General features: G+C 66.6%; 42 protein-coding genes. 14 read left to right on the plus strand and 28 right to left on the minus strand.

What is annotated here, in order from left to right; all coding sequences use genetic code 11:
• Window positions 1-104: 104 nt before the first annotated feature.
• The 4 genes from murU to ACVOJ1_RS17755 all read right to left on the minus strand — a co-directional run bounded on the left by murU (window position 105) and on the right by ACVOJ1_RS17755 (window position 3,734).
• Window positions 105-815 (minus strand): N-acetylmuramate alpha-1-phosphate uridylyltransferase MurU, encoded by a 711-nt coding sequence (gene murU / locus ACVOJ1_RS17740; protein WP_197600949.1) that lies wholly within the window; start codon window positions 813-815, stop codon window positions 105-107.
• On the minus strand, window positions 812-1,837 hold the full coding sequence (locus tag ACVOJ1_RS17745) for an aminoglycoside phosphotransferase family protein (RefSeq protein WP_346480715.1): 1,026 nt from the start codon (window positions 1,835-1,837) through the stop codon (window positions 812-814). The genes murU and ACVOJ1_RS17745 overlap by 4 nt, the downstream gene beginning before the upstream one ends.
• A gap of 64 nt (window positions 1,838-1,901) precedes the next feature.
• Window positions 1,902-2,171, minus strand: a complete 270-nt coding sequence (locus ACVOJ1_RS17750; RefSeq protein ID WP_053516629.1) for a GlsB/YeaQ/YmgE family stress response membrane protein — start codon at window positions 2,169-2,171, stop codon at window positions 1,902-1,904.
• Between the two features lie 69 nt (window positions 2,172-2,240).
• Entirely contained in the window at window positions 2,241-3,734 is a 1,494-nt protein-coding gene (locus tag ACVOJ1_RS17755; RefSeq protein WP_053516630.1) for a M20 family metallopeptidase, read from the minus strand.
• Between the two features lie 198 nt (window positions 3,735-3,932).
• On the opposite strand from ACVOJ1_RS17755, the gene ACVOJ1_RS17760 reads away from it, so the two are divergent.
• From ACVOJ1_RS17760 to ACVOJ1_RS17775, 4 genes are all read left to right on the plus strand, one after another.
• Entirely contained in the window at window positions 3,933-4,259 is a 327-nt protein-coding gene (locus tag ACVOJ1_RS17760) for a ComEA family DNA-binding protein (protein WP_229765793.1), read from the plus strand.
• 338 nt (window positions 4,260-4,597) lie between these two features.
• Window positions 4,598-5,674 carry a L,D-transpeptidase gene (locus ACVOJ1_RS17765; RefSeq protein WP_346480716.1) on the plus strand — a complete coding sequence of 359 codons (1,077 nt, stop codon included), beginning with the start codon at window positions 4,598-4,600 and terminating at the stop codon, window positions 5,672-5,674.
• Window positions 5,675-5,690: 16 nt separating this feature from the next.
• Window positions 5,691-6,416, plus strand: a complete 726-nt coding sequence (locus ACVOJ1_RS17770) for a murein L,D-transpeptidase catalytic domain family protein (protein ID WP_346480717.1) — start codon at window positions 5,691-5,693, stop codon at window positions 6,414-6,416.
• 34 nt (window positions 6,417-6,450) lie between these two features.
• On the plus strand, window positions 6,451-7,056 hold the full coding sequence (locus ACVOJ1_RS17775) for a HutD/Ves family protein (RefSeq protein WP_346480718.1): 606 nt from the start codon (window positions 6,451-6,453) through the stop codon (window positions 7,054-7,056).
• A 54-nt stretch (window positions 7,057-7,110) separates the two neighbouring features.
• Here the strand turns inward: ACVOJ1_RS17775 and ACVOJ1_RS17780 are convergent, their stop codons facing one another.
• The 12 genes from ACVOJ1_RS17780 to ACVOJ1_RS17835 all read right to left on the minus strand — a co-directional run bounded on the left by ACVOJ1_RS17780 (window position 7,111) and on the right by ACVOJ1_RS17835 (window position 19,658).
• Complete coding sequence (locus ACVOJ1_RS17780) at window positions 7,111-8,715, minus strand: sulfite reductase subunit alpha (RefSeq protein ID WP_346480719.1); 1,605 nt, start codon at window positions 8,713-8,715, stop codon at window positions 7,111-7,113.
• Complete coding sequence (locus ACVOJ1_RS17785; protein WP_262219179.1) at window positions 8,712-9,683, minus strand: FAD:protein FMN transferase; 972 nt, start codon at window positions 9,681-9,683, stop codon at window positions 8,712-8,714. The genes ACVOJ1_RS17780 and ACVOJ1_RS17785 overlap by 4 nt, the downstream gene beginning before the upstream one ends.
• A gap of 52 nt (window positions 9,684-9,735) precedes the next feature.
• Window positions 9,736-10,539 (minus strand): DUF4198 domain-containing protein, encoded by an 804-nt coding sequence (locus ACVOJ1_RS17790; RefSeq protein ID WP_262219180.1) that lies wholly within the window; start codon window positions 10,537-10,539, stop codon window positions 9,736-9,738.
• 76 nt (window positions 10,540-10,615) lie between these two features.
• The gene (locus ACVOJ1_RS17795; RefSeq protein WP_065174546.1) at window positions 10,616-11,134 is read right to left on the minus strand and encodes a DUF2271 domain-containing protein; all 519 of its coding nucleotides are present in this window, start codon (window positions 11,132-11,134) and stop codon (window positions 10,616-10,618) included.
• Window positions 11,135-11,165: 31 nt separating this feature from the next.
• Entirely contained in the window at window positions 11,166-11,804 is a 639-nt protein-coding gene (locus ACVOJ1_RS17800; protein ID WP_346480720.1) for a PepSY-associated TM helix domain-containing protein, read from the minus strand.
• Window positions 11,805-11,920: 116 nt separating this feature from the next.
• The gene (locus tag ACVOJ1_RS17805; protein ID WP_065182422.1) at window positions 11,921-14,341 is read right to left on the minus strand and encodes a TonB-dependent receptor domain-containing protein; all 2,421 of its coding nucleotides are present in this window, start codon (window positions 14,339-14,341) and stop codon (window positions 11,921-11,923) included.
• Between the two features lie 147 nt (window positions 14,342-14,488).
• The gene (locus ACVOJ1_RS17810) at window positions 14,489-14,887 is read right to left on the minus strand and encodes a hypothetical protein (RefSeq protein ID WP_346480721.1); all 399 of its coding nucleotides are present in this window, start codon (window positions 14,885-14,887) and stop codon (window positions 14,489-14,491) included.
• 164 nt (window positions 14,888-15,051) lie between these two features.
• The gene (locus ACVOJ1_RS17815; RefSeq protein WP_197572164.1) at window positions 15,052-15,729 is read right to left on the minus strand and encodes a Fe2+-dependent dioxygenase; all 678 of its coding nucleotides are present in this window, start codon (window positions 15,727-15,729) and stop codon (window positions 15,052-15,054) included.
• Between the two features lie 51 nt (window positions 15,730-15,780).
• Window positions 15,781-18,105: a catecholate siderophore receptor Fiu gene (locus ACVOJ1_RS17820; protein ID WP_346480722.1), complete on the minus strand. Its 2,325-nt coding sequence runs from the start codon at window positions 18,103-18,105 to the stop codon at window positions 15,781-15,783.
• 142 nt (window positions 18,106-18,247) lie between these two features.
• Window positions 18,248-18,640 carry a hypothetical protein gene (locus tag ACVOJ1_RS17825; RefSeq protein WP_263177761.1) on the minus strand — a complete coding sequence of 131 codons (393 nt, stop codon included), beginning with the start codon at window positions 18,638-18,640 and terminating at the stop codon, window positions 18,248-18,250.
• Window positions 18,641-18,789: 149 nt separating this feature from the next.
• Window positions 18,790-19,122 carry a non-heme iron oxygenase ferredoxin subunit gene (locus ACVOJ1_RS17830; RefSeq protein ID WP_053516647.1) on the minus strand — a complete coding sequence of 111 codons (333 nt, stop codon included), beginning with the start codon at window positions 19,120-19,122 and terminating at the stop codon, window positions 18,790-18,792.
• On the minus strand, window positions 19,119-19,658 hold the full coding sequence (locus tag ACVOJ1_RS17835; protein WP_263177762.1) for a GNAT family N-acetyltransferase: 540 nt from the start codon (window positions 19,656-19,658) through the stop codon (window positions 19,119-19,121). Before ACVOJ1_RS17835 ends, ACVOJ1_RS17830 begins: the two co-directional genes overlap by 4 nt.
• A gap of 1,321 nt (window positions 19,659-20,979) precedes the next feature.
• On the opposite strand from ACVOJ1_RS17835, the gene ACVOJ1_RS17840 reads away from it, so the two are divergent.
• From ACVOJ1_RS17840 to ACVOJ1_RS17850, 3 genes are all read left to right on the plus strand, one after another.
• Window positions 20,980-21,315: an energy transducer TonB family protein gene (locus ACVOJ1_RS17840; protein WP_430542980.1), complete on the plus strand. Its 336-nt coding sequence runs from the start codon at window positions 20,980-20,982 to the stop codon at window positions 21,313-21,315.
• Between the two features lie 347 nt (window positions 21,316-21,662).
• Window positions 21,663-21,905, plus strand: coding sequence for a hypothetical protein (locus ACVOJ1_RS17845; protein ID WP_263177763.1), 243 nt, complete (start codon window positions 21,663-21,665; stop codon window positions 21,903-21,905).
• A 142-nt stretch (window positions 21,906-22,047) separates the two neighbouring features.
• On the plus strand, window positions 22,048-22,266 hold the full coding sequence (locus tag ACVOJ1_RS17850) for a hypothetical protein (protein WP_231108656.1): 219 nt from the start codon (window positions 22,048-22,050) through the stop codon (window positions 22,264-22,266).
• 177 nt (window positions 22,267-22,443) lie between these two features.
• On the opposite strand, the gene ACVOJ1_RS17855 is transcribed toward ACVOJ1_RS17850, so the two are convergent.
• The 5 genes from ACVOJ1_RS17855 to ACVOJ1_RS17875 form a co-directional block, all read right to left on the minus strand.
• Window positions 22,444-23,700, minus strand: coding sequence for a cysteine desulfurase (locus ACVOJ1_RS17855; RefSeq protein ID WP_263177764.1), 1,257 nt, complete (start codon window positions 23,698-23,700; stop codon window positions 22,444-22,446).
• The gene (gene sufD, locus ACVOJ1_RS17860; RefSeq protein ID WP_346480723.1) at window positions 23,697-24,959 is read right to left on the minus strand and encodes a Fe-S cluster assembly protein SufD; all 1,263 of its coding nucleotides are present in this window, start codon (window positions 24,957-24,959) and stop codon (window positions 23,697-23,699) included. The genes ACVOJ1_RS17855 and sufD overlap by 4 nt, the downstream gene beginning before the upstream one ends.
• Window positions 24,959-25,723, minus strand: coding sequence for a Fe-S cluster assembly ATPase SufC (sufC, locus tag ACVOJ1_RS17865; protein ID WP_053516654.1), 765 nt, complete (start codon window positions 25,721-25,723; stop codon window positions 24,959-24,961). Before sufC ends, sufD begins: the two co-directional genes overlap by 1 nt.
• Window positions 25,724-25,788: 65 nt before the next feature.
• Entirely contained in the window at window positions 25,789-27,264 is a 1,476-nt protein-coding gene (sufB, locus tag ACVOJ1_RS17870) for a Fe-S cluster assembly protein SufB (protein ID WP_065182413.1), read from the minus strand.
• A 17-nt stretch (window positions 27,265-27,281) separates the two neighbouring features.
• Complete coding sequence (locus ACVOJ1_RS17875; RefSeq protein WP_053516656.1) at window positions 27,282-27,737, minus strand: SUF system Fe-S cluster assembly regulator; 456 nt, start codon at window positions 27,735-27,737, stop codon at window positions 27,282-27,284.
• A 214-nt stretch (window positions 27,738-27,951) separates the two neighbouring features.
• On the opposite strand from ACVOJ1_RS17875, the gene ACVOJ1_RS17880 reads away from it, so the two are divergent.
• On the plus strand, window positions 27,952-28,419 hold the full coding sequence (locus ACVOJ1_RS17880; protein WP_053516698.1) for an SET domain-containing protein: 468 nt from the start codon (window positions 27,952-27,954) through the stop codon (window positions 28,417-28,419).
• Between the two features lie 132 nt (window positions 28,420-28,551).
• Window positions 28,552-29,094, plus strand: coding sequence for a type 1 glutamine amidotransferase domain-containing protein (locus ACVOJ1_RS17885; RefSeq protein ID WP_111186009.1), 543 nt, complete (start codon window positions 28,552-28,554; stop codon window positions 29,092-29,094).
• Between the two features lie 65 nt (window positions 29,095-29,159).
• On the opposite strand, the gene ACVOJ1_RS17890 is transcribed toward ACVOJ1_RS17885, so the two are convergent.
• From ACVOJ1_RS17890 to ACVOJ1_RS17905, 4 genes are all read right to left on the minus strand, one after another.
• Window positions 29,160-29,756 carry a YceB family lipoprotein gene (locus ACVOJ1_RS17890; protein WP_065174554.1) on the minus strand — a complete coding sequence of 199 codons (597 nt, stop codon included), beginning with the start codon at window positions 29,754-29,756 and terminating at the stop codon, window positions 29,160-29,162.
• A 77-nt stretch (window positions 29,757-29,833) separates the two neighbouring features.
• Window positions 29,834-30,373 (minus strand): hypothetical protein, encoded by a 540-nt coding sequence (locus tag ACVOJ1_RS17895; protein ID WP_346480724.1) that lies wholly within the window; start codon window positions 30,371-30,373, stop codon window positions 29,834-29,836.
• Between the two features lie 55 nt (window positions 30,374-30,428).
• Window positions 30,429-30,737: a DUF3861 family protein gene (locus ACVOJ1_RS17900; protein ID WP_053516660.1), complete on the minus strand. Its 309-nt coding sequence runs from the start codon at window positions 30,735-30,737 to the stop codon at window positions 30,429-30,431.
• A gap of 299 nt (window positions 30,738-31,036) precedes the next feature.
• Complete coding sequence (locus ACVOJ1_RS17905) at window positions 31,037-31,435, minus strand: HU family DNA-binding protein (RefSeq protein WP_053516661.1); 399 nt, start codon at window positions 31,433-31,435, stop codon at window positions 31,037-31,039.
• Between the two features lie 371 nt (window positions 31,436-31,806).
• Here ACVOJ1_RS17905 and ACVOJ1_RS17910 point away from each other — a divergent pair, with 371 nt between their 5' ends.
• Window positions 31,807-32,238, plus strand: coding sequence for an OsmC family protein (locus tag ACVOJ1_RS17910; protein ID WP_053516662.1), 432 nt, complete (start codon window positions 31,807-31,809; stop codon window positions 32,236-32,238).
• Window positions 32,239-32,284: 46 nt separating this feature from the next.
• Here the strand turns inward: ACVOJ1_RS17910 and ACVOJ1_RS17915 are convergent, their stop codons facing one another.
• Both ACVOJ1_RS17915 and ACVOJ1_RS17920 read right to left on the minus strand, forming a co-directional pair.
• The gene (locus ACVOJ1_RS17915) at window positions 32,285-33,163 is read right to left on the minus strand and encodes a PhzF family phenazine biosynthesis protein (protein ID WP_164151754.1); all 879 of its coding nucleotides are present in this window, start codon (window positions 33,161-33,163) and stop codon (window positions 32,285-32,287) included.
• 124 nt (window positions 33,164-33,287) lie between these two features.
• Complete coding sequence (locus ACVOJ1_RS17920; RefSeq protein WP_346480725.1) at window positions 33,288-34,160, minus strand: PhzF family phenazine biosynthesis protein; 873 nt, start codon at window positions 34,158-34,160, stop codon at window positions 33,288-33,290.
• A 74-nt stretch (window positions 34,161-34,234) separates the two neighbouring features.
• On the opposite strand from ACVOJ1_RS17920, the gene ACVOJ1_RS17925 reads away from it, so the two are divergent.
• The 3 genes from ACVOJ1_RS17925 (at window position 34,235) to murD (ending at window position 39,648) form a co-directional block, all read left to right on the plus strand.
• Window positions 34,235-36,829 (plus strand): bifunctional aspartate kinase/diaminopimelate decarboxylase, encoded by a 2,595-nt coding sequence (locus ACVOJ1_RS17925; RefSeq protein WP_053516666.1) that lies wholly within the window; start codon window positions 34,235-34,237, stop codon window positions 36,827-36,829.
• Between the two features lie 76 nt (window positions 36,830-36,905).
• Complete coding sequence (gene murL, locus ACVOJ1_RS17930; RefSeq protein WP_197572648.1) at window positions 36,906-38,258, plus strand: UDP-N-acetyl-alpha-D-muramoyl-L-alanyl-L-glutamate epimerase; 1,353 nt, start codon at window positions 36,906-36,908, stop codon at window positions 38,256-38,258.
• Window positions 38,239-39,648 carry a UDP-N-acetylmuramoyl-L-alanine--D-glutamate ligase gene (gene murD, locus ACVOJ1_RS17935; RefSeq protein WP_346480726.1) on the plus strand — a complete coding sequence of 470 codons (1,410 nt, stop codon included), beginning with the start codon at window positions 38,239-38,241 and terminating at the stop codon, window positions 39,646-39,648. The genes murL and murD overlap by 20 nt, the downstream gene beginning before the upstream one ends.
• A gap of 93 nt (window positions 39,649-39,741) precedes the next feature.
• Here murD and ACVOJ1_RS17940 read toward each other — a convergent pair whose 3' ends face one another.
• Complete coding sequence (locus ACVOJ1_RS17940) at window positions 39,742-40,332, minus strand: SMI1/KNR4 family protein (protein WP_346480727.1); 591 nt, start codon at window positions 40,330-40,332, stop codon at window positions 39,742-39,744.
• A gap of 127 nt (window positions 40,333-40,459) precedes the next feature.
• On the opposite strand from ACVOJ1_RS17940, the gene ACVOJ1_RS17945 reads away from it, so the two are divergent.
• Window positions 40,460-41,251, plus strand: a complete 792-nt coding sequence (locus tag ACVOJ1_RS17945) for a dienelactone hydrolase family protein (RefSeq protein WP_053516673.1) — start codon at window positions 40,460-40,462, stop codon at window positions 41,249-41,251.
• The last annotated feature ends 111 nt before the right edge of the window (window positions 41,252-41,362 follow it).

The following is a 41,362-nucleotide window of genomic DNA, read 5'->3' on the forward strand; positions in this document are numbered from 1 at the left end:
GATGGCGCCATCGAGCTTACAGGGACGTACTTGCAGCGTCCCCTGCATGGCCCACCCGCCCGGCCAAACACGCGATCCGCTCTACGCGACCAACCACGAGGGGCTCAGCCGTTCGCCGCCAACTCAACATCCAGCGCGCGCAGGCGATCCACCGTGCCGACGTCGGTCCAGCGCCCGCGATGGTGCTGCCCCATCATCAATCCCTGCGCCATGAAGTGCTTCTGCAGTGGCACCACCGAGAACTTCGGCGGCAGCCGCTCGCTGCCCGGCGCATCACCAATCACCGTGCGCCAGTCGGCCACGATTGAAGGGCGGTACACGCCGATGCCGGCATAGGTCAGGCACGGTCCTTCGCGGTCATGGTGCAGCAGGCCCTGTGTGTCCAGCCGGTAATCACCGTGCGGATGCTGCGTGGGGTTGTCGACCAGCACCAGATGCGCCTGGCCCCGCGGCTCGCGCGGTAGTGTGGCGAAATCGAAATCGGTCCAGATGTCGCCGTTGACCACCAGGAACGGATCCTCACCCAGTGCCGGCAGAGCATTGAGAATGCCTCCGCCGGTCTCCAGCGGGGTATCGCCTTCATGCATGAAGTGCAGGCGCACACCCCATCGGCTGCCATCGCCGAGCATCGCCGGGAATTGTTCCGCCAGCCACGCGGTATTGACCACGATATCGCGCACGCCGCAGGCGGCCAGGCGCTCCAGGTGCCAGACGATCAGCGGCTTGCCGGCCACTGCGAGCAGCGGCTTGGGTGTGTGCAGGGTCAGCGGGCGCATGCGTTCGCCCAGGCCGGCGGCGAAGATCAGCGCCTTCATCGGGCCACGCGCATCGGTGTGCCGAGCTCGGCCAGCGCCGGCTTGATGCGTGTGTCCAGCAGCTGCCGCAGGGGGGTCAGCTCGCGGTAGCGCGGCAGTACTTCGTCCAGATAGGTGATGAAGCGCGGCGCATCGTCCAGGTAATGACCCTTGTTGTCGCGGTAACGCAGGCGGCAGAACAGGCCCAGGATCTTCACGTGGCGCTGGATGCCCATCCAGTCCGCGTCACGCAGGAAGGTCGCACGGTCGGGCACCGGCAGGCCCGCAGCGTGCGCGCGCGCGTGGTACTGCGCGAGCCACTCGTCCACGCGCTGCAGCGGCCAGCTCAGGAACGCGTCCTTGAACAGGCTCACGGCATCGTAGGCGATCGGGCCCCGCACCAGATCCTGGAAATCCAGCACGGCCGGACCGTCGGCAACGGGCATCAGATTGCGCGGCATGTAGTCGCGGTGGGTCATCAGCTGCGCCTGGCCCAGTGCGTTGTCCATCAACCGGCGATGGACCAGCTGCAGGCCCTCGATTTCGCCGCAGTCCAGCTGCAGGTTGAGATGGCGCTGCAGGAACCATTCGTCGAACAGGCCGGCATCGCGCTGCAGCAGGGCTTCGCCGAACTGGCCGAAGTCGGCCGGCACCGGGATCGCCTGCAGGCGCAGCAGCTGATCGATGGCGCGGCCGAACCATTCATCGGCGTTGCGCTCGTCGAGGATTCTCGCCAGGGTAGGACCGCCGAGATCCTCCAGCAGCAGGAAGCCGGCGTCCAGATCCTGCGCAAGCAGGGCCGGCACACGCAGGCCATGGTCGTGCAGCAGGCCGCGCATGCGCAGCCAGGGGCGGGGGTCTTCCAGTCCCGGCGGAGCATCCATCACGATGTGGCTGCCGCGTGTACCGGTGACGCGCCAGTAGCTGCGCATGCCCGCATCGACCGAGGCACGTTCAACCACGGCCTGTGCATCGCCAAGCTGGATACGGGCCCACTGCAGTCGCTGCGCGCTGCGCTGGGGATCGGAGGCGGGTTCGGTCATGCGGGCATATCCGGGCGCGCGGGGCGCGCCGACGTCGGGGACAGGAGGGAAAGGTGGGGCCGTTTCAGCGGCGACCGCTGAACAGGCGCAGGATCGCCAGCACGGCCACCGCGCCGACCACGGCGCCGAGGAATCCAGCCGGTTCGCCCGGGGCGTACCAGCCCATGTACTGACCAAACCAGCCGGCCAGCAGGGCACCGAGGATGCCCAGCACGATGGTCAGCAGGCAGCCCATGCGGTTGTTGCCCGGCATGAAGAAGCGCCCGAGCAGGCCGACGAAGAAGCCGACCAGCAGGATGTACAGCCAGCTGCTGCTGCCGAACAGACCATTCATGCGTGTGCGTTCCGCTTGAGAAGAACGCAGCCTAGCAAGGCCGGGCTGCGTCCGTCACGGTGTGCCGGATCAGCAGCAGCCGTGGTCGCCATGGCGCGTGCCGCTGTCGGCGGCCACCGGCGAACCACTGGTCTCGCCACGCAGGCTGGCGGCGTAGTGCTCGCTGATCACCTTGGACACGCAGGCGGTGACCTTCTTGCCCATCGGAATGTGCAGGAACTCGTTCGGGCCGTGCGCGTTCGAGTGCGGGCCAAGCACGCCGGTGATCATGAACTGGGCACCGGGGAACTTCTCGCCCAGCATGCCCATGAACGGAATCGAGCCGCCTTCGCCCATGTACATCGCCGGCTTGCCGAAGAAGGTCTGGCTGGCTTCGTCGATGGCCTTGGTCAGCCACGGCGCCATGGCCGGGGCATTCCAGCCGGTGGAGGCCTTTTCCAGATCCAGGGTGACCTGCGCGCCGTTCGGCGGATCGCGCAGCAGCGCTTCTTTCAGCAGCTCGCCGCAGGTCTTGCCATCGGCGGTGGGCGGCAGGCGCAGCGACAGCTTCACCGAGGTCTGCGGGCGCAGCACGTTGCCGGCCGATTCCAGCGGCGGCATGCCGCCGATTCCGGTGACCGACAACGCCGGGCGCCAGGTGCGGTTGAGCACCAGCTCGGTGAGGTCTTCGTTCATCGGGCGCAGGCCATCGACCAGCGGGAACTTCTCGAAGATGGCCGTATCGACCACTTCGGCGGCACGCTTGGCCTGTTCCTGGCGCTCGGCCGGGATTTCCACGTTCATGCCGTCGATCAGGATGCGGCCGGTGTCCTGGTCCTCGATGCGCGACAGCAGCTGGCGCAGCAGGCGGAAGCTGGACGGCACCACGCCGGAGGCATCGCCGGAATGCACGCCTTCGTTGAGCACCTTGACGGTGAAGTTGCCCCCGGTGAGACCGCGCAGCGACGTGGTGCACCAGAGCTGGTCGTAGTTGGCGCAGCCCGAATCCAGGCAGACCACCAGCGACGGCTTGCCGATGCGGTCGGCCAGATGGTCCACGTAGGCGGGCAGGTCGTAACTGCCGGACTCTTCACAGGCTTCGATCAGGACCACGCAGCGCGCGTGCGGCAGGCCCTGGGCCTGCAGGGCCAGCACGGCGGCCAGCGAACCGAAGATCGCGTAGCCATCGTCGGCGCCGCCGCGGCCATAGAGCTTGTCGCCACGCAGGACCGGGGTCCACGGGCCCAGGTCGTCGTCCCAGCCGGTCATTTCCGGCTGCTTGTCCAGGTGCCCGTAGAGCAGGATGGTGTCGTCGCCGGTTTCACTGCCGGTGGCGGGAATTTCCAGAAGAATCAGCGGGGTACGGCCTTCCAGGCGGACCACTTCGACCTTCAGGCCCGGCAGCTCCTGTGCCTTGGCCCAGGTCTCCATCAGGGTGACCGCCTGTTCCATGTAGCCGTTCTGCACCCAATTGGCGTCGAACATCGGCGACTTGTTGGGAATGCGGATGTAGTCGACCAACTGCGGGACGATTTCGCTGTCCCACTTGTCATTCACGAATTGGCCGAGCTTGGCGCTGTCCATCTGAAACTCCGGTTGCATGGCTGATCCAGCCATTCTACGCCTGCGCCGGGGGTAGGGTTTTTCCTACATCACGTCGGGTATTTGGCTGGCTTTTAGAAATCCACGAAACCGATAGTCTGTGTGTATGTGGTGACGGACACTGTTCCTACCGACGGGATTGCCGGTCGGGGCGGCCAGAACCACAAGGAGTTATACGTCGTGCCTTGGTTAGTCGTGTTGAGGGCACTGGTACTGGCAATGGGGATCGCAGGGGCGCATGCCGCCGAACCGATCGACATCAACCGGGCCGATGTCCAGGCGCTGCAGCAGGGATTGACGATGGTCGGAGCCAGGAAGGCTGCGGCGATCGTCGAGCACCGGCGCAGACACGGGCCCTTCAAGCGCGTCGAGGATCTGACGCAGGTGAAGGGGATAGGGACAGTGATCGTCGAACGGAATCGACAGCGGATCACCGTAGGCGACAGGCTGTTGCCCGCGGATCCGGTACCCGGATCGGTACCGGTGCGGACCGTACCAAGGCGTTGACAACAGGAATCGTCGGGACCCGCAGGAGGCCGGTCCACCGGGCACCGCCAGGGAGGCTGTGTTCACCGACCGTCGCAGGATGCGGCACCAATCACCAGGACGGTGGCATCACAGACCTGTGGAAGGGGCTGAGATACAAGCAGGACAGACGCGGCCGCGTGCAGGATGCAACGCCACCCCCACTTCGCAGGACGCGCGGGGGAGGCAGCAGGCCGACAAGGACGTGACGATTGCCCGGTACGACACAGGGTTGTGTCGCCGGGCATTCTCTTTTGGCGCGTTCGCTACGGCGCGATGGTGTACGGTGACCGCTTCGCATGGAATGGAACCTCCGCTGGATGCGTCTGCACCGTCCGTCCCTGATGCTCTCCCTTGTCCTGGCACTGCCGCTGACCGTGCAGGCCGGGCCGCCGTCTTCGCACTCGACCGACCCGTCCGGGCCGGTGGCCGCCGAACGCGGGCCTACTGATCTCAAGCCGGGCGAATTCCTCTGGCATCCGGAGATTTCCCCGGCCGGCCCGATCGTGCTGGTCGTCAGTCTGGACGAGCAGCGCGCCTACGTGTATCGCAACGGGATCGCCATCGGGCTGACCACGATCAGTTCGGGCAAGGCGGGACACGAGACGCCGACCGGGGTGTTCACGATCCTGCAGAAGGACAAGGACCACCGCTCCAACCTCTATAACAGCGCACCGATGCCGTACATGCAGCGGCTGACCTGGGACGGCATCGCCCTGCATGGCGGCAGCCTGCCGGGGCATCCGGCCTCGCATGGATGCGTACGGCTGCCCCAGGCGTTCGCGCAGAAGCTGTTCAGCGAGACCCGGCGCGGCGATACGGTGGTGGTGGCCGATGCCAAGAGCGCGCCGATGACGCTGGCCTATCCCGCCGTACTGGCGCCAGTCAACGCGCGCGGCGAGGCCCTGCCCGAGACCACCGACGGCAGTGTGGCGGCGGCCTGGTGGAACGACAGCGCGGCGCCGGCCGGGCAGGTCGGCATCCTGGTCAGCCTGCACGACCAGCGGCTGTACGTCCTGCGCGACGGCGTGATGATTGGCGAATCGCCGCTGAAAGCCGACGCGCTGCCAGCCTTCCAGGGCACCACGCTGTTCGTGATGGGGCAGGGCTACAGCGATGTTCCCAGCCCGCTCGATGCGAAGCAGCGCCTGCATCAATGGACGGCCTATCCGTTGCTGGGCCAGGACCGTGCGCATGCGACCCCGGACCTGTTGGCCACGCCGTCGCTGCCATTGGCGCTGCCGGCCGATTTCGCCCGCCAGCTGTACCAGGTGCTGGTGCCGGGCACGACGCTGCTGGTGACCTCGCTGCCCGCCGTGCGCCCAAGCCCGGCTGAATCCGGCCTGCAGCCGGTCTTGGAATCCGAGCCGGCAGGGTCCACTCTCACAGGCAACTGAGTCCTGTGTCCCGTCCATGACCGCATCCCGCCTGTGCCGGCTGGCCACGCTTGGCCTGCTGGCAACCTCGGCCAGCGCACCCGCGTTGGCGCAGACGCCCGCCATCGCGACCCGTGCCGAGGATCTGGCCGCCCTGCTGGCACGCACCGCGCCGAAGGCCGATCGCCATGTGCTGCAGCTGGCGGCGCAGGCCATGCGCTGCGCCCTGTTGCGACCGGAGCTGGGCATCAGCGGCGAACGCCTGAGCGTGATCGACTATTCGCGGCCCTCCACCGAGCCGCGCCTGTGGGTGTTCGACCTGGCGCAGCAGCGGCTGTTGTTCGAGGAATGGGTGGCGCACGGCCGCAACAGTGGTGAGAACCGGACCGAGCATTTTTCCAATCGCGACGGCAGTTACATGTCCAGCCTCGGTGTGTTCACCGCGCAGGAAACCTACATGGGCGGCAACGGCTACTCATTGCGGCTGGCCGGGCTGGAACCGGGCTTCAACGACCGCGCGCGCGAGCGTGCGATCGTCATTCATGGCGCCCCCTACGTGAATCCGGCGACCGCCCAGCTGCAGGGTCGGCTGGGCCGCAGCCTGGGGTGTCCGGCGGTGCGGCTGTCGGTGGCCAGGCCGCTGATCGACGCGTTGCGTGGTGGCACGATGGTGTTCGCCTATTACCCCGACCAGGACTGGCTGAAGCATTCGCAGCTGCTGGGTGGCCAGTGCGGCGCGCAGGGTACGGTCGCCACGCGCTGATGCGCGATTGCACGTGGCGTGGTGCAATGCAGGCATGGATATCGATGCGCTGCTGAAGACTCCGAGCCAGGTGATTGCCCGCCTGGATTACCGCCGCGAACGCTGGCGCAATGGCCTGGGCTGGACCCGCGAAATCCTGCGGCTGCCGGTGCACGGGGACGACTGGGCCCTGCGCCTGTCCGTGGCGGAGATCGAGCAGGATGCCGCGTTCTCCGCATTTCCGGGCGTGGAGCGCGAACTGGTGCTGCTGCAGGGCAACGGTGTGCGCCTGCGCTTCGCCGATGGCCGGGTGGCGGAGGTGCTGCCGCCGCATGGTCGCGTGCGCTTTGCCGGCGAGGAGGCACTGCACGGCGAACTGGTCGATGGCACCACCCATGATTTCAACCTGATGTGGAAGCGCGGGCAGTTGCACGCCGAGCTGCTGCACCGGCCGCTGGTGGGGTCGATGTTCTTCTTCTGCGAGCCAGGCGTGGCCTGGGCGCTGCACCTGCTGGCGGGTGAGGCCGGCTTTGCCGAGGACAGTGGCTTGCCGCCGATGCAGGCAGGCGACACTGCATGGCTGGCGGCCGGCGAGCGCCAGCGGCATGCGCTGCAGGGCAGTGGCGAGCTGCTGGCGATACGGTTGAGCGCCGCGGACTGATGATTCGCATGCGCCGATGGGCATCATCCGCGCATGCGCTGGGCGCTGCCTGGGCTAATACACATCACGGCGGTAACGGCCGGCCACCAGCAGGGCCTCCTTGCCGTCGGTACCCAGCACCTGCTCGATGACCGCATCCACGGCTGGCGCCATGCCCTGCAGGCTGCCGCAGACCAGGATCGTGGCACCTTCATCGACCCATTGCCGCAGCGTTGCCGCCTCCGCCAGCAGGCGGTCCTGCACGTAACGGTGGCTGCCGCCGTCACGGCTGAACACCGTATCCAGACGCTGCAGCGTGCCGGCCGCCAGCATCGCCCGCAGTTCGTCACCGAAATGGAAGTCGTGCGCGGCCGAGCGCTCGCCGAACAGCAGCCAGGTGCGGTGCGCGCCGACGGCCGCGCGCTCATGCAGGTGTGCACGCAGGCTGGCGATGCCCGTGCCATTGCCGATCAGCATCAGCGGCGCCGCAACGGCGGCACCGTGGAAGTTGTCGTTGCGGCGCAGGCGCAGTTGTACCGGCTCGCCGATGACGGCGTGGTCGCACAGCCAGGCACTGCCGATGCCGGGCGTGCCATCGGCACGCAGCTGCCGGCGCACCAGCAGTTCCACCGCACCATCCTCCATCACCGAAGCGATGGAGTACTCACGATGCGGCAGCGGCTGCAGGGCCGCCAGCAGGGCGGGCAGATCACCCGGTGGCACCAGTGAGGGCAGGTGCGAGCGTTCGACACGGGCCAGCAGCGTCTGGCCGTCCTCGAGCACCGTCTGCGGATCGAAACCCTGTGATTCCAGCCAGGCCCGCGCGCTGTGCCGCGCGTGCTGCGGGCCGATCTCGGCAATGTCGCCGGCCTGCCAGCGCACGCCGTCGATGGCAGGCGCCTGCAGGCGCAGCCAGTACACCGGTCCGCCCTGGCTGCCGGGATTGAGGTGCCGGCGTTGCAGCAGCGTCCACGGCTGATATTCGGCCGGGCTCCAGTCGGGCAGTTCGCTGGCCCCACCGGCAAGTTGTCCGAGCAGTTGCTGCCAGTGCCGCAGTGCAGCGGGATCGGCGTTGTCGACCTCGATGGCGTCGAACAGGGCATGTGCGCCGTGCTGGCGCAGCCAGTCGTCGAGCTGGTGACCGAATGCGCAGAAGTGACCGTAGCTGCGATCACCCAGGGCGAGAACGCCGTACGAAAGATGCTGCAGCGATGACGGCAGGGCCATCATATGGCGCAGGAAGGGCACTGCATGATCGGGCGGGTCGCCTTCGCCGGTGGTACTGGCGATGAACAGTGCACGCTGGCTGCCGGCCAGCAACGTGGCGTCGACCTCATGCAGACCGCGCACACGCACCGGCACGCCGGCACCACGCAATGCCTCGGCACTGCGTTCGGCCAGTTCGCGGGCGAAGCCGGTCTGGCTGGACCAGACCAGCAGGATCGGCGCGACGTCGCCAGAGGCAGCATCGTCGCGCGGTCGCCCACGCCACCACAGTGCGGTGCAGACCAGCGCATAGAGCGCGGTGGCGATGATGGCGATCTGCGATTGCCGCGCCGGCGGTGCGCCCTGCCACCAGGCTTCGCCGAGATGCAGTCGCAGCAGCGCCCAGCCGATCAGCGCCAGCAGGATCAGTACAAGCGCGTTGCCGAGCAGCGCGCGCGACGGCCGTGCGCTCATGCGTCCCGCTCGTCGAGCAGGCGCTGGAAGGCGCTGCTGAGAAACTCGTGCGGGCCATCCGCTGCGCGATGCAGGTAGCGTGCGGCCAGTCCTTCGCGTTCGGCCAGCGCCATGCCGTGCTCGCGGCCGAGTACGGTGAGTGCGGTGGCCCAGGCATCAGCATGCATCGCGTCGTCGGCGACCACCGTCACCGCCGCTGCAACCTGGCGTACCGGCCTGCCGGTGCGCGGGTCGAGGCTGTGGCTGTAGGCCTCGCCATCGGCCTGAAAGTGATGCCAGCGATCGCCGGAGGTAGCGACCGCCTTGCCGTCCAGCGCCAGCACCCGCGGTGGTGTTTTGGCGTGCGCGTCTTCTTCCGGCGCAGATTCCACCAGCACGCGCCACCGTTGGCCATCGGGCTTGCGGCCGTAGCCGGCCAGTTCGCCACCGACCTCGATCAGTGCAGCAGCGATGCCCTGATCGCGCAGCCACGCGGCCACGTGATCGACGCCGAACCCCTTGGCGATCGCAGAGAGATCCAGTTCCAGTCCGCCGGGTTGCAGCAGCGCATCGCCGCGCCATTGCAACCGCTGCCAACCGCAGCGCTCGCGCGTGGCCTGCACGGCGGCGGCATCGGGTTGGCGGCGTTCGCCGGCATGTGCACCGAAACCCCACAGTGCCACCAGCGGGCCGATGGTGGGATCGAACGCACCGTCGCTGGCGGCAGCGATGGACTGCGCGCAGGACAGGACGTGACGGGTTTCGGCAGGCAGGGTGCACCACTGGCCTGCATCGGCGCTGTTGTAGCGGCTGAGGTCCGAGCCGGCGTCCCACGTACTCATCTGGGCGACCACATCATCCAGGCGCGCCTGGATGCCGGCGTGCAGCGGGTGCAGGTCGCGCTGGCGCGGCGCGACCAGCGACACGCTCCAGGTGGTGCCCATGGTGGTGCCGCCGAGGCGGGCGATGTCGAGCAGGGAATCGGTCATGACGGGGCGTGGCGGCTGCGATGCCGGGGCGTGCCCGGCATCGCGGTCCCCATTACTGCGGCAGCACTTCCAGCGTGGCCACGTAGCTCAGGCGACGCTTGGCGGCCTGCTTCACCGAGGTCTTGTTGTCTTCAGTGCCGGTTTCCAGCCAGTACATGCCGGCTTCCGGCCAGGTCACCTTGATTTCGCCCTTGGCGTCGCTGGTCACCTTCAGTTCGTCCTGCGCGTTGCGGTAGCGGGTGGCGCCGCGCACGATCTCGAAGGCAAGGCCAGCCGTCGGCTTGCCGTCGACCAGCACGCGGAAAGTGGCTTCCTCGCCGGCGAACAGGTCGTTCGGGTGACCGACCGCAACCAGCTCGATGCCGCGGTTGGTCGGCTTCAGTGCGGTATCGTTCGGCGCGCCATTGGTCACGAACGTCTCCACGCGGCCGACCGACTGGCTCACTTCCAGCTTCTCCGCGTCCTTGGGCAGTTCGCCGAAAGTGGCCACGCTGCCGCGCCAGCGCTTGCGCTCGCCGTTCTGTTCGTAGGTGGCGAACAGGCCGTCATTGACCGAAGCGATGCGGTAAGTGCCCTGCTGCTTCAGCTCCAGATCGAACACGCTGCGGTACTTGCCGGTCGAGGCATTCTGCGGCTGCACGCTGCTGCCGTCCGGTGCGGTGATCACCAGCGATTCCAGGCGCAGCGGCACGTGGTTGAAGTAGAACAGGTCGTTGGAGACCGCACCATCAACAGTGATCCACGGCGCATTGCCGGCGATCACGGTCTGCGAGGGCAGCAGCCAAGCCTTGTGCGCGAGTGCGGAAAAGGGAAGGGCAGCGGCCAGAGCGGCGGCGAGGACGAGCGTGCGCTTCATGGGGAAGACTCCAGGGACGTTGGGTGGGTGGGGTCAGAGCCCTCCTGTGGAAGGGATCCGACCCCGGCTCAGGCGGTTACGGTTTGATGGCGAGGGTGACCTGGCCCAGTTCGGTGGCGCCCTGCGCCTTGCCGTTCTGTGCGGCGGTGGCCGGCCAGGTGAAGGGGATCTTCAGCAGTTCGCGGCCACCGACTTCGCGCACCGCTTCCACCACCAGGGTGTAGTTGCCCGGGGCCAGCTGCTTCAGCGCCGGCTGCTTGTCGTTGAACGACAGCGCGTGCTTGCCGGCCGGGCGGGTCGGGCCGGTCACGCCGTCCACCGGCACCTGCAGGGTGCGGCCGCTCTTGCGCCACCACTGGCGCAGGTCGGGCAGCCACTTGGTGCCATGGCCTTCGTTGTTGCTGGTCTGCTGGTACCAGACCGACAGGTTGGCCGCGACTTTCTGGTCGGCGCCTTCCAGCCACACCGCTACGTAGGGACGGTGATACTCGGCGACATTGAGCTTGGGCACCTCGACGTTGATGTCGAGCGTGGCGGCATAGGCCGGCGAGGTGGCCAGCAGGCCGCTGAGGGCGATGGTCAGGGTGACGCGCATGGGGCGGCTCCGGTGAAGGGGATTCGATGGTTCAGTGGATCAGCAGCAGGGCGATCAACAGCGGGATCATCAGGCCGAGGCCGACCAGCGGCCAGGTCATGCGCCGCTGCCGTGCATGCAGGTGCAGCAGGAACAGGCCGGTGATGCAGAACACCAGGCAGGCCACGGCGAACAGGTCCAGGAACCAGCCCCACGCCGGGCCCGCGTTGCGGCCCTTGTGCAGGTCGTTGAGGTAGGACACCACGCCGCGGGAGGTTGATTCGTATTCCACCGCGCCGGTTTCGCGATCGATGCTGAGCCAGGCGTCGCCGCCGGGGCGCGGCAACGACACGTAGATCTCCTCGGCCGACCACTCGGCCGGGCGACCGCCGATGGCGATGCCCAGCTGCGTATCCAGCCATTGCCGGGCCGGGCGGGGGATCGGCGCGTGGCCGTCCTCGCGCGTGCCGAGCTGGACGAGCAGATCGGCCGGCAGTTGCAGCTGCTGGTTCTGCACCTCGGGCTTGGCCTCGATCTTCGCTGCATGGTTGAGGGTCAACCCGGTCACCGCGAACAGCAGCATGCCGATCAGGCACACCGCCGAGCTGATCCAGTGCCACTGGTGCAGCGTCCGCAGCCAGAAGCCGCGGCTCTGTTGCTGCTGCACGTTGGAGGGAACGGAACGGCTCACGACGGGGATTCAGGACGGATGCGGACTGCGCATTACATCATTGATGAGAATAGCTCGCAATTGCGTATCGTTCTGTATCCCGGTACCGGCCAAGGCCGGCACCGGGCAGGGTCGCCTCAGAACCTCGCGTTGAGCGAGATCCAGTAGCTGCGGCGCTGGTCCTTGGTCGCGTAATCGTCCACGCAGCTGAACTCGCTCTGGCTGATCAGCAGGCACGACTGCGAGACGAAGTCCTTGTCGAGCAGGTTGTTGACGCGTGCGTTGACGGTCAGCCATGCGTTGGCCTTCCAGCTGCCGCCAAGGTGGAAGATCGTGTAGTCCTCGTAGACGCGGTCGTGGCTGTTGCCGGCCGCATCGAGGATCGTATCGCGGTAGCGGTCGTAGCGGCCTTCGCCTATCAGCGACAGACTGACCGCGTCGCTGACCTGCCAGTTGAGGCTGGCGTTGGCCATATGCCGGGCCGGCATGGTGCCACTGATCGGCAGTCCCTTCTGCGGGCCACTGGTCTGTTCGCTGCGGGTCCAGGTGTAGTTGCCCCGCAGCTGCAGGGTTTCCAGCAGATCGACGTGCGCGGCCAGTTCGGCGCCACGGGTTTCGGCCTTGTCGATGTTCACGCTCTGGGTGAAGGTGCTGTACCCCAGCGAGGCCCAGCCCGGCCCGATGTCCACGCAGTAGCCGCTGCCGGCCGGAGCCACTTCGCAGTTCGGGAAGGTGCCGCCGCTGGCGATCTTGTCGTCGAACCGGTTGAAGAAGCCGGTCACGTTGAAGCCCCAGCGCTGGCCTTCGTAGTAGGCAGCCAGCTCGTAGTTGGTGCTGGTTTCCGGCTTGAGGTTCGGCGAACCCACCAGCGGCAGCACGCCCTGCCCACCGAAGCCGGTGATGCCCGGGAACAGCTGGTCCGGGCGCGGTGTCTTGTAGCCGGTGCTGACACCGCCCTTGAAGGTCCATGCGTCGCTCGCATTCCACACCAGGTAGCCGCGCGGGCTGACATGGCTGCCGAACACGTTGTGGTCGTCGTAGCGCAGGCCGAAGGTCGCCGTGAGGGTATCGGTCAGTGCCCAGTTGTCCTCCGCGAACAGGGCCCACATGCGGTGCTTCTGCCGGGTGTTGCTGCGGTAGCCGGCGCCATCCATGCCGAACACCCCGTCGACCATATCGGTGTCGTTGTACTGTCCGCCAACGGTCAGTTTGTGCGCGCCGAAATCGAGGTCGAGCATCGTGTCGAGCACGTAACCCTCAAGCTCCATCGTGCGCAGCGGACGTGGCAGGAACGCCTGCAGGCGCGCCATCTCGCTCGGGTCGAGGGCAGACAGCGCATTGCCACGACCGGCCGCGCAGTTGTTGGCGGCGCCGGTGCGGCGGCAGACGTCATTCCACAGCGTCTGCAGGTTGGCGCGCTCGTCCAGGGTCAGTGGCAGCGAACGGCCGAGGTTGCTGCTCTTGCTGTGGGTCAGCGAGGTCTGCCAGGTGCCGAAGCTGTAGCGGCCCTGATGGGTCAGCGATACCTGGTCACGCTCATAGCGCTGGTAGGCGGTGTAGCCCACGCGCGGCTGCACCACGCGGCGGGTGATGGTGCCGCCGCCATCCGGATCGGGGATGACCGCATTGCCGACGCGCCACAGGCTGGCCAGGCTGTCGAGCGTGCCGGTCTGGCCCTCGCTGTTGTCGTACTTCTGCCGCGACACGTCGTAGTCCAGCCACAGTTCGTGGTCGTCATTGACGTGGACGTTCAGGCGCACGCCCGTGTTCCAGTTGGTGTTGGCCACCGACTTGCCGCCACCTCCGAAGCCGATGCTGCGTTCCCACAGGGTGCCATCGGGCAACGGCAGCGCATCCCATTCCGGATTGGACGCCTTCGCATCGTAGTAGCTGCCGCGCACGGACAGGCCCAGGCGGTCCTTCAGCAGCGGACCACTCAGGTACACGTCGGTGCTGCGGGCATCGCCGAACTGGTCGTCCTGCTGCACGGTGAAGCCCTGGGTCAGCGCGCCGTGCCAGCTGTCCTGGTTGCGGCGGGTGATGATGTTGATGACACCGCCCATCGCATCCGAGCCGTACAGCGTGGACATCGGGCCGCGCACCACTTCGATGCGCTCGATCGCATCCAGCGGCGGCAGGTAGGAGAACTGTCCGCCACCGAAGTTGTTGGGATACAGCTGGCCGACGTTGCTCTGGCGGCGGCCGTCGATCAGTACCAGGGTGTATTCCGAGGGCAGGCCACGCATGGAGACGGTGGCGCGGCCATTCTTGTCGGTGGCTTCCAGGCCGACGTCGATGCCTTCCACATCGCGCAGCGCATCGACCAGGCTGGTGTAGGGGCGCTTGCTCAGTTCCTCGCGGCTGACCACGCTGATGCTGGCCGGGGCATCGGTGATCTTCTGTTCGAAGCCGGAGGCGGTGACGACCACCTTGTCCAGGGTCTGCGGCGCTCCGGCGATCTCTGCATGGGCGAAAGCTGGGGCCGCCATCGCCGCCAGCACGGCGCTGGTCAGCAGGGGGCGGGACAGGGACGAACGGACACGATGGCGCTGGGCCATGGCAGATACCTCGAAGGATGTAAGGCAGCGCGATGCCGGGTGCGGAGCGCGCACGGCAGGCAGGGAAAGCCCGGTCAGGGGCGGCAGGGAAGAAGCAGTCAGCGGCGTGTGGACGCGACCGCGCAGGCGGTCACGTCGGGCCGTGGATCAGGCGAGCGGCGGCGCCTGACCGCGTTGCTGGCGACGCCCGGGCGCGTCGGCCCAAGGCGTGTCCGGAGCGGCCAGTGGCCAGTCCGGGCGCACACCGGACATGGCCGGCGTGACGGGTACGAGTTCAAGTTCGGTACGCAGCCACTGGCTGGCCAGCAGCAGCGGCGGCGCCTTCTCGGCCGCTTTTACCGGGGCGGAGGCACAGCGGCGCAGCTTGGCCGGGGCTTCTTCCTGCAACGGGCCTTCGCCGCCACGTTCTTCCAGCGGCATCTGGAAGGTCATCGCTGTGGCCGGGTGCGGCAGCAGCGGCAGGGTGCCCAGCAGCAACGCCAGCATCGCCACCCATGCCAGCAGGCTGGCCAGCGCGGGACGCTGGCCGCGCATGGCGGTGCCCATCTTGCGATGGATGAGTGGGCGAGGGCGGAGCGGGCGCAGCAAGCGGGGTCCCCAGATGGTTTGTCGGCAGAGGCCGGCATCAACGGGGCGTGATTGTAATGAGAGCTGTTAGCGGATGCAAATGAGAATGATTGCTAAAATGCAGGCGGGTGGCTTGGAGTGGCTCAGACCTCGCTCCAACGTCGCAGCAGGTTGTGATACACGCCGGTCAGCTGCAGCACCGCGTCAGCGTCGCCTCCGGTCTGCCGCAGGCGCTCGATGGACGTGTCCATTTCCCACAGCAGGCGACGCTGCACATCGTCGCGGACCATGCTCTGCACCCAGAAGAACGACGCCACGCGCGCGCCCCGGGTAACAGGATTGACCTGGTGCAGACTGCTGGAGGGATAGACGATCAGGTCGCCGGCCGGCAGCTTCACCTCATGCTCGCCGTAGGTGTCGCTGATGATCAGCTCGCCGCCGTCGTACTCGTCCGGCGCCGACAGGAACAGGGTGCAGGAGATGTCCGAGCGCAGCTGCTCGCCGTTGCCCAGGTTCATCACTGCGCCATCGACGTGGAAGCCGTAGGTGCCGCCGCCGCGGTAGCGGTTGAAGCGTGGGGGGAGGATCTTCAACGGCAGTGCCGCAGCGAAGAACAGCGGGCTGCGCCGCAGTGCGGCGAGCACGCCGGCACCCAGCTCGGCTTTCACTGGTGACGCGTCCGGCAGCTGTTCGTTGTGCTTCACCTGCGCACCCTGGGCACCCACGGTCTCGCGGCCATCGGTCCAGTCGGCGGTGTCCAGTTGCTGGCGGACCTGTGCCACTTCATCAGCGGTGAGCACGTTGGGAATGTGCAGCAGCATGGTGTTGCCTCGTCGTTGCGCGGGGGAGCCGGGCTCCCCCGCGCCAGGACATCAGAAGCGGATGTCCGCGCTGAGCAGGAAGGTGCGCGGGGCACCCGGGGTGTAACGGTAGCCGCTCTTGTTGATGCTGGCCACGTAGGCCTTGTCGAACAGGTTGTAGCCGTTCAAGCGCAGCGAGATGTTCTCGTTGACCGCCCACGACACCACGGCGTCGTACACCACATAGGACTTGGTGAATGACGGCGTGCCGACAGCACCGTCGGTGCCACGATGCATGCCGGCGGCGTAGCGCACGCCACCCCCGACGGTGATGCCGTGGGCCAGCGTGTAGCTGGTCCAGCCGGTGAACGTATCGTCCGGCGTGTACGTCAGGTTGGTGGTGCCGTCGGCAGCGACCTTGGCGCCTTCCTTCACTTCGGTGTCGAGGTGGCTGAAGCCGGCCGACACCGACCAGTTGTCGGTCAGGCGGCCCACGGCGGACAGCTCCACGCCCTTCACGCGCTTGCTGCCGGTCTGGGTCGGGTTGCCGGCCTCGTCGAGCACGGTGGTATTGATCTCGTTGTCGACGTCGGTCTGGAACAACGCCAGGTTGACGGCCAGTGCATCCTCCAGGAATGCCCACTTGCTGCCGACCTCGAAGGTCTTGGCCTTCTGCGGGTCCAGCTTGGGGTTGTCGGCGCTGCTGGCCGAGCTGCTCAGCTGGAAGTTGGCACCGCCCGGGGGCTGCTGCGAGATCGCGTAGTTGGCATACACGCTGACCGTGTCGCCCACCTTGTACAGCGCGCCCAGCTTCCAGTTCAACAGAGTGTCGGAGGCCTCCAGCGTGGGGTTGCGCAGCACGGTGCCGGCCGGATTGCTGCCGCAGGCGGGACCACTCCGGCCGCCGCAGACCGAGGCGCTGGCGTACTCGGTCTTGTAGTGGTCGGCACGCACGCCGGCAGTCAGCAGGAAGCTGTCGCCGAATGCCAGCGTGTCGAACAGATATGCCGAGGAGGTGGTGGTCTTGCCGTGGGCATCGGCGCCGTTATGTGCCCAGGTCAGCCCGGTCACGTTCCAGTCCGGGTCGTAGAGGTTCGCGGCAGGCCAGCTGGTGCCGCCGGTGGCCGCCTGGCCGTAGCTGTCCAGTTCTTCGCGGGTGAACTCCAGGCCTGCGCTCAGGGCATGGCCGATGGCGCCGGTGCTGAAGTCGGCCCGCAGGTTCAACTGGTCGGTCAGAATGGTGTTGCGCTGGTCCTTGAAGGTCGGCAGGCTGCGCGCGATCGTGTAGGTCGAACGATCGGCGGAGTTGGTGTAGCCGATGTTGCCGGTCGGACGACCATTGGCGCCGAGCGCGCCGGTACCCATGAAGGCGGTGAGCAGGTAGTCCTGCTCGGTGCGGCCCCAACGCGCGGTGTTGGTCAGGCGCACGCTGTCGTTGAAATCATGTTCGAAGCGGAACGTGGCCATCTTCGCGGTCACGTCGTCGTGGTCGGCACGGGTGCCGTAGAAGTTCTCCGGATCCACCGGATGCCCGGCCAGCGCTTCGAGCGTCGGCTGCGGCGTCCAGCCCGGCAGCCCCAGGGTCGGCACGCCGCCGTCGGGGACGTTGTCCTGCTTCACGTACAGCAGGTTGAGGTAGTAGCGGGTGGCCGTGCCCAGGCCGAACGCCAGCGACGGGGCCAGGCCCCAGCGCTTGTTCTGCACGTGATCGCGTCCGGGCTGGTCGCTGTCCTGCCACATCGCGTTGACGCGCAGCGCACTGGTCGCACCCAGCGACTGGTTCCAGTCACCGGTCGTCCGGCGTTGGTGGTCACTGCCCAGCGAAACGCTGGCCGACGTGGCGTCCTGCAGGGTCGCCTGCTTGCTCACCAGGTTGATGGCACCGGTCGGCGCCGAGCGACCATTGTCGGTCCCTGCCGGCCCCTTGGTCACTTCCACCTGTTCGATGTTGAACACGTCGCGCGAGATCGAGCCGAGGTCGCGCACGCCATCGACGAACAGGCTGTTGGAGGTGTCGAAGCCGCGCATGAACAGCGCATCGCCGGTGGTGGTGTTGCCGTTCTCGCCGGCATAGAAGGTGCCCACGCCCGGGCTGTTGCGCAGCGCTTCGGTCAGGGTGGTGGCGCCCTGCTGGTTGAACAGGTCGCTGGTGATGACCTGGATGGTCTGCGGGGTGTCCTGCAGCCGCTGGGTGAACTTCGGCGAGGCGACCTTGTCGGCCTTGTAGCCATGTGTGGCGTGCACGTCGATCTTGTCCAGCGTGCGGGCATTGTCGGTCGCTTCGGCGTGGGCCAGCGCGGGCAGCGTGGCCAGGCCGAGGCCGGCGGCCAGGCTGGCGGTCGCCAACGGCAGGTTGCGGAGTGGGGAGGCGTGCTTGCGGCTCTTGATCGGGTTCATGGGTCTGGGTGGGTAGCGGGACAGGAACGATCCGCCGGTGCCGGATGACGGCGCGGCAGGCAGGATCGGAAGCGGACTCGAAGCGGGATCGGAGGTGGAGGTCCGGCAAGCGCCGGACGCCCGGGCGCGGCCGGGGAGAGCGTCAGCTCAGCAGGGACGGAGGCGCCTGGCCGGGGGGGTAGTGGTAGCGCGACGGGAGCGCAGGGGCCGGGTAGGGTGACGGCGCGGTTGCCGGCACCGGTGGCGGCACCGGAAGCGGGCCACACAACCGCCGCAGCAGCGGGGACTTGATGCTCCGACTGTCATCGGGCTCGGCTTCCACCCGCGGCATGGCCTGCTCGCGGGAAGGCGTGCCAAAAGGCGCTGCGGGCAGGCTGTCCTGCGCCTGCAGCGCCGGCGTGGTGACCAGCGAGTTGCGCGACCCTTCATGCAGCGCCGACCATCCCAGCAGCAGTGCCAGCAGCAGCGCAGCCAACAGCGGCCCGCCCTTGCGGGCAAGCTGGCAGAGCGTAGCGATGGGCGCGGGCGAGGCCATGGCGCGGCGGTGGGCATTACGAAGATGTTACGTAGAGTAACAGCAACGATAATGATTCGCATCTTCGGTGTTGCGGGAGGCCCGTGTCTGGCTCCTCGCGGCCCTGTGCGCGCCTGCAGGGGCCTTCCCGGGGGCGGGTGTCGTCCCGGTCAGTCTCGGTCGTCGCGGGTCCAGATGGCGTCGTGCTCGCGCTTGACCGGGAACTTGGGGACCGGGCTGTACGCGGGGGCACACAGGGCACGGCCATCACGCACGTCGAAGCGGGCACCGTGCAGCACGCACTCGACGCTGCCTTCGGTGGTGTTGAACTCGCCGGAGGACAACTCGAATTCCTCGTGCGTGCACTGGTCTTCCAGGGCATACAGCTCGCCGTCGAGGTTGAACACCACGATCGGCGTACCGGTAACCTCGTCGAACACGCTCTTCATTTCACCCGGCAGCAGGTCGCTGCCGGCGCAGACGAAGGTCCACGCGTCGCTCATGCGGGGGCTCCCACCAGCGGCTTTTCCAGGATCTCGAAGCGCAGATCGTCGCGCTTGGGAATGCCGAAGCGCTCGTCGCCGTAGGGGAACGGCTTCTTGATGCCGGTGCGGCGGTAGCCACGGCGCTCATAGAAGGCGATCAGTTCGTCGCGCACGTCGATCACGGTCATCTGCATCACCGGCACGCCCCATTCGCGCGCGGCGTGGGCTTCGGCCGCATCCATCAGCTGCTTGCCGACGCCGCCACCCTGCTGGGCCGGATCGACCGAGAACATGCCGAAGTAGCCCTTGCCGTCGACATCGGCGACGTGGGCGCAGGCCACGAGGCGGTCCTCGCGCTCCGCCAGCAGGATGGTCGAGCGGGGCCGGTCGAGGTCGGTCTGGATGCCTTCGGCATCGATGCGGGCGCCGTCCAGCAGGTCGGCTTCGGTGGTCCAGCCGGCCCGGCTGGCGTCACCCCGGTAGGCGGAGGTCACCAGCGAGATGAGGGCGGGGATATCGGCCGACGTAGCGGCGCGGAAGGTCAGGGTGCTCATGGCGCCATTCTAGGTGGGGCGTGGGCCAGGCCGCACGCCCTTCTGCACTGGCGATGCGAGCCGGGGATTCGACCGCCGATGGAAGCACTGTCGTGAACGGAGCCTTGACGCCTTTCGATTCAGTGCGGCCCGGATTGCGCCAATTGTCCTCGTGCCGACCAATCATATTATGGAGAATCAAAATGGAGCGCGAATCACTATAAGGGATGAGGATGCGGTACCAGGTAACGATACGACGCCTCGGAATCGACAATGGGTTCTGACGGGTTGAAGGACAACCTGATGCGAGGCGTGTTGATGAACAACTTCCGGGAAAGTGACTGAAGCAGGGATTTCGATGAATACTGGATTTTTTCTGTCTGCTGTAGTGTCGCTACCGCTTCTGGCCTCTTGCGTGCAGGATCAGGATTGTGTGCTCAAGGTTGCCAATCAGGATCACGATAGTTCTGCATCTCAGAAAATACATGCTGAGATGGATAAAATCATTCGGTCCCGCCCTGTCGCTGGAAAGGGTGAGGTCAACGCGGAATTGGTGGTGTCGCAGCTCGAGCTCTCCCGGGACGGTCGAAGGGATAGAAGGATTTTCTACGTACTAACGGGTGGTGGCGGAAGTTTCTTGGCTGCTTCGACGTGTGATGCTGACGAAGGTCAGTGTGCTTCGGGCATTGTGGAGAGAATGATCGGATTCTGTGAAAGAACATAAATGTGGTGTGCGAAGTCTCGGGAGCGATTCCAGTGAGAAATTCCCCTGTGCTTGGTGGCTTTGGAAGACTGGTCGGTATTCTTGTGGCCGTGCTTTGCCTGTCAGGACTCGCAGCCTGCGATGGAAGGGAGGGGGAGGGGAGTAGGGTCATAAATAACGACCCGGGAAATGTGAGGATAAATCGATATGCGGCGTTGCTTGAGTCCGATTTCGAGGCTTCCGAAAGTGTGCCGGAAACTCAACTCTGTAGGGTGCATTTGATCGACGCTAGGCCATCATTTGATCAGGCGGGGAACGAGAAGCTGAGGATCTATTTCGTCTTGACCAACCATCAAGGTGTCGTCATGTCAGCGGACACCTGTGGACTTCCAGTCGACGAGTGTGTGGCTCTGATCTCCCGGAGGTCAAGGGAGGAATGCCGATTGCCTGATCGTTGGGCGATAGACTGAGCCCGAAGGTGATAATGACCCTCCCGCGATAACAGGGCGATACGATTTTTAGAGAACCCATGCGAGCGGCATTTGGGATTGCCGCTAAGAACGCATTACTCTGGAATTTCCGTGCCAGAGCCATTGCTTGGAGGGCAGTAAGATGTTTCCTATTACCACGGCTTTCCTAATGCTTGTTGCGACTGGCGTGGGATGCGATTGCAGATCCGGTGGCTGGGCACAAGTGGTTCAGAAGACTGAAGCGCTCGTTTTGCACAGGGAGTCATTTAGGGTGTCGAGAGATCCAGTGGGGTCTGAATACGAAGCCGCCTGTGTCAGAATTCGATTCCAGATTGATAAGCGTGGGGAGCCGATCAATGTCAGCATTGACAAGAGCTCTAGAAATAGGGCGATCGATGTTGCTGCTAGAGAAACATTGAAGAAGTTCAGGTTTGAGTTGCCTCAAAGCGATTCTGAGGGAGAATTTGCATTGGTGTTTGACTATCCGTCGAGAGATGCTCCATAAATCGAAAGTCGGAAAGTGATCCAAGATTGGCCCTTGACAGCCTATGGAATACCAGGCCACACATTGCGGGCCTTGTCCTCATTGCGGAGATCGGGTGGATTATCGCCCAGCATGCGCCGACAGCGAGTCCGGAACCTCGCTCACCATCTTCTGCTTGGCCTTCGGCAGCTCGCTGATTCACTCCAACTGCTGCTGCAGCACGGTTGGGGTCATGTTGCTACCGACGGCTGTACATCACTGTGCGTCGAATCCGCTCATGCCTGGCAGCTGTGGTCATTTCACTGGGGCTGCAAGGTTGTGATTGGTTGTCGGATCCTGTGATCGTTGTAAAGAATGTTGGAAGGGACGTGATCCACGACATCAGCTTGGAGGTCGGCGGTGGTGCGATTGATCTCGGAACAATTCCTGCCAGTGAAAGCAGGGCTGCAAAACCGGAGATCGCTGCTGATTCCTCGCTTGTTGTAACGTACTACGAGAATAATGCCCGTGTGGCTTGCTATGGAGATGTGTATTTTACGAACAATCTCTATGTCAAGGTTGAGGCGGATGGGGGTGGAGGGGTTTGCCGTATAGCGGAAGTTGCGGATTGATGTGAGCGGTGGAGTGTGTCTGGAGAATTTTTATAGTGCAGTGTCAACGTGAGGGGCGATGAAAAGCCTTGTTGAGAGTTACCCCGTTTGGGCTTCCATCATTCTAGGTGCCATGTGGATAAACGCATTTGCGGCTCACAGGATGTTGCTGAAAATCGAGCGCGAACGACCAGAAGTACTTGCTGCAGCCGGAATCATCAAGGTTGATTGGTGGCTTGGGTGCTTGCGTGGTATCGCAGTGCTTGCCCTCACTTCCAAAGGGAAGGCGCTCCATCACGGTGAACGGTGGGTGTTGAGGGGCGTCGTGATGACGTACGTCTTCTTGATTGCTTCCGGGGTATCCATGCTCGTTGGCATGTGAAAGGCGAGGTCTCAAGGCCGCTGATGGTGGAATGGTTCGGCATTACGATGAGATTGCCCGTTCCTGGCATCACTCGGCATTTCCCAGTTTCACCTCTACTGGCTTGCTTCCCACGAGCAATAAAAAACGCCGCAGTCCCCTGCGGCGTTCCCGTATTTCCCTGGCTCTGGCGAATCCTCAGCCGAGCAACTTACGTACCTTGGTCAGCGCGGTCATGAACCGCTCGATCTCTTCGTGCGTGTTGTAGAACGCCAGCGAGGCACGGCAGGTGGCCGCGACGCCGAAGTATTGCAGCAACGGATGTGCGCAGTGCTGGCCGGAACGCACGGCCACGCCTTCCAGGTCGAGCAGGGTGGCCAGGTCGTGTGCATGCGCGCCGTCGATCAGGAACGAGACCACGGCCGCCTTCTCCGGCGCTTCACCGATGATGCGCAGGCCCTCGACGCGGCGCAGCTCTTCGGTGAAGTGGGCGAGCAGCTCGGCTTCCCGCGCCTCCACGTGCTCCTGGCCGATGTCCTGCAGGTAGTCGGCGGCCACGCCCAGCCCGATGAAGCCGGCGATGTTCGGGGTGCCGGCCTCGAACTTGTGCGGGGCATCGTTGAACACGGTGCCGTCAAAGCTGACTTCCTTGATCATCTCGCCACCGCCGAGGAACGGCGGCATCGCGTCCAGATGCTCGCGGCGTGCCCACAGGGCGCCGGTGCCGGTCGGTCCGCACATCTTGTGGCCGGTGATGGCATAGAAGTCGCAGCCGATCGCGGCGACGTCGACCTTGCGGTGTGGCGCGGCCTGCGAACCGTCCACCACGGTGATGATGCCGCGCTTGCGCGCCTCACGGCAGATCTCGCGCACCGGGTTGACCGTGCCGAGCACATTGGACACGTGGGTGACCGCCAGCAGCTTGACCTCGGGGGTCATGGCCGCACGCAGCGCATCAAGGTCGAGCGCGCCATCCGGGGTGATCTCGGCCACGCGGATGGTGGCGCCGGTACGCTGCGCGACCAGCTGCCACGGCACGATGTTGGCGTGGTGCTCCATGCGCGAGACCAGGATTACATCACCGGACTTCAATCGCGGCAGCGCCCACGAGTATGCCACCAGGTTGATGGCGAAGGTGGTGCCGCTGCACAGCACCAGATCGCTGGGGCGCACGTTGAGGAAGCGCGCCAGTTTGTTGCGCGCACCTTCGTAGGCATCGGTGGCTTCACTGCCCAGGGCATGCACCGCGCGGCTGACGTTGGCGTTGTAGCGGCGATAGAACTCATCCACCGCGCCGATCACCTGCACCGGTTTCTGGCCGGTGTTGGCGTTGTCGAAATAGACCAGCGGCTTGCCATGCACTTCACGCATCAGCAGCGGGAAGTCGAGACGCACGCGATCCCAGTCAGGGGCGCTGGCGCGTTCTTCGATCGGGCGCGGGGTGGAGAGATTCATGCCACACCCGCCTCGGCCAGGGCCTTGTCCAGGCGGCGTGCCAGCTGCTCGCGCAGCGCGTCCGGCAGTACCTTCAGCGGCTCATGGCAGAACGCGGCACTCAGCAGTGCCTGCGCCTGTGCCTGCGGCAGGCCACGCGAGCGCAGGTAGAACAGCGCGTTCGCGTCGAGCTGGCCGACGGTCGCACCGTGTGCGGCTTTCACTTCGTCGGCATCGATCACCAGCACCGGCTGGGTGTCGATCTCGGCGTCGGCCGACAGCAGCAGGTTCTTGTTGGACAGGTTCGCGTCGGTGCCGTCGGCGCCTTCGCGGATCTGGATGCCACCATGGAACACCACGCGGCTGCGGTTGGCGGCCACGCCGCGCCACAGCAGCTCGCTACGGGTATCGCGGGCGATGTGGTCGATGCCCAGGCGGGCATCGACGTGGCGGCGGCCATTGCCGAGCAGCACCCCATTGGCGGTCAGCTGCGCGTTGTCGCCCTCCAGCCGTACGTTCAGTTCGTGGCGGCTGAGCGCGGCGCCCAGTTCCAGGTCCACGCGGTGATACTGCGCGTCACGGGCCAGCACCGCGTCGGTGCGCAGGATGCTGGTCTGGCGTGCACTGCCGGCCTGTACGCGCGCATGCTTGAGCACGGCATCGCGCGCAACGTGGACGTGCAGCACGGTGTTGTCCAGGTGGGCGGAGTCACCGACGCTGAAGCGGTGTTCGACCACGCCCAGGCTGGCGCCGGCACGCAGTTCGATCAGGTGGCGGTGGTGCCAGGCCAGATCGGTGTCACCGGCGACGCTGGCGAACACCAGCTGCAGCGGTGCCTCGACCTGCACGCCGTCGTCCACGCGCAGCACCGCGCCTTCATCGGCCAGGGCGGCATTCAGGCGGGCGAACACTTCGTCGCTGCGCTCGTAGCGGCGGCCGAGGAAACGCGCGGCATCCTCACCGGCGGCCAGCGCCGAGGACAGCGGTTCCAGCTGCACGCCGGCCGGCAGGCCGTGGGTGTCGCTCAGTGCGTCGCTGAGGCGGCCGTTGACGAACACCAGGCGCGGCGCGGGGATGTCTTCCAGCACGGCCACATCCAGCACCGGCGGCGACAGCGGCGCGGCGGCGAAGGCACGGCGCTCCAGCTGGCGCAGCGAGGTGTACTTCCAGGCTTCGTTGCGGGCGGCCGGCAGGCCATCACGCAGGGCCGCATCCAGCACTTCGCGGCGCGCATCGCTGCCGCAGAAGGCCTGGGCCATGGAATCAAGCAGGGCGCTCATCAGACCGCCGCCTCGGGCACGACCCGGTCCTTCAGGAAGTCATAGCCGTGCGCTTCCAGTTCCAGCGCCAGTTCCGGGCCACCGCTCTTGACGATGCGGCCGTCGGCCAGCACGTGCACCACGTCCGGCTTGATGTAGTCCAGCAGGCGCTGGTAGTGGGTGATGACCAGGAACGAACGGTCGGCGGCGCGCAGCGCATTGACGCCGTCGGCCACGCTCTTCAGCGCATCGATGTCCAGGCCCGAATCGGTTTCGTCGAGGATCGCCAGCTTCGGTTCCAGCACGGCCAGCTGGAAGATCTCGTTGCGCTTCTTCTCGCCACCGGAGAAGCCTTCGTTGACGCCACGGTGCAGCAGTTCGTCCTTCAGGTGCAGCACGGCCAGCTTCTGCCGTACCAGCTTGAGGAACTGCATGGAATCGAGTTCGTCCTCGCCGCGTGCCTTGCGCTGTGCGTTCAGTGCCGCGCGCAGGAAGTAGGTGTTGTTCACGCCCGGGATTTCCACCGGATACTGGAACGCCAGGAACAGGCCGGCAGCGGCGCGCGCTTCCGGGTCCTGGTCGAGCAGATCGACCCCGTCGAACCGGACGCTGCCCTCGGTCACTTCATAGCCGTCGCGGCCCGCCAGGACGTTGCCCAGGGTGGACTTGCCGGCGCCGTTCGGGCCCATGATGGCGTGCACCTGGCCGGGCTGGACGTCCAGCGAAAGGCCCTTGAGGATTTCCTTGTCGCCGATGCGGGCGTGGAGGTTTTCGATCTTCAGCATGGTGGGAATTTCCGTGAGGCGGGCCGCAGCCCGCCGATAAAAAGAATGCGTTGCGAGGGCAGGGCTCAGCCCACCGAACCTTCCAGCGAGACTTCCAGCAGCTTCTTGGCCTCCACTGCGAATTCCATCGGCAGTTCGCGGAACACCTGCTTGCAGAAGCCGTCGACGATCATCGACACCGCGTCTTCCTGGCTGATGCCACGGGCGCGGCAGTAGAACAGCTGGTCATCGGAAATCTTGGAGGTGGTGGCCTCGTGCTCGACGGTGGCGCCCGGGTTCTTCACCTCGATGTAGGGGAAGGTGTGGGCGCCGCACTGCTTGCCGATCAGCAGCGAATCGCACTGGGTGTAGTTGCGTGCGCCCTCGGCATTGCGGTCGACCTTGACCAGCCCGCGGTAGGTGTTCTGGCCGCGGCCGGCGCTGATGCCCTTGCTGACGATCTTGCTCTTGGTGCGCTTGCCGACGTGGATCATCTTGGTGCCGGTGTCGGCCTGCTGGCGATGGTGGGTCAGCGCGACGGAGTGGAATTCGCCGACCGAGTCATCGCCCAGCAGCACGCAGGAGGGATACTTCCAGGTGATTGCCGAGCCGGTCTCGACCTGGGTCCAGGTGACCTTGCTGCGTGCACCGCGGCACTCGGCGCGCTTGGTGACGAAGTTGTAGATGCCACCGACGCCGTTCTCGTCGCCCGGATACCAGTTCTGCACCGTGGAGTACTTGATCTCCGCATCTTCCAGCGCCACCAGCTCGACCACCGCGGCGTGCAGCTGGTTCTCGTCGCGCATCGGCGCGGTGCAGCCTTCCAGGTAGGACACGTAGGCCTTGTCCTCGCACACGATCAGGGTGCGCTCGAACTGGCCGGTGTGGCCGGCGTTGATGCGGAAGTAGGTGCTCAGCTCCATCGGGCAGCGCACGCCCCTGGGAATGAACACGAAGCTGCCATCGGAGAACACCGCCGAGTTGAGCGCGGCGAAGTAGTTGTCACCGACCGGCACCACGGTGCCCAGGTACTGGCGCACCAGTTCCGGATGTTCCTTGATGGCTTCGGACATCGAACAGAAGATGATGCCCTTCTCGGCCAGCTCCTTGCGGAACGTGGTGCCGACCGAGACCGAGTCGAACACCGCGTCCACCGCCACGCCGGCCAGCTTGGCGCGCTCGTGCAGCGGCACGCCCAGCTTGTCGTAGGTATCGAGCAGTTCCTTGGGCACGTCATCCAGCGAGGCGTACTTCGGGCCCTTCGGTGCCGAGTAATAGCTGAGCGCCTGCAGGTCGATCGGGGCGATCTGCAGCTTGGCCCAGTTCGGCATCGGCATCGTCAGGAAGTGGCGGTAGGCGTCCAGGCGCCACTGCGTCATCCATTCCGGCTCGTCCTTCTTGGCGGACAGCGCACGGATGGTGTCCTCGTCCAGGCCCGGGGGCAGCGAGTCCGATTCGATGTCCGTGACGAAGCCGGCCGAGTACTTGCGGCCGAGCTGCTCATGGATCTCGCGGTTGGGGGTGTCGTCGTGGGCGACGGTTTCGATGGTTTCGGTGGCCATGGGGGGCTGCCTACGGATCAGGAGACGACGTCGACAGCGATGGTGCGGCGCTGTTCGTCATCGACAAGGGGAAGAGGGGGCAGGATCTGCGCCAGGCTGACATCGCGCAGGGCCTCGGAGACCACGTCGTTGATCAGCCGCCAGCTGCTGCGCGCGCCGCACTTGGGCGCCATGCCGCACTGGTGGTGGTCGTGGCTGCACTCGGTCAGGGCCAGCGGCCCTTCCATTGCTTCCACCACTTCGAACAGCGAGACCTCCACGGCGGGCCGGGTCAGCCGATAGCCGCCGCGGACGCCGCGCAGGCCCTCGACCAGGCCGGCCTGTGCCAGCGGCTTGAGGACCTTGCTGACGGTGGGCGGCTCCAGGCCGGTGAATTCGGCCAGCTCGGTGGCGCTGAGCACTTCGCCCGGACGGGCGGCGAGCACGGTCAGCACGACGGTGGCGTAATCGGTGAGTTTGGTGACGCGCAACATGGGGGATGCGAGCGGTTCTTAAAGCGGACTGAAATTGTACGCTTTTCTTCGCCGGCATCCAACCCGGGCATTCAGCCGGCGCTGGGAGACCCTGGCCGGGGCCGTTCACCCGCGGTCACGATCGGGGCGACATGCTGGAGCATCGGGACGATTTTCGCAATTGCCCGGAATGGGCGAGAATCCGGGTTCCTTTCGCTGCAAACAGCCCGTGCCGATGCCGAAGAAGATCCAAGCCCGCAAGTCCGCCATCCATGGCAACGGTGTGTTCGCCGTGGCCCCGATCAAGCAGGGCGAGCGCGTGATCCAGTACAAGGGCCTGCTGCGCAGCCATGGCGACGTCGATGCCGATGACAGCGGTGACGTCGAAAGCGGCCACACCTTCCTGTTCACCCTCAACGACGACTGGGTGATCGATGCCAATTACAAAGGCAACGATGCGCGCTGGATCAACCACAGCTGCGACCCCAACTGCGAGGCGGTGATCGAGGAAGATGCGGACGGCGACAGCCGTGGTGACAAGGTGTTCATCGAAGCGCTGCGCGATATCGCCGCCGGTGAGGAGCTGACCTACAACTACGGCATCGTCCTGGCCGAGCGCCATACGGCCAAGCTGAAGAAGATCTGGGAGTGCCGCTGCGGTTCCCCCAAGTGCACCGGCACCATGCTGCAGCCCAAGCGCTGACCGGCACCGGGTACGGCCGGCCGATCGCCGGCCGCATCGCGGACATGCACCTGCCATCGACACGCGGGTCACTCCGCTTCAATGTACGTTGCCGCACGCTGGGTACTCATCCTCACCAACGGGAGTGCACCCATGGCCCAGCGCCTCAAAGGCAGACAGATCGCCATCCTGGCCACCCACGGCTTCGAGCAGTCCGAACTGATTGAACCCAAGCGCCTGCTCGAAGCGGAAGGCGCCCGGGTCAGCGTGATATCGCCGGCGAAGGAAGCCACCATCAAAGGCTGGAAAGAGAAGGACTGGGGCGAGGCGGTGGCGGTGGACATCCCCCTGAGCGAAGCCGACGCGGCAGGGTTCGACGCGCTGGTATTGCCCGGTGGCGTGATCAATCCGGACACGCTTCGCACGGATCAGGCCGCCGTGGACTTCATCCGCGACGTGGCGGCGGCCGGCAAGCCGGTCGCGGCGATCTGCCACGGCCCCTGGCTGTTGATCAACAGTGATCTGGCCAACGGCCGCGAGGTCACCTCGTGGCCGTCACTGCAGCAGGATCTGCTCAACGCCGGTGCGCGCTGGCAGGATGCCGAAGTGGTGGTGGACGGCAATCTGATCACCAGCCGCAAGCCCGACGACATTCCCGCTTTCAGCGAGGCCGTCGTCCGCGCGCTGGCTGCCTGACGATCTGCCGCTGTGTCACACCCGTGCCCGGCCGCTGGAGGCCGGGCATGGTGCTGCAGCTCGGCTCAGTTGCCGAGCAGGCCCGCAGGTACCAGGTTGCCGAGGTTCTGGTTGAAGGTGACGACCAGCTTGCCGTTCTTCACCTGTGCCGATTGCACCTGCAGCGCACCGAGCATGCCGGCCACGGCCGGATCAAGCTTGTAGATCGGTTCACGCTGCGCATAGTCGCTCAGCCAGGCATTGAGCAGCCCACGGGTACGTGAATCGAGGCGGCCGCCCTGATTGGCCGGGGTGAAATCGTCCACGCTCGGCTGCTGCAGGTGGAAGCCCTGGGTCTGGGCGTCATAACGCAGGCCGCTGCTGAGCTTGACCGTACCGAGCTTGGCCGGACTGCCGCCGGCGGTCGCAAGCGCCACGTCCATGCCCAGGTTCAGGCGTTCGCCTGCGGGAAGGCTCAGTTGCGGATGGCTCATCGTCAGCGCGATCAGGCCGCCAAGTGCATCCTGGGTACGCGGGAAACTGCCGTCCAGGTACTGCTGCACGTCGCTGGCGCCAACCGAGAGTTCGCGGCCGGAAATCGAAGGTGCGGCCTGCGCGCCGATCGCAGCGGCGATCAGGACGGTGGCGGCGGCGAGGCGGGTCATCAGGGGACGCAGGCGCATGGCGGTGACCGGAAAGGGCGGGGTGGCTACAGAGTAGCTTTGCAGGCTGAATCGAGCGTGCATGCCGTTGCAGCGGTTCAGTCCAAAGAGGGCCGCAGCTGCGCCGACTGGATCTGCCAGGCACTGCCGTCGGCGTTGGGCTGCACGCGATACCAGCCACCAAAGCGGAAGGTGCCGTCGGCGGTCACCGCGCGGACCTGCACCGGAACTTCCAGCAGCTGCGGCGGAAGCTTGCCGTCGACGGCGACCGGCGTCTGGCTGCGCAGGCGCAGGGCGCGCACGTTGTCCAGCTGGCGCAGCGCGGCGTCATCCGCCCGCCGCGGGTCGGCGGGTGGGAAGGTCCAGGCAGCGTCGCTCGCGGCGTGGTCGCGATTGAGCAGGTCGGTCATGTACCGGCTGAGCATGTCCCCGGGCGGCTCAGCGTCGTCGGCCACTGCGGCCAGCAACGGGAGGACGGTGGGTGGCCGCAGCGATGCAGCCTCATCGCCCACGGCCGTCGGCTGCCGGCGTGCATCATCCGGTCTGGTGGCGACCGGGGCGGTGATATCCACTGCGGGGGGCGGCCGGGAACAGCCCAGCGCCACCAGTGGCATCAGCAACAGCAGGGTCCTGCGCATGGTGCCTCCTCCCCGAGGCGACCTGGAGGACGGCAGTGTATCGACTACGGGGCCTTCAGCGGGAAGATGGCAGCTGATCCAGCGCATCCAGCGCCGGCAGGACCTGGGCGGCGAGTGCGGCCAGTGCATGACCGTCGGTGTCGGCATGACGCTGCACGATGTCGCGCAGCAACTGGGTGGCGACCACCAGCGTGGCGCGCTCGTCGCCACTGAGTCCTGCGGTGCGCGGTGCCGCTTCGAGCAGTCGCATCAGGTCGCGACTGGCGCGATGTTCCAGTTCGATGGTGCAGCGCCCGGTGCACTGCAACCCGTCCTTTTCGATCGGAGTCACCGAGATCCGGTAGCGGGTGGAGGGGCTGGCCATGAGAGGTGCTCGCCGTTGCTGTGGGGGGAATGTGCCCACCATAGGCAAGGCCGCCGCCGGCGGCGACGGCCGGCGCTGCACGCAGTGTTCCACCCGGTTGGACGAAGTGCGGGGGAAGCGTGGCCGCAGCCTTTGGTGGCGGGCCTGGGAGGCCGATTGCGCTGCTGGGGCAACGCTGTGTTGCGATGCCCGGCGCCGTGCCCGGAAGATGGTCGCTGCCTGCGCGGAACCGCCGAGGGCGCCAAAAAAAACGGGACGGCCTGGGCCGTCCCGTCATGCATCCGCCGAATGGCGCGCGCTTACAGCGCGGCGTCCTTCAGCTTCTTGAGCGGACGAACCTTCAGCTTGGTGGTGGCCGGCTTGGCGGCGAACCACTGCTCTTCCTTGGTGAACGGGTTGATGCCCTTGCGCTTCGGCTTGGCCGGCACATTGACGGTGGTGATCTTCAGCAGGCCCGGCAGGGTGAAGGAGCCAGCGCCCTTCTTGTGCACCGAAGAGGCGACAGCGCCTTCCAGCGAGGCCAGCACAGCGCGCACGTCCTTGGCGACAACGCCGGAGGCTTCAGCGATGTGTGCAACCAGGCCGGACTTGGTCAGCACTTCCTTGATCGGCTTCGGAGCGGCCGGCTTGGCGGCAGCCTTCGTCGCGACTTTCTTCACTGCCTTCTTCGGGGCAGCCTTCTTAGCGGTCTTTGCCATGGTTTCCTGTTCCGTGAACGGTTGGTTGTTTGGTCGGCGCCGAACCCCGTCGGCAAGCGCAATGTAGGGCAACTCTCGGGCGCCGCCAATAGCCCGGAGCGCGGAAAGTGCATGTTTTTTCATATCCAGGCCGATTCAGTACATGGCCGGCGGTAGGGGGCAGGGGCACCCGGAGGGGCAGGAAAGCGCCGGCCCTTTCGCCGGGTGGAAGTGCGAAACCGCTGAAAACAAGGGAAAAACGGCATGGCGCGGAGCTGGCGCGAAGCAACCGGAGCACGCGTGCCGGTCGCGCTGCAATGCGGCAGAGCGACGCAGGCATAACGTGCGCCATGCGAGGGTGACCGTTCATCACCGCCACACAGGAGCAGCAAATGGGAATCTCGCGACACGCCACCGCGCACTGGGAAGGCGATCTGAAGTCCGGCAAGGGCCAGTTGAGCACGCCGCAGAGTGGCCTGCTGGACAAGACCCGCTATGGGTTCAACAGCCGTTTCGGCGAGGAGAAGGGCACCAACCCGGAAGAGCTGATCGCCGCCGCGCATGCCGGCTGTTTCACCATGGCGCTGTCGGCCAAGCTCGGCGAGGCCGGTTTCACTCCGACGTCGCTGGATACCGAGGCGAAGGTGGATCTGTCGATGGAAGGTGGCCCACAGCTTTCGCAGATCCGGCTGAAAGTGAAGGCCGTGGTGCCTGGGATCGATGCGACGCAGTTCCGTGCCATCGCCGACGATGCCAAGCAGAACTGCCCGGTGTCCAAGGCACTGAGCGCGGTGCCCATCAGCCTGGAGGCCGAGCTGGGCTGAGGTCGGTAGCGCCGGGCCATGCCCGGCGTCCCACACCAATCACCAGTCACCAATCAAGGGTGCCGGCGATCACGGTCTGCACCTGACCGCCGGACCACACCTCGCCGGCCTCGTCCACGCGCAGGGTCAGGCGTGCGTCATGCCCGACCTCCCGGCCCTGGCTGACGTCGAATGCCTCGCGGCCCCGCGGCAGAGCGCCGCGCAGGTCCAGCCATGCCGCCAGCACGGCGTTGGCGGCGCCGGAGGCGGCATCCTCGAAGCGGCGCCCGTTGCCGACGAACGCGCGCACGGCCAGATCGAAGCCTTCGTTGCCGTCGGCGAATGCATAGGCGAACACGCCCATGCTGTCGGTGGATTCGGCCAGCGCGGCCACCGCGTCCCAGTCCGGGCGCAGCGCGCGCAGGGCCGATTCATCGGCAACCTGGACCACCCACCAGCTGCGCCCGCCCTGCATGCGTGCGGGCGGCAACCGACCCAGTGGCCAGCCCTTCAGGGCCGCCTGCAGGCGCGGATCGTCCGCCCGCGCGGTTTCGGCCAGCTGCGCGCGCGGGGTGCGGATGGCAATGCGCTGCTGCGCGCCTTCGCCGCTGACCCGCAGCGGCAGCGCACCGGCAATCCCGTCCTGCACCAGCAGGCCATCCACCGCCTCCGCCAGGCCCGCCTGCAGCACGGCATGCGCGGTGCCTACGCTGGGGTGGCCGGCAAACGGGACTTCCTTCTGCGGACTGAACATGCGCAGGCGGTAGCTGGTTCCCGCCGTCTGCGGCGGGAACACGAAGGTTGTCTCGGGCAACCGCGTCCAGCGGGCGATGGCCTGCATGGTGTCGTCGTCGAGTCCGTCGGCATCCAGCACCACGGCCAGCGGATTGCCGGCACCGGCGCGCGGGGAGAACACATCCAGTTGCAGGAAACGGCGTGCGGACATCAGTGACAACTCCAGGAAACGATGGGACGGTGGCGCGGGGCCATGCTCCGCGAGCGCGCAGCGCGGCGAGTCGCCGGGCATGGCCCGGCGCTACCGGCAAGGCGGCATAGGGTAGCGCGGGGGGCTACCAGTGAATCTGCCCATCGATCACCGGCTGCACCTGGCCGCCGATCCATACGGTGCCCTGCGCATCGACCTGGACCTGGACCTCACCATCGCGGCCCACTTCGCGGCCCTGGCTGGCCACGTAGCCGGCGTCCGTGCCCGGCAGCGCGCTGCGTTGCCGCAGCCAGGCGCCAATCAGCGCATTGGCACTGCCGGTCACCGGATCCTCGGGCACGTTCACCGCATCGCCGGGGCAGAAAGCGCGCACCACGAGCGTGTGAGCGGCAGCCTGTTCCAGTGCGAACACGGCCACGCCGGTGGCGCCGGTGGCATTGGTCCAGTCGCGCACGGCGGCCATGTCCGGCGCCAGGGAGCGCACGCTGGCGGCATCACGCAGGGGCAGCAGCCACCATCGCGGACCGTTGTCCCACAACTGGGCCACATGGCCCTCGGCGGCCTGGGCCAGCAGCGCTTCCGGCACCGCCCCGGGAGCGGTATCCAGGTGCCGTGCTGCGGGGCTGCCGAGCTGGATCGTCGGTGCGGCAGCCGGGCCGGACACGCGCACCGGCAACAGCCCGGCGGCGCACTGCTGTACCAGGGCACCGTCGCGCGGCACGGCCAGGCCGCTGGTCACCGCTGCCCAGGCGGCACCGACACTGGGGTGGCCGGCGAACGGCAGCTCGCTGCCCGGGGTGAAAATGCGTACGTGGTAGTCGGCACCGGCCGCGGTGGGGCGGACGAAGAACACTGTCTCGGACAGGTTCAGCCAGGCGGCCAGCGCCTGCATGCGGTCGCTGGAAAGCCCGTCCGCGTCAAATACGACACCCAGTGGGTTGCCCGTGCCGGGACGGGGAGCAAAGACATCGAGCTGCAGGTAACGATAGGCGGTCATGGCGGGGATATTGGGCTTAGAATCGAAGGTTCCGCCCCCAGGGGCGGCTTCCCCACAATACACATAGCCAATCCATGTCAGCTTCCCCCCTTGTCGATCGTTGGATCGTACTGAAGTTCGGCGGCACCTCGGTGTCGCGTCGCCATCGCTGGGACACGATCGGGAAGCTGGCGAAAAAACGCGCGGAAGAGACCGGCTCGCGCGTGCTGGTGGTGGTTTCGGCGCTGTCCGGGGTGACCAATGAGCTGACCGCGATCGCCGACGGTGCGGCGGACAGCCGTGATCGCGTCGCCGCGCTGGTCGAACGCCACGAGGCATTCCTGGTCGAGCTGGGCCTCGGCCGCGAAGTGCTGGCCGAGCGTCTGGCCGCCCTGCAGGGCCTGCTGGACGATCCGCGCGCGGCCACCCGGCCGCTGGACTGGCAGGCCGACGTGCTGGGCCAGGGTGAACTGCTGTCCTCGACCGTGGGCGCGGCATACCTGCGCGCGTCCGGGCTGGACATGGGCTGGATGGATGCCCGGCACTGGCTGGATGCACTGCCGCCGCAGCCGAACCAGAGCGACTGGTCGCAACGCCTGTCGGTGAACTGCCAGTGGCGCTCGGATGCGGACTGGGCGCAGCGCTTCCGTGCGCAGCCGACCCGCCTGCTGATCACCCAGGGCTTCATCTCGCGGCACGCGGACGGTGGCACTGCCATCCTCGGCCGTGGCGGTTCGGACACCTCGGCGGCGTACTTCGGTGCGCTGCTCGGCGCCAGCCGGGTGGAAATCTGGACCGACGTGCCGGGCATGTTCAGCGCCAATCCCAAGGATGTGCCGGACGCGCGCCTGCTGACCCGTCTGGATTACTACGAGGCGCAGGAAATCGCCACCACGGGTGCCAAGGTGCTGCATCCGCGCTCGATCAAGCCGTGCCGCGATGCCGGTGTACCGATGGCGATCCTCGACACCGAGCGCCCCGAGCTTCCAGGTACCAGCATCGACGGCAATGCCGCGCCGGTACCGGGCGTGAAGGCAATCAGTCGTCGCAACGGCATCGTGCTGGTGTCGATGGAAGGCATCGGCATGTGGCAGCAGGTCGGCTTCCTGGCCGATGTGTTCGCCCTGTTCAAGAAGCACGGCCTGTCGGTGGACCTGATCGGTTCGGCCGAAACCAATGTCACCGTGTCTCTGGATCCGTCGGAGAACCTGGTCAACACCGATGTGCTGGCCGCGCTGTCGGCCGACCTGTCGCAGGTGTGCAAGGTCAAGGTGATCGTGCCCTGTGCGGCGATCACCCTGGTCGGGCTGGGCATGCGCTCGCTGCTGCACAAGCTGTCGGATGTGTGGGCCACGTTCGGCCGTGAGCGCGTGCACATGATCTCGCAGTCGTCCAACGACCTGAACCTGACCTTCGTCATCGATGAGGCCGATGCCGATGGCCTGCTGCCGATCCTGCATGCGGAACTGATCGACAGCGGCGCCATGCCGGTGGAGGAAACCGAGGTGTTCGGCCCGCGCTGGCGCGAGATCGCCGGCACGGTTCGCCCGCGCGGCACGCCCTGGTGGCGCGGCCAGCGGGCACACCTGCTGCAGCTGGCCGACGCGGGCACCCCGCGCTACGTCTATCACCTGCCGACCGTGCGGGCGCGTGCCCGCGCGCTGGCTGCGATCAAGCCGATCGACCAGCGTTACTACGCGATCAAGGCCAACAGCCACCCGGCCATCCTGCAGTTGCTGGAGTCGGAGGGTTTCGGTCTGGAGTGCGTTTCGCATGGCGAGCTGAAGCATGTGTTCCAGCACCTGCCGGAACTTTCGCCCAGGCGTGTGCTGTTCACCCCCAGCTTCTGCCCGCGCAGTGAGTACGAGGCCGCGTTCGCACTGGGCGTGACCGTCACCGTCGACAACGTCGAAGCCCTGCAGCGCTGGCCGGACCTGTTCCGCAACCGCGAGCTGTGGTTGCGCGTGGACCTGGGGCGCGGCGAAGGTCACCACGCCAAGGTCCGCACCGGCGGCAAGGAGTCCAAGTTCGGCCTGCCGATCGCCCGTGTCGATGAGTTCGTCCGTGCCGCCACCGAACTGGGCAGCCGGGTGGTCGGCCTGCACGCCCACCTGGGCAGCGGCGTGGAAACCCCGCAGCATTGGCGCCTGATGTGCGATGAGCTGGCAGGCTTCGCCCGCCGCATCGGCAGCGTGCAGACGATCGACATCGGCGGTGGCCTGCCGATTCCGTACAGCGACGAGGACGAGCCCTTCGATCTGGACGCGTGGGCTGCCGGCCTGGCCGAGGTCAAGGCGCTGCACCCCGCATTCCGCCTGGCCATCGAGCCGGGGCGCTACCTGGTGGCCGAGTCCGGCGTGCTGCTGACCCATGCCACCCAGGTGGTGGAGAAGGACGGCGTGCGCCGCGTCGGCCTGGATGCCGGCATGAATACGCTGATGCGTCCGGCCCTGTACGACGCTTGGCACGACATCGAGAACCTCAGCCGCCAGGGCGGGTACGCCGAGGCGGCATTCGATGTCGTCGGCCCGATCTGCGAGTCCAGCGATGTGTTCGGCAAGCGGCGCAAGCTGCCTGTGTCCACCGCGCCGGACGACGTGATGCTGATTGCTGACGCTGGCGCCTATGGCTACGTGATGTCCAACACCTACAACCAGCGGGCGCTGCCGCGCGAGGATGTGATCGAGTGATCGCCCTGCGCGCGCTGCACCCGCCCACCGACACGCCCCGCGCAACCGCGCGGGTCCGTGCCTGACCGGATACACCATGACTGCTTTCGACAAACACCAGGTCTCCCGTTTCCGCTTCGTCCGCTGCGAATTTGCCGCGGACAGCGGCGTGGCACGGCTGGTCTATGCCTTCGATGATGGCCCCGAGATGGTGGAAACGATCACCGTTCCCGGCGCCCCGTTCGTCCTCGACCCGGCGCGCGCCGCTGCCGTGCAGCGAGCGCTGCAGCTGCTGCACCTGATCGCCGGCGTCAGCTACTACAAGGCCGGCGTGCCGGAGATCGTCAGCATCGACAGCTACGCCATCGATGCCGATACCGCGGCGCTGGTGGAAGCGATCTACCTCAACGGCCTGGGCGAGTTCGCCTACCGCAACGGCCTCAACCTGCGTGGCCGCTTCCGCCTGCCGGTGCAGGGCGAGCCGGTGCAGGCACCGGAGGTGGGCCTGCATCCGCATGCGCTGGTCGCCATCGGTGGCGGCAAGGATTCGCTGGTCAGCATCGAAGCGCTGCGACGGGCGGGCGTGGACGAGACGGTCACCTGGATCGGCGGTTCGCAGCTGATCCGTGCCTGCGCCGAACGCACCGGCCTGCCGACGCTGAACCTGGGCCGCGCGCTGGCGCCGGAGCTGTTCGAGCTCAACCGCCAAGGGGCGTGGAACGGCCATATCCCGGTGACCGCGGTGAACTCGGCGATCATGGTGCTGGCAGCCCTGCTGCAGGGCGTGGACCAGGTGGTGTTCTCCAACGAACGCTCGGCCAGCTACGGCAGCCAGATTCCGGGCACCGGCGAGGTGAACCACCAGTGGTCCAAGGGCTGGGCGTTCGAGCAGGCCTTCGGCAGCCATGTGCAGGCGCACGTGGCCGCAGACCTGCAGTACTACTCGCTGCTGCGACCGATGTCGGAACTGGCGGTGGCCCGCCAGTTTGCCAAGAGCGACTTCTACGACGCGCATTTCTCCAGCTGCAACCGCAACTTCCATATCCTCGGCGAGCGCCCCGTGAACCGCTGGTGCGGCGTCTGCCCGAAGTGCCATTTCGTGTTTCTGGCGCTGGCGCCGTTCATGCCCAAGACCCGCCTCGTGCGCATCTTCGGTCGCAATCTGCTGGACGATGTCGAGCAGGCCGGTGGCTTCGACGCGCTGCTGGAGTTCCAGGATCACAAGCCGTTCGAGTGCGTGGGCGAAGGTCGTGAATCGCGTGCAGCGATGGCGACCCTGGCGCAGCGACCGGAGTGGAAGGAAGATGCGCTGGTGAAGCGCTTCTGCAACGAGATCCAGCCGCAGCTCGACGCGGCCGAACTGGAGCTGGCGCCGATGCTGCAGTTGCAGGGCGAGCACCGCATTCCGGCTGCGCTGTGGGAACGGGTGCGTGAAGATTTCTCAGCTTGAGGGAAAGCGCGTCGCGCTGTGGGGCTGGGGGCGTGAGGGCCGTGCCGCATTCGCGGTGCTGCGTGCACGCCTGCCGACGTTGCCGCTGAGCCTGTTCTGTCCTGCCGCCGAAGCCGATGCGGCGCGCGCGGAAACGCAGGAGTCACTGGAGGTGCGTGGCGAGCCTTCGGCCGAGGCGCTGGCCGCGTTCGACGTGGTGATCAAGTCACCCGGCATCAGTCCCTACCAGCCGATCGCGGTGGCCGCGGCGGCACGGGGCACGCGTTTCATCGGGGGCACCGCGCTCTGGTTCGCCGAGCATGCCGCTGACGACGGCATCGTCCATGACACCGTGTGCGTGACCGGTACCAAGGGCAAAAGCACCACCAGCGCGCTGGTCGCGCACCTGCTGCGTGCGGCCGGTCATCGCACCGGCCTGGTCGGCAACATCGGCCTGCCGCTGCTGGAAGTGCTGGACCCGCAGCCGGCGCCTGAGTATTGGGCGGTGGAACTGTCCAGCTACCAGACCGGCGAAGTGGCGCGCAGTGGCGCGCGACCGCAGGTGGCGGTGGTGCTGAACCTGTTCCCCGAACATCTGGACTGGCATGGCAGCGAACAGCGCTATATCGAGGACAAGCTGCAGCTGGTCACCGATGCCGCTCCGTGCATCGCCGTGCTCAATGCCGCCGATCCGCATCTGGCGGAACTGACGCTGCCGCACAGCCAGGTGGTCTGGTTCAACCAGCCGCAGGGTTGGCACATGCGTGGCGACATCGTGCATCGTGGCGAACAGGCGGTGTTCGATACACGCAATACGCCGCTGCCGGGCCGCCACAACCGAGGCAACCTGTGTGCGGTGCTGGCCGCGCTGGAAGCGCTGGGCCTGGACGCGGCGGCGCTGGCGCCGGCCGTGCAGGATTTCCGTCCGCTGCCCAACCGGCTGCAGCGCATCGGCGTGGCCGATGGGCTGACCTACATCAACGATTCGATCAGCACCACGCCGCACGCCAGTCTGGCGGCGCTGGAGTGCTTCAGCGGCCAGCGCATCGCGCTGCTGGTGGGCGGGCATGACCGCGGCCTGGACTGGACCGATTTCATGCAGCACATGGCGCACGATGTGCCGCCGGTGGAGATCGTGACCATGGGCAGCAACGGCCCGCGCATCCACGCGATGCTGCAGCCGCTGGCCGATGCAGGTCGATTCGGGCTGCATGCGGCCGTCGACCTGCCGGAGGCCATGGCGCTGGCACGCGCTGCGCTGGGCCAGCAGGGCGGGGTGGTGCTGTTGTCGCCGGGCGCACCAAGTTTTGGGGCCTACCGCGATTACGTTGCGCGCGGACGTCACTTCGCCGAGCTGGCCGGATTCGATCCGGACAGCATCAGCGCGATTCCGGGCCTGGGCATCGCCTGAGGGGGGCGGATCCCTTTCCGCAGGAAAGGGTTCTGACCCCGGCGGGATCCCGGCCGGCAACCCACCGGCAAATTCATCCACGCAGGCGTGGATCTACGCTTCCTCGATGAACGCGTAGTCGCCGTCAATCAACTGCTGCAGATACGCATCGAAGCCGGGCGCGATGACCGCATAGCTGTCCGGATCATGCAGGTAGCGCACCACCTGGCCGACGGAGCCACCCGGTGCCGGGTCGAAATCCAGGTACAGCATCGAGGTGCCGCCGTTGTTCATGCAGTGCGAGAAGCACAGGCGGCGGCTCATCGGTACGTCGGCATCGATGCCGTCGCCGAGAATCTCCGGTTCGTCGTCCAGCCATTCTTCGTAGATCGAGCGGATGCTGTCGTCCCAGTGCCGCTGATCCTCGAAGATCTGTGCGACCGAGCACAGGTAGTAGGGGTATCCGCCGCCTTCCACGTCCGAGCCGAGCATCAGCACGCAGACCTCGCCCTCGGGATACCGGCGGAAATGCGTGCCATCCACGCGCGACAGCAGCGCAACCAGACTGTCAGGTACCTGCGGCCACTGCGCACGCAGGCGTTGCAGGTCTCCGGCGCTGGCGCCCTGGACATGCGCCCATTGCGCAGCATCGTCGGCGGGCAGGCGCGGCATCAGGCCGGACAGGAATTGATCGACAAGGTTCATTCGCAAACAGGGGCTGGGCGGAATCAGGGCGTATCCAACCACACCTGCGTCACGCCGCCAATGCAGAATGCGGACGGGAGGGGGACATCAGGCGACCCCTCTGTTTCCTTTTCTCTGGAGCAGGCGCATGAATGCATGGCGTTGCGGTGTGGCGATGGTCCTGGGTCTGGCGGCGCTGCCGGCGTGGGCGGCGATGAAGACCCAGCCGGTGGAGTGGACGCACCAGGGCACGACCTTCAGCGGGGTGCTGGTCTATGACGACGGGGACAGTGACAAGCGCCCCGGACTGGTGATGGTGCCGAACTGGAAGGGTGTGAACGAATCGGCGGTCGAGAAGGCCAAGCAGCTGGCCGGCGATGATTACGTGGTGCTGGTGGCCGATGTCTATGGCAAGGGTGTGCGGCCGAAGACCGATGCCGAGGCAGGGCCGGTCGCCACCGCGTTGCGCAACGACCGGCCGCTGCTGCGTGCGCGTGCGCTGGAGGCGGTGAATGTGCTCAAGGCACAGGCCGGCAAGGTGCCGCTGGATGCCAGCCGCATCGGTGCGGTCGGCTTCTGCTTCGGCGGTACCACCGTTCTGGAGCTGGCCCGCGCGGGCGCGCCGCTGGCCGGCGTGGTCAGCCTGCATGGTGGGCTGGGCTCGCCGCTGCCGGCGCAGGCCGGTGGAGCGCATCCCTCGGTGCTGGTACTCAATGGTGCCGATGACAGGAGCGTGACCGCGGCCGACATCGCCAGCTTCCAGAACGAGATGAATGCCGCCAAGGTCGACTGGGAATTCACCAACTACAGCGGCGCCGTGCATTGCTTTGCCGAGCGTGATGCCAACAATCCGCCGGGGTGCCAGTACAACGAACGGGCGGCGAAGCGCGCGTGGAAGGCACTGGATGAGTTCTTCGAGGAGCGCTTCGAGAAGCGCTGAGGCACCGGGTTCGCCGGGCATGGCCCGGCGCTACCACAGCACACCACTCACGCAGGGCGCGGCGGCACCCGGTAGCGGCGGGCGCGGCCCCGCCCGCGCCGGGGCGACCCG

The sequence above is a fragment of the Stenotrophomonas sp. STEN225 genome, from assembly GCF_056756445.1.

Excerpts from the sequence above, each read along its gene's own strand:
- murU (WP_197600949.1), bottom strand. The coding sequence starts at position 815 with ATGAAGGCGCTGATCTTCGCCGCCGGCCTGGGCGAACGCATGCGCCCG.
- ACVOJ1_RS17745 (WP_346480715.1), bottom strand. The coding sequence starts at position 1,837 with ATGACCGAACCCGCCTCCGATCCCCAGCGCAGCGCGCAGCGACTGCAG.
- ACVOJ1_RS17750 (WP_053516629.1), bottom strand. The coding sequence starts at position 2,171 with ATGAATGGTCTGTTCGGCAGCAGCAGCTGGCTGTACATCCTGCTGGTC.
- ACVOJ1_RS17755 (WP_053516630.1), bottom strand. The coding sequence starts at position 3,734 with ATGGACAGCGCCAAGCTCGGCCAATTCGTGAATGACAAGTGGGACAGC.
- ACVOJ1_RS17765 (WP_346480716.1), top strand. The coding sequence starts at position 4,598 with ATGCGTCTGCACCGTCCGTCCCTGATGCTCTCCCTTGTCCTGGCACTG.
- ACVOJ1_RS17770 (WP_346480717.1), top strand. The coding sequence starts at position 5,691 with ATGACCGCATCCCGCCTGTGCCGGCTGGCCACGCTTGGCCTGCTGGCA.
- ACVOJ1_RS17775 (WP_346480718.1), top strand. The coding sequence starts at position 6,451 with ATGGATATCGATGCGCTGCTGAAGACTCCGAGCCAGGTGATTGCCCGC.
- ACVOJ1_RS17780 (WP_346480719.1), bottom strand. The coding sequence starts at position 8,715 with ATGAGCGCACGGCCGTCGCGCGCGCTGCTCGGCAACGCGCTTGTACTG.
- ACVOJ1_RS17785 (WP_262219179.1), bottom strand. The coding sequence starts at position 9,683 with ATGACCGATTCCCTGCTCGACATCGCCCGCCTCGGCGGCACCACCATG.
- ACVOJ1_RS17790 (WP_262219180.1), bottom strand. The coding sequence starts at position 10,539 with ATGAAGCGCACGCTCGTCCTCGCCGCCGCTCTGGCCGCTGCCCTTCCC.
- ACVOJ1_RS17795 (WP_065174546.1), bottom strand. The coding sequence starts at position 11,134 with ATGCGCGTCACCCTGACCATCGCCCTCAGCGGCCTGCTGGCCACCTCG.
- ACVOJ1_RS17805 (WP_065182422.1), bottom strand. The coding sequence starts at position 14,341 with ATGGCCCAGCGCCATCGTGTCCGTTCGTCCCTGTCCCGCCCCCTGCTG.
- ACVOJ1_RS17810 (WP_346480721.1), bottom strand. The coding sequence starts at position 14,887 with ATGGGCACCGCCATGCGCGGCCAGCGTCCCGCGCTGGCCAGCCTGCTG.
- ACVOJ1_RS17815 (WP_197572164.1), bottom strand. The coding sequence starts at position 15,729 with ATGCTGCTGCACATTCCCAACGTGCTCACCGCTGATGAAGTGGCACAG.
- ACVOJ1_RS17820 (WP_346480722.1), bottom strand. The coding sequence starts at position 18,105 with ATGAACCCGATCAAGAGCCGCAAGCACGCCTCCCCACTCCGCAACCTG.
- ACVOJ1_RS17825 (WP_263177761.1), bottom strand. The coding sequence starts at position 18,640 with ATGGCCTCGCCCGCGCCCATCGCTACGCTCTGCCAGCTTGCCCGCAAG.
- ACVOJ1_RS17830 (WP_053516647.1), bottom strand. The coding sequence starts at position 19,122 with ATGAGCGACGCGTGGACCTTCGTCTGCGCCGGCAGCGACCTGCTGCCG.
- ACVOJ1_RS17835 (WP_263177762.1), bottom strand. The coding sequence starts at position 19,658 with ATGAGCACCCTGACCTTCCGCGCCGCTACGTCGGCCGATATCCCCGCC.
- ACVOJ1_RS17840 (WP_430542980.1), top strand. The coding sequence starts at position 20,980 with ATGCTTGTTGCGACTGGCGTGGGATGCGATTGCAGATCCGGTGGCTGG.
- ACVOJ1_RS17850 (WP_231108656.1), top strand. The coding sequence starts at position 22,048 with ATGTTGCTGAAAATCGAGCGCGAACGACCAGAAGTACTTGCTGCAGCC.
- ACVOJ1_RS17855 (WP_263177764.1), bottom strand. The coding sequence starts at position 23,700 with ATGAATCTCTCCACCCCGCGCCCGATCGAAGAACGCGCCAGCGCCCCT.
- sufD (WP_346480723.1), bottom strand. The coding sequence starts at position 24,959 with ATGAGCGCCCTGCTTGATTCCATGGCCCAGGCCTTCTGCGGCAGCGAT.
- sufC (WP_053516654.1), bottom strand. The coding sequence starts at position 25,723 with ATGCTGAAGATCGAAAACCTCCACGCCCGCATCGGCGACAAGGAAATC.
- sufB (WP_065182413.1), bottom strand. The coding sequence starts at position 27,264 with ATGGCCACCGAAACCATCGAAACCGTCGCCCACGACGACACCCCCAAC.
- ACVOJ1_RS17875 (WP_053516656.1), bottom strand. The coding sequence starts at position 27,737 with ATGTTGCGCGTCACCAAACTCACCGATTACGCCACCGTCGTGCTGACC.
- ACVOJ1_RS17880 (WP_053516698.1), top strand. The coding sequence starts at position 27,952 with ATGCCGAAGAAGATCCAAGCCCGCAAGTCCGCCATCCATGGCAACGGT.
- ACVOJ1_RS17885 (WP_111186009.1), top strand. The coding sequence starts at position 28,552 with ATGGCCCAGCGCCTCAAAGGCAGACAGATCGCCATCCTGGCCACCCAC.
- ACVOJ1_RS17890 (WP_065174554.1), bottom strand. The coding sequence starts at position 29,756 with ATGCGCCTGCGTCCCCTGATGACCCGCCTCGCCGCCGCCACCGTCCTG.
- ACVOJ1_RS17895 (WP_346480724.1), bottom strand. The coding sequence starts at position 30,373 with ATGCGCAGGACCCTGCTGTTGCTGATGCCACTGGTGGCGCTGGGCTGT.
- ACVOJ1_RS17900 (WP_053516660.1), bottom strand. The coding sequence starts at position 30,737 with ATGGCCAGCCCCTCCACCCGCTACCGGATCTCGGTGACTCCGATCGAA.
- ACVOJ1_RS17905 (WP_053516661.1), bottom strand. The coding sequence starts at position 31,435 with ATGGCAAAGACCGCTAAGAAGGCTGCCCCGAAGAAGGCAGTGAAGAAA.
- ACVOJ1_RS17910 (WP_053516662.1), top strand. The coding sequence starts at position 31,807 with ATGGGAATCTCGCGACACGCCACCGCGCACTGGGAAGGCGATCTGAAG.
- ACVOJ1_RS17915 (WP_164151754.1), bottom strand. The coding sequence starts at position 33,163 with ATGTCCGCACGCCGTTTCCTGCAACTGGATGTGTTCTCCCCGCGCGCC.
- ACVOJ1_RS17920 (WP_346480725.1), bottom strand. The coding sequence starts at position 34,160 with ATGACCGCCTATCGTTACCTGCAGCTCGATGTCTTTGCTCCCCGTCCC.
- ACVOJ1_RS17925 (WP_053516666.1), top strand. The coding sequence starts at position 34,235 with ATGTCAGCTTCCCCCCTTGTCGATCGTTGGATCGTACTGAAGTTCGGC.
- murL (WP_197572648.1), top strand. The coding sequence starts at position 36,906 with ATGACTGCTTTCGACAAACACCAGGTCTCCCGTTTCCGCTTCGTCCGC.
- ACVOJ1_RS17940 (WP_346480727.1), bottom strand. The coding sequence starts at position 40,332 with ATGAACCTTGTCGATCAATTCCTGTCCGGCCTGATGCCGCGCCTGCCC.
- ACVOJ1_RS17945 (WP_053516673.1), top strand. The coding sequence starts at position 40,460 with ATGAATGCATGGCGTTGCGGTGTGGCGATGGTCCTGGGTCTGGCGGCG.